This window comes from Hydrogenobacter sp. T-8 (assembly GCF_011006175.1).
GTDB lineage: Bacteria > Aquificota > Aquificia > Aquificales > Aquificaceae > Pampinifervens > Pampinifervens florentissimum.
Genome location: NZ_CP048795.1, coordinates 1 through 54,061 on the forward strand (window position 1 = coordinate 1; position 54,061 = coordinate 54,061).

Sequence of the window (54,061 nt, forward strand, 5' to 3'; positions counted from 1 at the left end):
TCCACATAAAGAGCGTGAGCACCATTTACATCATCGCATGCCCTTGTGCATCTATAACATACCACACAACGGTTTGAGTAATACTCTAAAAAGTCGCTTTCCCAGTCAAGCTGATGTCTTTCCTTTTCAAGGGCGGAGACTGGCACGATTTGTTTCTGGGGTCCAAAGAGAGCTCCGTAGTTTTGCAGGTCGCACTCTCCTGCCTTGTCGCATATGGGACAGTCAAGGGGATGTCTTGTCATAAAGGCTTGAAGAAGGTATTTTTGGTTTTCTTTTACCAAAGGATGCTGGACGGATATGGACATACCCTCCTCTGGGTATACATTGCATGAGGTCATAAGCCTTCCAGTCTTCTCGTTGTAGACTATGCACATCCTACAGGCACCGATTATCTTTAGACGAGGATGGTAGCAAAAGTATGGAATGCTTATGCCGAGGTCAAGTAGGTTCTGAAGAAGTGGCTTTCCCTTGTCCACTTCGTATTCTGCACCATCAACGTATATCTTTGCTATGCTCATACTCTATTCCTCCTTCAACATGGATTAGGTAAATATCGTCCTTTGACTTAGCAACCCCAATTTTACCCTTACCAGATTTTTTAGCCTTATACATCGCCTCGTCTGCCCTCTTTACCATATCCTTAAAACTTCTATCTTCTCTAAGTGGCTGAGTCAGTCCTATACTTACCGAGACAGGGAAAAGAAGCTGTATCTGTTCCACACACTTTAACAATCTTATTGCCGCATGCTCACTTGCATCGAGATTCGTATTGGGTAAAATAACAAGAAACTCATCCCCACCGTACCTGCACGCGACATCAGAAGACCTTATCATAACTTTGAGACATGCAGATACCTTCTCTATGGCTCTATCTCCCATAATATGCCCGTACCTATCGTTTATTTCTTTAAGGTTATCAATATCTATAAATAAAAGCCCAAAAGTTTGTCCGTACCTTGTCCAGAGAGTAAAGCTCTTTTCAAGAAAACTCTCTGCAAACTTCCTATTATAAAGACCGGATACAGAATCTATTATGCTTGACCTGAGTATGTCCACATTGGTTATGTTTATAACACTCTCCCAGTATATACCTCCCATTGGCACTTTTCCGTAACTTCTTATATAGTTTTCATAATCTATGCTTATTATATCTGTGTCTACAACGCGGTCATACACTGGACATTTAATTCCCTTCTGATAGCAGGGTTCTTCGAAACCATACAATACCTTATAGCACTTCTTACCTATAACTTCACCAAACATTTTCTTTGCGGTTGAGTTTAAGGCTATTAAATTGTAGGATGAATCGATTACGACTGATGGAATAAAGTTTTTTAATTCCTGCTCTTTAGTTTCCTGAGTCTCTTGGTTTTTTAAACTTTCCATGCTATGACCTCATAAATTTATTTTAACCACTGAACCTCTTTTCATTAGATGGATAATACTGTCAACAGCTCCCTCAAAATCTACTACCACCCCTCCAAAGCCCTTGGCAAACCTTTCTGCATCTTCCTTGCTTGCGAAGGCTATGGCAGAAGGAGAACAACATGGCATGGCGGAAGAGCCTATTACATACCACGCAGAAAAACAGCTTAAAGGTCTGCAATTTATGAAGTCCCAAGTCATACAGGACTCAATGTCCTCCTCTTTTAAGTTTTTGTATAACAAAAGCCCGCAGTGAGCACAACAAGCCCTTACAAACTTGCCCCTCTTCATTCTGTATGTAAACTCAAGCCTTTTTTCTATGGGTTTGGTGCAATAGGCACAGGAAGGGACAGTTTCTTCTATGACCTCTCCTGCCTCTTCTCTTAGGAGCAGTTCTCCATGTTTTCTTACAATCCTGCCCTCCTTTTCCAGCTCCCTCACATCCCTGTAGATGGTCATAAGGGATACGCCAAAGTGCTGGGCAAGAGCCTTTACGCTCCTGTATCCCTGTGGTATGAGCTCTATTATTTTTTCCTTTCGGTCCATGTTAAAATTATATTCCTGAAATGCCAAAACATCTAATATCTGTGAGAGACCTCAGCAAAGAGGATATAGACCTTTTGAGGTATCTCTCAAACAGGTTCAGGGACGGAGAAAGAGAAACTCTTGAAGGTGATGTTGCTTTGTTTTTTCTTGAAAGTTCTACAAGGACTCGCTTATCCTTTGAGAAGGCTTGTAGGCTTTTGGGGCTTAGAACCTATTACGCAGGCAGGGGAGAAAGCTCAATAGAAAAGGGAGAAAGTCTAAGAGATACCATAAAAACTCTTCAAGCTCTTGGCTTTAGAGCCTTGGTGCTTAGAGTTCCCTTTGTTCTCTTTCCCTACGAAGGCTACAAGGGGGAGGAAATAAGCCTCATAAATGCGGGTGATGGGACACATCAACATCCTACACAAGGGCTAATTGACCTCTTTACCGCTATAGAGGTTTTTGGTTCTTTGGAAAACCTAAAGGTGTTATACATCGGAGACATACTCCATAGCAGAGTTTTCCGTTCTGGTGCATACCTTTTTGGTCTTTACGGTGCTAAGGTTGGAGTTTGTGGACCCAAAACTCTTATTCCTTCAGACCTTTCTCCCTTTGGAGTGGAGCAGGTTTTTGATAGTGTGGATGAGGCTATTGAGTGGGCGGACTTATGCATATGGCTAAGACTACAAGAAGAAAGGTTTACAGAAAGCTACATTCCAAGTAAAGAAAGCTACTTTCTCCAGTTTGGTCTAACAAAGGAGAGATACAAAAGGCTAAAGGGCTACTTTATGCACCCAGGACCTGTAAACCTCTATGTGGATGTGGATGCGGAGGTGGTTTATCTGGACAAGTCCTTGGTTCTAAAGCAGGTGGAAATGGGTCTATACGTAAGGATGGCGGTTTTATACTGGGCTTTAAAGGATGGCTAAGATACTTCTTGGCGTTAGCTCAAGCATTGCCATATATAAGGCTTGTGAGCTTGTAAGGGAACTCATAAAGTCAGGGCATGAAGTTAGGGTTGTTATGTCTCCCTTTTCTGAGAGGTTCATAAGCAGGCTTACCTTTGAGGCTCTTTCTGGAAACAAGGCTTATGTGGACTGGGAAGATGACCCTCTTTTACACATAAACCTACCAAGATGGTCTGACCTTTTTGTGATAGCTCCATGCAGTATAAACACCCTTTCAAAAATTGCCTTAGGCATAGGAGACAATTTACTTACCACCTGTGCCCTTTCTCATAAGGGAAAACTTCTGCTCGCTCCTGCTGGGAATGTGGAGATGTATAAAAATCCAGCGGTGCAGGAGAACATAAAGAGGCTAAGGGAGAGAGGAGTGATACTTGTTGAGCCGGAGGAAGGAAGGCTTATCTGTCAAGAGGAAGGACAAGGAAGGCTTGCATCCATACAAAGGCTCCTTGATTGGATAGAGTATGCCCTAAGACCTAAGCCCCTTGAAGGCAAAAGGGTGCTAATAACCGCGGGTGCTACCAGAGAGTTTATAGACAGTGTGAGGTTCATATCCAACCTTTCCAGCGGTCTTATGGGTTTTTCTCTTGCAAGAGTTTTTAGATGGTATGGTGCACAGGTAAAGGTTATAGCAGGTTTTACTACTGCGGAAGAGCCACCGGAAGTGGAAATTGTAAGGGTTTTATCCGCTAAGGAGATGTATGAAAAGGTAATGGACCTGAAAGACTGGGCGGACATTATTGTTATGAACTCTGCGGTAGCGGACTACAGACCTCTTGAAACCTACGAAGGAAAGCTAAAAAAACAAGAAAGGCTTACTCTGGAGTTGGTTAAAAACCCAGACATACTCGCAGAGCTCGGAAGGCTAAAGAAAGACTATGTGCTTATAGGCTTTGCTTTAGAAGAGAGGCAAAAACTCCAAGAAAACGCCCTTAAGAAACTGCAAGATAAAAACCTTGATGTTATAGTGGCAAACCCATTGGAAAGTATGGGTTCAGAGCAATACGAAGGCATAATCTTATTCAAAGAAGGAAAAGCGATAAACTTAAAGGCAAGCAACAAACTGCAGGCGAGCGAGCTCATGGTTAAGGAGTTGGTAAAGATTTTAGCTCCTTAAAGACCTCTTCCACTTCCAACTCAAAACCTTCAAGGATTTTTGACTTAACCTTTCCTCTCTCTGTGGCGTAGGAATAAAGCTCATAGCCATTTTCCGTAAGTTCGTAGACGAACATGGTTTTTTCTAAGGGGAATATAAGCCAGTATTCTTTAACCTTAAACCTCTCATATAACTTCCGCTTTTCCACAAAGTCCCTTACCAAAGTTTGAGGAGATATAACCTCCACCACAAGCTCAGGCACACCGTAGACTTTGTCCTCTACCTTTGAAGGGTCAGACACGTAAACAAGGTCAGGCTGTAGCACGTTTTCTTGGTCAAAAACCACATCCACAGGTGATAAAAGAACCTCACCCATGCCCTCTTTCAGAAAACTTCTAAGTTTAAAGTATAAGTTGCCTACTACTCTTTGATGGTTTACGCATTGTCCAGGCATCTCGTAAACCTCCCTGTTAATAAGTTCAATCCTTGAGCATTCTGGGTATAGTTTGAAAAACTCCTCTGCGGTTAGCTTTGTTTTGACCTGCATCACAGACCTCCAAAGACCTCTTCCAAATTAATCTCAAAACCCTCAAGGATTTTTGAACGGACTTTTCCCTTTTCTATAGCGGAGGAGAAAAGTTCATAGCCATTTTCTGTTAGCTGGTAAACTAAAATGGTCTTTTCTGAGGGAAACACAATCCAATACTCTTTCACTCCATACTTTTCGTATATTTTCATCTTGTCTGTTATGTCCCTTTTCAAGGTAGAAGGCGATGCCACTTCCACCACAAGGTCTGGAACGCCATATATTCTGTCCTTTACTTTTGAGAGGTCTGAAAGGTAAACTATGTCTGGTTGAAGGACTATCTCTTCAGAAAAGACCACATCTACCGGAGCGATAAATACCTCACCTTTAACCTTTGAAGCGGACAGATGTTCGTGTATAGACCTTGAAAGGTAAAAAAGCACCCTTTGATGGTTGACACTTGGTGCAGGCATTTCGTAGACCTCTCCCTCAATAAGCTCAATCCTTGACTCTTCTGGGTATATCCCGAAAAACTCCTCTGCGGTTAGCTTTGTTTTGACCTGCATAAGCTTAAATCTATTACACTACCACCTGCTTGGCAAAAATTATCTGAGGTATTTTTCTTAGTTCTTGCATAACCTCCTCTGGGATAGGGTCGTCAAGGTTAAGTATACCCAAGGCGATGCCACCTTTCTTTTCTCTTCCAAGCCTAAAGCCTGCTATGTTTACGCCTGCATTACCTAATATACTACCTATCTTTCCTATAACTCCTGGGACATCTCTGTTTTCAAAAACAAGCATTATACCCTCTGGCTCTACATCTACACGGTAGCGGTCTATTTGGAATATCCTTAGTATATGCCCCTCAAGCACTGAGCCTGCTACTGTTCTTTCTGTGCTGTCTCCTCTCGCTACTACCTTTATATAATGCTTGTAATCTTCGCTCTCTTCTGAGGTAAGCTCCTCTACCTTTATGCCTCTATCTCTTGCCACATAGCTGGCGTTTATTATGTTTACTGGAAAGTCTACCCTTTCTTTTAGTATTCCCATCAAGACCGCAGAGGCTATTGGATGAAAGTGTTGTGCTATGTCTCCACGCACTTCTATGTGCACCTCCCTTATGCCCTCTTCCGCCCATTGGACCAAGAACCTGCCCATTCTTTCCGCAAGGTCAAGGTGTGGCTTTATCAAGGTTAGAACTGAGAGGTCTGGGAAGGGTGCGTTTACCACATACTCTACTGTTTGACCTCTTAGGGCTTTTATAACTTGCTGGGCAATTATTACTGCAACATTTTCTTGAGATTCGTAAGTGTTTGCACCTATGTGAGGGGAAAGGGAAACGTTGGGAAACTTGGATATTTTTTCTATAAACTCCTTTGGTGGAGGTTCTACAGAGAAAACATCAAGACCTACGCCCGATAGCTTACCGCTTTCCAAAGCCCATATGAGGTCCTCGTCTTTTACTATTCCACCTCTTGCACAGTTTATAAGAACCGCACCGTCTTTCATAATTTCAAACTCTTTCCTTGTTATCATGTTTCTTGTCTCGTGGGTCAAGGGTGCGTGAATAGTGAGGATGTCTATCTGACGAAGCATGTCGTGTAGGTTGTCAAAGAGCTTTACGCCCAGCCTATCCGCCTTTTCTCTTGGAATGTATGGGTCGTAGGCATAAACGGTCATACCAAAGGCTTTTGCCCTTATGGCAACTTGAGAGCCTATGTTTCCAAGACCAATTATGCCAAGAGTCTTTCCGTATAGCTCTGTTCCCATAAACTTCTTTCTGTCCCACCTGCCCTCTACCATGCTGTTATGTGCCATGTGTGTGTTTCTTATAACGTTTAGCATATGAGCGAGGGTTAGCTCTGTTGCTCCTATGGTGTTGGCACCGGGGGTATTTATAACCAATATGCCTCTCATAGATGCAGACTCTATGTCCACGTTGTCCACACCTACACCAGCCCTGCCGATGACCTTTAGATTTTTAGCCCTTTCTATTAACTCACCTGTGACTGGGGTTCTACTTCTGGTTATAATGCAATGGTAGTTTTCTACTACCTCAAGTAGCTCCTCGTAGGATATGTCTGGCTCGTTGTCCACTTCAAAGTCTGGCTCACGCCTAAGAAGCTCAATGCCCTTTTCCGAGATTGGGTCAGTGATTAGAATTTTATGCATCTTAAACCTCCAGAAGGCTAAGTATTATATTAGAATAACATGAAAGTAGACCTTACAAACCTACTAAGGAAAGGAGAGCCAAACAGTTGGTCAGAGGAGGACTTTAAAAGGTATCTCAAGGACAGTCTTATTGAAATTATAAGGCTTGAGTTAGAGAATCTGCCAAGGCAAGAATGGGAGAAGACTCTCAAAACTTGGTCTAAGATATGCTCCTTTGCGGACAGCCTAAGGCGGAAGGAGGAAAAGGAAAGGCAGGAGCTATACAAGAGGTTTAACTTTGACAGTGTAATGGTGCATATAACGGAAAGCCTTATAGAAAAACTCAATATGGCTCGCTCTATGGGGCTTTTGCGTGAAGGTGATAAGCCAGAAAGGATAATTCCTCTTGGTCTTGAGGTGACGGAGGGCTCTGAAGAGATTAGCTTTATGAAGAGGTTTTTCAAAGCCTAAATTTATCCCTTATGAGAGTGGCGGTTGGTATGAGCGGGGGTGTAGATAGCAGTGTCTGTGCCCTCCTTATGAAGGAAGCAGGTCATGAGGTTATTGGTATAACGCTCCGTTTTCATCAAGTGTGCGATGCGGATGGTCTAAGGGTTTGCTGTTCTCCAGAGGATGTAAGGGATGCGGTGAGGGTTTCTCAACACTTAGGCATACCTCATTTAACGCTTAGCTGGGAAGAGGTTTTTGAAAAGAGGGTTATAGAATACTTTTTGAGGGAAACCCTCAAGGGTAAGACGCCAAATCCCTGTGCGGTATGCAACAGAGAGGTCAAAACAGGTTTTCTTGCAGAGTATCTCCACAAGGTTGCGCACATAGACAGGCTTGCCACTGGACACTATGCAAGGATTGTGGAATACAAGGGTAGAAGGCTTATAGCCCGTGCAAAGGACCAAAGAAGAGACCAGTCTTACTTTTTAAGCCTTGTAAGAGCGGAGCATTTAGAGCTTTTGGAGTTTCCTCTTGGTGAAAGGACGAAGGAAGAGGTAAGGCTTATAGCCAAAGAGAAGGGTTTGCCCGTGTGGGATAAAAGGGACTCTCAAGATGTGTGCTTTCTTATGGGTAAAACTCCTGGTGAATTTGTTGAAGAAAGGGTAGGTTCAAAGGATGGGTATTTTTACTTTGAAGGTAAGCCTGTAGGAAGACAGAGAGGCTTTTTCCACTACACGGTGGGTCAGAGAAAGGGTCTTGGTATCTCTTTGGGGTTTCCCGTATATGTGTGTGGTATAGACCCAGAGGCTAACGCTGTTCATTTATGTAGAGAAGAAGACCTCTATAGAGATTGGTTGATCCTTGAGGACATAAACTTCCACCTTGAGCTTTCCCTTTGGCAAAAGCCTACCGCACAGATAAGGTATAGAAACCAGCCTGTGCCTGTGGAAGACATAGAAAAAACCGAAAAGGGATATAAGGTAAAGTTTTCTAAGCAGGTAAGAGGCATAACGCCTGGTCAGGTTTGTGCCTTTTATGAAGGAGACCTTTTGCTGGGTGGTGGCATAATAAAGGAATGATTGTTTACGGTAAAAACCCAGTCCTTGAAGCCCTAAGGGCAGGAAAAAATATAGAAAAGGTGCTATTTGCTCATGACTCGCATCCACCACATCAGGTCGTAAAGCTATGCAAGGAAAGGGGTATAAAGCTCCAGAAAGTGCCAAGACAAAGGATAGAAGAGCTCGCAGGGACAAAGAAAACTCAAGGCATCCTCGCCATATTAAGCCCAGTGGAATACGTAGACCCTCATGTGCTTTTTAGAGAGACCCTTAAAAGAAACTCCTTTTTCATAACCCTTGACCACATTACAGACCCACAGAATGTGGGAAACCTCCTTAGAACATGCGAGGTCTTTGGTGGAGTTGGTGCTCTTATGCCAAAGGATAGGTCTTGTCCTATAAACGAAACCGTAGTCAAGGCATCTGCGGGTGCGGTCTTTTACCTAAGGCTGTCTAAGGTGGGAAGCCTTTCCAAAGCACTCAGAGATTTTAAAGAGATGGGTGGATGGGTTGTAGTAGTAGAGAGAGGGGGAAAGGATATAAGAAGCGTTGACTTTCCTCTTGGTTGCACTCTTGTTTTGGGTTCTGAGGGAGAAGGTGTATCAAAAAGTGTTCTGGAAACTGCAGACCTGCTGGTGTCCATACCCATGCAGGGCAAGGTAAACTCTCTAAATGTTTCAAACGCAGGTGCTATAGCCATGTGGGAGGTTTTTAAAAAACTACTTGACAAACACCCTGTGGATGGATATAATAGACAATGTTAAGTGGTTCGGGGTTGACAAAAACCCCGTGAGAGGATATAATAATTAAGGTTGCGGTTGTAGGGGCAAAACCCCTTGTCATCTTAAGAGTTGAATAGGGTCTTTGTCAGTCCTTTGAAAAGGGCTTGACAAAATCAGAAGGATGTGTTAAAGCATTACAGTTTGTTAGGGGTGTAAAAACCCCGTGATGCAAAGACCCTTTAAAAAGGACTTGACAAAGCCTTTGGGGTAGGATATAATAAATAGTCCTACCTGAAAAGTTAGGGACTGTAAAAAGTCCCTTGACATCTTGGCAACTGAATAAGGAGGAAGGACCCAAAACTTGGGGTTTTCCTGAAGAGTTTGATCCTGGCTCAGCGCGAACGCTGGCGGCGTGCCTAACACATGCAAGTCGTGCGGGGTGGTTCTGCCACCCAGCGGCAAACGGGTGAGTAACACGTGAGTAACCTACCCTCAGGAAGGGGATAACCCGGGGAAACTCGGGCTAATACCCTATAATGTCTGGGACCACTAAGGTCTCCAGACCAAAGGTGGCCTCTGCTTTGCAAGCTACCGCCTGAGGAGGGGCTCGCGGCCCATCAGGTAGTTGGTGGGGTAACGGCCTACCAAGCCTATGACGGGTAGCCGGCCTGAGAGGGTGTCCGGCCACAGTGGGACTGAGACACGGCCCACACCCCTACGGGGGGCAGCAGTGGGGAATCGTGGGCAATGGGCGAAAGCCTGACCCCGCGACGCCGCGTGGAGGAAGAAGCCCTTCGGGGTGTAAACTCCTGTCAGGAGGGAAGATGCTCACAGAGGCGAATAGTCTCTGTGGGTGACGGTACCTCCAGAGGAAGGGACGGCTAACTACGTGCCAGCAGCCGCGGTAATACGTAGGTCCCGAGCGTTGCGCGAATTCACTGGGCGTAAAGCGTCCGCAGCCGGATGGGTAAGCGGTTCGTCAAAGCCCACCGCTCAACGGTGGAAAGGCGTACCGAACTGCCCATCTTGAGGCACGCTCAGGCAGGCGGAATTCCCGGTGTAGCGGTGAAATGCGTAGATATCGGGAGGAACACCGAAGGCGAAGGCAGCCTGCTGGGGCTGTTCTGACGGTCAGGGACGAAAGCTGGGGGAGCAAACCGGATTAGATACCCGGGTAGTCCCAGCCGTAAACCATGGGCGCTAGACGTCGTCCGTAAGGGCGGTGTCTCAGCTAACGCGTTAAGCGCCCCGCCTGGGGAGTACGGGCGCAAGCCTGAAACTCAAAGGAATTGGCGGGGGCCCGCACAACCGGTGGAGCGTCTGGTTCAATTCGATGCTAACCGAAAAACCTTACCCGGGCTTGACATGATGGGAAACCCTTGCGAAAGCGAGGGGTGCTGTCCTCTGGACAGAATCCCATCACAGGTGGTGCATGGCCGTCGTCAGCTCGTGTCGTGAGATGTTGGGTTAAGTCCCGCAACGAGCGCAACCCCTGCCCTTAGTTGCCACTCTGCGGAGGGCACTCTAAGGGGACTGCCGGCGATAAGCCGGAGGAAGGCGGGGATGACGTCAGGTCAGTATGCCCTTTATGCCCGGGGCAACACAGGCGCTACAGTGGCCGGGACAATGGGAAGCAACCCAGAAATGGGGAGCAAATCCTTAAACCCGGTCATGGTGCAGATTGAGGGCTGAAACTCGCCCTCATGAAGCCGGAATCGGTAGTAATGGCGGATCAGCTAGGCCGCCGTGAATACGTTCTCGGGCCTTGCACACACCGCCCGTCACGCCACGGAAGTCAGTCTTCCCGGAAGCCCTCAGGCTAACCCGCAAGGGAGGTAGAGGACGATGGGAAGGCTGGCAACTGGGGCGAAGTCGTAACAAGGTAGCCGTAGGGGAACCTGCGGCTGGATCACCTCCTTTATAACGGAGAAAGGTTTCAGGTTTCAAACTCAGGGTCCTTCCTCCTTATTGAGCTGTCTATCCTCTGGGCCTCTAGCTCAGTCGGTTAGAGCGTGCCCCTGATAAGGGCAAGGTCGGTGGTTCAAGTCCACCGAGGCCCATTATCTGGGGCAGGTCCAAGGGGATGTAGCTCAGCGGGAGAGCGCCTGCTTTGCAAGCAGGAGGTCGTGGGTTCAAATCCCACCATCTCCATGACATCTTGGCAACTGAATAGGTTTTCCTTCCTTGTGGGTGTGCAAGTTAGTAAGGGTCTGGGGTGGATGCCTCGGCTGCCCGAGGGGACGAAGGGCGTGCTAAGCTGCGATAAGCCGGGTGGAGGCGCAAAGAGCCTTTGAGGCCCGGATGCCCGAATGGGGAAACCCGGCAGGGTGTTGAGCCCTGTCATCCGCGCAAGCGGAGCCAATACGGGACGAAGTAAAACCTTCTAGTAGTCCCAGGAAAGGAAATCAACCGAGACTCCCCAAGTAGCGGCGAGCGAACGGGGACCAGCCCAAACCGTGTGGGTGTCATGCTGGCGGGCTTAGCTCACACGGGGTTGCGGGACATGCACGGAGAGGACCGCCATCCTCTCAGGGAGTTACAAAACTGCCACCTAGCCGAAGTGAGCTGGAACGCTCCGCCACAGAGGGTGAAAGCCCCGTAGGCAAAAGGTGAGCAGTCTCCCGGGTGCATGATCCCAAGTACCACGGCCCCCGTGGAAGGTCGTGGGAATCTGGGGGGACCTCCCTCCAAGGCTAAGTACTCCGGGCAGACCGATAGCGTATAGTACCGCGAGGGAAAGGTGAAAAGAACCCCGGAAGGGGAGTGAAATAGAACCTGAAACCCCAGATCCACAAGCCAGTGGAAGGGTCTTATGGCCCGACTGCGTGCCTTTTGCAGAATGAGCCAGGGAGTTGTCCTCAGCGGCGAGGTTAAGCCGTCAGGCGAAGCCGGAGCGAAAGCGAGTCCGAATAGGGCGTTAAGTCGCTGGGGGCAGACGCGAAGCGGAACGATCTACCCATGCCCAGGGTGAAGGACGGGTAACGCCGTCTGGAGGCCCGAACGGGTCGGTGCTGCAAAACCGTCCGATGAGGTGTGGGTAGCGGTGAAAAGCCAATCGCGTTCCGTGATAGCTCGTTCTCCCCGAAATAGGTCGACGCCTAGCGTCATCCGGTCCTTCCCGGAGGTAGAGCCACTGGTTGGGCTAGGGCCTCGAAAGGGGTACCGAACCCTGCCAAACTCCGAATGCCGGGAAAGGTAGGATGGCAGTCAGTCCCCGGGGGATAAGCTCCGGTGGACAAGAGGGAAACAGCCCAGACCGCCAGCTAAGGTCCCAAAATCCAGGCTAAGTGGGGAAGGATGTGCGGCTGCTAAGACAGCTGGGAGGTTGGCTTAGAGGCAGCCATCCTTTAAACAGTGCGTAACAGCTGACCGGCCGAGCGGCCGTGCGCCGAAAATTTAGCGGGGCTCAAGCCTGGTACCGAAGCTGCGGGCTCGCTATTGCGAGCGGTAGGGGAGCGTTCCCTGTGGGCTGAAGTCTCACCGTAAGGTGGGATGGACTGCAGGGAAGTGAGAATCCTGGCATGAGTAGCAGCGAAGACAGGTGAAAAACCTGTCCGCCGGAAGCCCCAGGTTTTGGCGGCAATGTAAATCATCCGCCAGTTAGCCGGGACCCTAAGGTGAGGCCGAAAGGCGTAGCCGATGGGAAGCGGGTCAACATTCCCGCGCCAGCGGTGTGGAGCCAGAGTCGTGACGCAGGAGGCTAGCGGAAGCCACCTATGGAATGGTGGTCCAAGGTAGTAGGAGGGGGTGGCAGGCAAATCCGTCACCCCATACTCCGAGAGCTGATGGGGTAACTTCCGCGACGCCACACTGCCGAGAAACAACGGCGCTGGCGTTGAAGCATCGCTGCCCGTACCGGAAACCGACACAGGTGGGCTGGGTTAGTAGCCTAAGGCGTCGGGGGAACTCTCCTCAAGGAACTCGGCAAATTGCCCCCGTACCCTCGGAAGAAGGGGGGCCTATGGAGGTTAAGCCCTTGCGGTGTAAGCCTCTGTAGGTCGCAGAGACCGGGTGGTGCCGACTGTTTATCAAAAACACAGGACTACGCAAACCCGTAAGGGGATGTATGTGGTCTGAAACCTGGCCAGTGCCCGTAGGTTAAGGGGAGGAGTGCAAGCTCCAAACCGAAGCCCGGGTAAACGCCGGCCGTAACTATGACGGTCCTAAGGTAGCGAAATTCCTTGTCGGGTAAGTTCCGACCTGCATGAATGGTCCAACGAGTGCCACGCTGTCTCGAGGAGAGTCCCGGCGAAATTGTAATGCCGGTCAAGATGCCGGCTACCCGCGGCAGGACGGAAAGACCCCGTGAAGCTTCACTGTAGTCTGGCATTGAGCCTTGGCTTGTCCTGCGCAGGATAGGTGGGAGCCTGTGAAGTCCCTCCTCCGGGAGGGATGGAGGCGCCGGTGAGATACCACCCTGGACAGGCTGAGGCCCTAACCGAGCGGTGTTATCCACCGCCGGGACCGTGCCAGATGGGCAGTTTAGCTGGGGCGGCTGCCTCCTAAAAGGTAACGGAGGCGTCCAAAGGTACCCTCAGGCGGGTCGGAAATCCGCCGTAGAGTACAAGGGCAGAAGGGTGCCTGACTGTGAGGCAGACGTGCCGAGCAGAGGCGAAAGCCGGGCCTAGTGACCCACTGGTTCTTTGGGGAAGGGCCAGTGATCAGCGGATAAAAGCTACTCCGGGGATAACAAAGGTTGTCCCGCTCCCGAGTAATCGGGAGGCAATAACGCGGCTTATAACGGGGGAGCCCTCCTACCCAAAAGGGTGTGGGGTAATCCCGTGGGAAGTCAGGAGAGGCACAACATGGTAAAAAAGGCTCAAAGAGAACTTATAATAGGCACCCTCTTGGGTGACGGATATCTTCAAAAAACAGGCAAGAAAAATGCAAGGCTCAGGTTGGAGCATTCGGAGAAACAGAAGGAATACATCTTTTGGAAATACGAACTGCTCAAAAACCTGATGCAAGACAAACCTAAGAGGCTTGAGAGATATAACCCCAAGTGGAAAAAAAGCTATGTATACTATCGCTGCCAAAGCCACTCTATGCCACTCTTGGGTGCCTATAGAAGAGCCTTCTATGACGAAAAGGGTAAAAAGCGTATACCAGAAAAGATAAAGAGTCTTCTAAAAGCTCCTCTCTCTTTGGCAGTTTGGTATATGGATGATGGGCATTACTATGCTAGGGATGGCGTAGCCTACATATATATGCCAAGATATGAGGAGGCAGATATAAAGAGGCTCTTGTCCGCTCTGTCAGAAAACTTCGGGCTCAAACCAAGGGTGGTGTACAAAAAGGGCTATCCAGTTCTCTTCTTTGACAGAGAGCAAGCCAAAAGGCTCTTTGAGATAATAAACCCATGGGTGCCTGACTTTATGAAATACAAAACCTCTCCAGACCCCGTAACGACTGAGGGCGCGATGCCCGAGGGTCCAGAAAGGGCCAACACGCCGCGCTCCTCACCAGAAGGTGAGGATGATGATATAGTCTACCCTCTGGGAAACCAGAGATAAAGGTGAACAGGCTAATCTCCCCCGAGAGCCCACATCGACGGGGAGGTTTGGTACCTCGATGTCGGCTCCCCCCATCCTGGGGCTGAAGCAGGTCCCAAGGGTTGGGCTGTTCGCCCATTAAAGGGGGACGCGAGCTGGGTTCAGAACGTCGCGAGACAGTTCGGTCCCTATCCGCCGCGGGCGCAGGAGTCTTGAGTGGGTCCGTCCTTAGTACGAGAGGACCGGGACGGGGCAGGCTCTGGTGTACCGGTTATCTCTCCAGAGGTAGCGCCGGGTAGCTATCCTGCTACGGGATAAGCGCTGAAAGCATCTAAGTGCGAAGCCCACCACAAGATAAGGACTCCCTGAAGGGCCCTGGAAGACTACCAGGTTGATAGGCAGCAGGTGGAAGCTCCGCAAGGGGTGTAGCCGAGCTGTACTAATAGCCCGTTCGACTTGCACACCCACAGGAAGGAAAACCTATTGAGTTGCTTCCCTCGGGACCATAGCGGAGGGGAAACACCCGGCTTCCATTCCGAACCCGGCAGTTAAGCCCTCCAGCGCCGATGATACTGTGCGGGGCGAACCGCACGGGAAAGTAGGTCGTCCCGGGGGTTTATAAACCCTCTTCAAGATATGTCTTTAAAACCAGTTTAAACAACTTGCTGTGGTTCTTATATCTAAGATGTAAAAGCTCATGAACTATTTCTCCTCTACTAAGCTCTATCTCAATTCCCAACCCCTCAAAAAGTAACTTAGCTTTAAGAGATAAACTCTTGGTAAACCTTTTTATTCCCTCCGTTATGCCAAGGTCTTTGAGAAAAACCTCAAGCAGGTAATTGGCAAGGCTCTAGGGAGAGTCCGCATAAGGCATTAAGTCTATGTAGAAGTTTATGGTTTGTTCTTTTAGCTCTTGTATAACCTTCTTTATTAGAGTAGTTTTCCCATATCTTCTGGGTGCAATTAGGACAAAGCTCTCTCCTTGCAGGACACCCCTTTTTGGTCTTTTAAGCTCCTCCTCTCTATCTATAAACCACATCAAGGTAATATTATAAACCTAAAAGGTTTAAAAATAAACTAAATTGGTTGAAAACTGTAACCCTTTAAGGTTTATAAACTCCCAAGCCTGCCATGACATCCCATAGCCTTTTGTCCGCCTCTTTGCGTTCTTCCTCTGCTTCCATAAGCTCCACAAGAGCATCTTCTAAGGGCAATACCTCCTCCTTGTGGTTTTTGGATACATACCTTGACGGGCTTAGGTTATAGTCGTTTAGCCTCGCTTCTTCTATGCTTATTATCTTGCTTATGCCTTCCTCTTCCTTCCAGTCTTTATAAAGCTCATAGACCTTTTGCAGAGTGCTTTCTGGTAGGTAGTTTTTGGGTCTTCCCTTCTCATAAAGCTGAGAGATGTCTATGAGGAGGATTTTTGACCTTCTGTTTTCTGGTTTGTCCTTGTTTATGAGCATTATTATGCCTGGGGCAGTAGTGTTATAAAAGAGGTTTTCTGGCAAGAGGATTATGGATTCTATGAGGTCTGCTTCTACAAAGGCTTTTCTTATGTCCCTTACCTGTGTCAAGGACTACCGCCATCCTACCCTTTTCCCTAAGGCTTGCATACATATGCTGAACCCATCCCCAGTCCGCAGAGCTTTCTGGTGGATAGCCAAAGGAAAACCTTCTATATTTATCCTCTTCATAAAGGCTCTCGGGGAATTTTTGATTCCACATGGGGTTCGCAACCACCACATCAAACCTCATACCATCCTTTATAAAGGCTGGGTCTGTCATGGTGTTTCCAAGGGCAATGTCCGCTTCCATGTCATGGATAAACACGTTCATCTTCGCCATGGCGTAGGTGGTATGGTTTATTTCCTGACCGTAAAACCTAAGGGGTGCGGTCTTTGGGTCTTTCCCATACTTTTCCAAAAAGCGAAGCTGACACTTTATAAGAAGCCCTCCAGACCCACAACAGGGGTCGTATACATCCTCTCCAGGCTTTGGGTCCACAATGTAAGCCATCATCATGGCTACTTCCTTTGGAGTATAAAACTCTCCTGCGGACTGCCCAGAGCCCTCCGCAAACTTACGCAGGAGATACTCATAAGCCCTTCCCAAAATATCTGGCTCCACATCCCTTAGCCCAAGCCTGTGTCTGGAAAGAATATCTATCAGACTTCTTAGGCTCTGGTCGCTTATTATCCTCTGCCCCGCGGTAGTTGCATTAAAGTCCACTATGTCCACCACACCCTGAAGTTTGGTGTTGTGTTTTGCTATTTCCCTCACCACCTTTGTGAGATATTCTCCCAGGTTCGTGCTTTGTTTTCTTATATTTTCCCATCGGGCTATTTCCGGCATATAAAACTTTACAAGTGATGGGTCTTTCCTGATGGCTTCTTCTGCCCTCTCCTTGCTTCCAAAAGTCTTTACCAACTCCGAAAATTCATCCTCAAAAACATCAGAAAGCCTCTTTATAAAAATAAGAGGCAGTATATAGTCCTTGTATTTGGGGGCTTCTATTTCTCCCCTTATAACACAGGCAGACTCCCAAAGCCAGTTTTCAAGGGTCTTTATGTCCATGTTTTAATTTTACTCAAGTTTATAGTTCACTGGCAATCTTACAATAACCTCCACAGGGGGCTTTGGAAAAAGCCCAGATACCCTTCTTACCGTATCCACCGCATTTCTATCAAGCACCTCATAGCCTGAGCTTTCAAGAACCTTTATATCCTTAACAGTCCCATCGGTGCAAAGCCTTATGGAAAGCACTACTCTGCCTTCCCATCCCATCCTTCTCGCTATAGGCGGATAGCTTATGTTTTTTTGAATAATCTGAGATATAACAGATAGCTTTTCCTTGAGGTATAGTTGTCTTTGTTCCTCTACAGAGGAAGTGTGAGAAGTTTCTATTGTCTTAGAAACCCTTCCACTTCCCTCTTGGCTTATGCTGGCTTGAATTCCTGTCTCCTTAGACCCTCTTGTGCCTGCTGGCTCAGAAGCTACCGCTTGAGACTTTTCACCTTGTGCTACTGTGGATGTGGAGATTTGTTCATTAGCGGTTTTAGGCTTTTCTGTAGTTTCCTCTGCTGGCACACTCTTTATAGGCTCTGGCTCTGTGTGTTCTACTCTTGGAGTATTGGCAGGTATTTTGGGAATCTCCTGCGATGCGAACATATCTTGGGTTTTCTCTGGAGTTCTAAAGGGTTCTGCACTACCCTTAGTATCTGTCTTTGGTTGAGCGGTCTTTAGCTCTTGTATACTTTCCTCCTTTCTAAACTCCAAAAGGCTCAGGTCTATCTCCAAAGGCTTTGTGTTTTTGTATAAGTTTGTTTGCGAAAGCCATACAAAGCCTGTTAGAAAAAGGGCATGCAGTATAAAGGAAACTCCATAAGCCTTTAGTCTCTGGTTCATCTTACCTCCGTTCTGATGGAAACCCTCTCAAACTGGTATTTCTTCAAAAGCTCCAGAAGGCTTACAAGGCTTTGCAAGTTTGCGTCCTTGTCTCCTGCTATGCTTATGCGTGCGGAGGGGTCTAAGTTTTTGAGTATCTCCTCAAGCTCTTTGAGGCTTACTTCTCTGCCTTCAAAAAAGAGCCTACCCTCCTTTGTGAGAACTATCTCAACGCTCCTTACAGCCTCTTCCTGTTTTTGACTTGCCTTTGGGAGGTTTACAGGTATAGAGCCTTGCACCACAAAGGTGGCGGTGATAAGCACAATGGTAAGTAGCACTAACATAATGTCCACAAGAGGTATCACGTTCATGGAGCTAAACTCTTTCTCTTCCATTTTGCACCTCCCAAAGGGTTACTTTTTCACGCACCTTCCTCAAGAGGTAGTTATATAGCACGGAAGAAGGAATAGCTACCAAAAGACCTACAGCGGTAGCCTTCAAAGCCAAAGCCAGACCCACCATAACCTTCTGAGTATCCACAAAGCCCTCTTGACCTATGGTGTAAAAGGTTAGCATTATGCCAAGCACTGTTCCAAGAAGACCCACATAGGGAGCGTTGGAAGCGGTAGAGGCTATGATGAAAAGCCCCTTTGTAAGCTCCATCTCAAGCTCCTGCTTGCTTTTGAAGTTCTCAACTTTGAGGTTTCTGTAAAACAAAAGCCTTTCTATACCTATGCCAAAGGCTATAAAGCTAAGAAGGAGCAAAAGGGCTATTACGCCATAGTCAACTGAGAGCCTGAGCCAGTCCATGTTGATAATTTTAATGTGAATGGTGATGATAAGTTGGTGGGAAGTTTAACATTACCCATATCTGCACCGCAGAAAGTAGCAGATAGAAAACAGGCAAAGAAGATGCCAATAGGTAGGCTAAGACCCGCTTGTTAACTCCAAGAAACTTAACCCTTTGCCAGAGTATGTGTAAGCTCCAAAAGCCAGCTATGAAAGGAAATACTCTAAAGACCATTAACCAAGGCTCTCCTCTCTTTGCTAAAGGTTCAACATTTATACCAAAACCAAAAGCCTGAGAAAAGCCATTAACTATGTTGTGGTAGTATTCAATAAAGAAAAATTCAAGAACATGAGAAAGCCCACCCACTATCATAAGAGGTGCAAAGGCATAGCCTAAGGTGAGGAAAACTCTATTGTAATCAACTTTGTAAAGCCTTGATATGAGCCAAAAACTACCCAAAGAGAAGAAAAGAGCTATGGATAGTCCCATGAGCATAGCTATAAGACCGCTCATGTCTACAAACTTTGGAAGTTCAAAAAGGTTCTGAAGGTATCTACCAACCACATTCCAGGGCATATGTTCTCCTATGGCACTTCTTGAAAGTCCGTGATGGAAACGCATGGTAATAGTTATAACACCCACAAGGAGGATATAAACCCATACTTCCCATTCCTTTGGCGTTTTTATATCTTTGTAGAGTGAGCTTCCAAAGTTTCTTACTTCAAGTTTTACCGCATCACAGGCATGGGCACACTCCATACAAAGTGTGCAGTTTGCCATAGAGTTTCTTTGGTCAAACTTGGAAGGGTTTAGCTCATAAGGGCACGCAAGGGCACAGTCTGGCTTTTTACAGGTTTTACACTCCTCTTGATATGTAGAGAGCCATAAGGTGCCAACCCTTGCAAAGGATGTGTTTACTGCCCCTATTGGGCATATGTATTTGCAGTAAGCCATACCTCTAAAAAGGAAAAATAAAAGGGCTGAAAGAAGAGTGAAGGAAAGGAAAAAGAGTGCGGTTATGAAAGGACTTCTTAAAACTTGTGGAAAGGTGTAGATAACGAACCAGTAAGCTATGATATTTAAACCTATTAAGCCTATATAGGGATTTGCAAGCCATTTTGGAGGTCTCAACTTTAGACCAACTTTGCTTATGTATTTACCAACAAAGCCATGTGGGCATATCATACAGAAAACATTTCCAAGAGTGGGTAAGGTTATAACCATAAAAAAGGGCCAGAATATGCTCCAAAATACTGCGGTTGTGAATAGATTTTCCTTTGTAGGGTTTGCAAAACCGTATATTATGGCATAAATAAGCAAAAACAGCGTAAAGGCTCTGTAAAAAAATAGCATATAGCGGTTTTTGAAAAGGAAGGAAAGGACTGGGATGCCAAAAATATCCCTTTTGCTTCTTTGTGGTATAAAGTGAACTTTGCTTACCTCCATAGCACACCTCCTTAAAATTGATAGCTAACTCTTACTACAAAGGTTCTTGGTGGTGCTGGTGTATACCTTTTTCTCGCAGTAGTTGGGTTTGCGGATGCATCTTTAGTAACCTCTACCGCATACTTTTTGTCAAAGAGGTTGTCCGCATTGAAAGAAAAATCCCATCTGCCCTTTTCATAACCAAGCATAAGGTTTGTGACAAAGCTATAGCCTTCATACTTTTCCGAGTTGGCGTTATCTATGTAATAGCTACCCCAGGTATCAGATTGGATACGAAACTTAAAGCCCGAAGGGTGCTTATACATGGTATAGATTGAGTAATAATGCTGAGGAATGTATGGAAGCCTCTTCCCGCTACGGTCAAAGTTTATTGTTTGATTTCCTACTCTTATTGGCTCGTTGAAACTTTTAAACTTGTAATCCTGATAACCATAACCTACACCAAAGGTTAAGCTTTTTATAGGAGAAAGGTTTAAGTCCAATTCAAAGCCCTTCCTCTCTGTCTTTCCAGCATTTATAAACCTTGTTTGTCCATCTTCAAAGTATCTCACAACCTCATCTTTAACCGGAGAAAGGTAAATAGCCATGTCAAGGTTTAATACTCCTTTCCTTACTTTTGCACCCACTTCGTAATTTTCCACCTTGGCAAGTTTTAGGTTTGGGTTCGAAGATAGCTCACTACTGGTAGGTGTCTGATAACCTAATGCATAAGAAGCGTATAGGTTTAGACCGTCAATAAGTTTGTATAAGACACCTATCTTTGGGCTTACAGAATTGTATGTCTTTTCCCTTGAGTAGCTAAAGCAGTTCTCTATGGCTGGATTTGGACAGGTTCTGTAGTTTCCACTGGCAAAGTCATAATCAGCCCATTTATAACCAGAAATGTCAAACTTTACCCTGTCAAACCTTGCACCCACGTCAAGGACAAGCCTATTAAAGTTAAAGGATTGTTGAAAATAAAAGCCATACAGCGTTGTTTTTTGTTCCTGCCTTTCAGCAAGCTCACCAGCCCTATCTGATAGGGTTGAAACTATTCTATTATTCTGCACAAGGATATCTGCGTATTTGTAATATTTAGTCTTTTGCTCGTCGTGCCTTATTGTAAAGCCCATGGTAAGCACACCGAGAGGGTTTTTGTAATTACCTTGAAAGTCCAATCCATATATCCATGTGTCCGCATCATTTATTCTCCCAGTTACTGGGTGATAATGTGTCCAATGGTTTATCCAAAATACAGGCTTTAACTCAAGGTTTCCCACTTCTTTTGTTAGCTTAGTGTTGAAAAACCATATTTCTGAGTATCTTCCCATATGCTTCCACGGGTCTGCGGTTTGCTGAACTTCACCAGTGTTTTTAAAGGTTGTCCACTGGTCTATGTTCCTTGAGGGGTCCACCACAAGGGCACCGGGTAGCTGAAGGCTTGCCTTTGTATAACCAAAATAGGACTCAATAGTAGAACCATCAGAAAACATGTATGCAGGTTGTAGTGTTATTTGGTTTGTCCAGAACCTATTCCACGGTCTCCAGCTGTTGTCTGTCTGCCTCCTACTTGCGGAAAGGGTAAGGTAAAAGTTTTTAAAGTTTGTTGTGTAATTCATATGGGAGAAAAAGGTTCCGTAGTCACCGCCGCCTATTTTAAAAACTCCCCCCTTTCTTTCAAAGGGACTTATAGTCTGGACGCTTATCACACCACCTGCAGAGTTAACTCCCCATAAGGGATTTGGACCTTTGTTTACCTCTATAGACTTTACCAACTGCGTATCAACAAAGTCAAGCCTTGTAAGACTGTCTGGGTCTGTAATAGGAACTCCGTTAAGAAGTATCATTATCTGTCTGACGCCGTAAGGAGCCTGAAGTCCTGAACCTCTAAGAATAAGCCTTGTATCATAGCCTTGATTTCTTGATTGGATAAAAACGCCGGGTGTGCCAGAAAGTGCCTCCTGTAGGTTGAACATCTTTGTTTCCTTTATCTTCTCTTGACCCACCACTTTGACGCTTGAAGGTACCTCTTCTGTTTTTCTTTCCACCCTCGTAGCGGTAACGCTGACCTCCTCAAGCTGAAGACTTTGAGCGTAAGAAAAGCTAAAAAGCCCAAGAGTCAGGAGAATATGTCTTCTCATCAAACAACCTCCCGTAAGTTATTACTTACCACTAATATAACAAAAATTATCGTGAAAGTCAAGTGGATTTATCAAATTATTAAAAAGGGGGCGAGGCCCCAAGAGGTATGCCATCAAGGACGCACGAGGGAACCGGCGCACCACCAACGATAATATAACATAAAATTCACAGGATTTCAACATGATTTATATCATATACTTTCTGTGGTAGAATATTAAAAAACCATGAGGTGCAGGCATGAAGTGGGATAATGTTTACGCATGGGAAGGTAAGGCAAGGATACCCCAAGAGGGGCAGTTTATAAGGCTAAAAGAGGACAAGAGCCTTGAAGTTCCAGCAAACCCCATAATCCCCTACATTGAGGGTGATGGCATTGGTCCAGAGATAGCTCCCGCCATGATAGAGGTGGTAAACACTGCGGTAGAGAAGGCTTACGGTGGAAGCAGGAAGATATACTGGGTAGAGCTTTTGGCAGGAGACAAGGCGGAAGAAAAAACGGGTAAACGCATGCCAGAGGAGACCCTTGAGATACTCAAACAAGCTATAGTTTCCATAAAAGGACCTCTTGGCACGCCAGTAGGCAAGGGTGGAAAGTCCCTTAATGCGGTCCTACGTCAATCTATGGACTTTTACTCCGCTATAAGACCAGTTTACTGGCTTGGGCAACCTGCACCCATTCCTAACCCAGAAAGGGTTAACGTGGCGGTCTTTAGAGAGAACTCTGACGATGTTTATATGAGCATAGAATACATGCCAAAGGCGGAGAATACACAAAAGGTTAGGGAGTTTTTCATAAAGGAGATGGGTGTTTCTGAATATGCTCTGCCTGAGGACTGTGGAATAACAGTAAAGCCTATGAGCGAATTCAAAACAAAAAGGCATGTGAGAAAGGCTCTAAGGTGGGCTCTTGAAAACAACAAGAAGGTGGTAGCGGTGGTGGGTAAGGGCAATATAATGAAGGCTACAGAAGGTGCCTTTATGAACTGGGCTTTTGAGGTGGCAAAGGAGCCAGAGTTTGAAGGAAGGGTAATAACAGAAGGAGAGCCAAAGGATGGTCAAGTCCTATTGGTAAAGGTTATAACAGACCAGATGCTTATGCAGTTGGTCCTAAAGCCAGAAGCCTACGATGTTATAATCACACAGAACCTAAACGGGGACTATATTTCTGACCTTGCATCCGCTTTGGTGGGTGGACCTGGCTTTGTTCCCAGTGGAAATATAGGCGACGGCTATGCACTCTTTGAAAGCACGCATGGAACCGCCTACGATATTGCAGGCAAGGGCATTGCAAACCCGTTATCTCTTACACTCTCTGGTGCTATGATGCTTGAATATCTTGGATGGAAAGAGGCAAGCGAGCTCATATACAAGGCGGTCAAAAAAGCCATAGAGGACAAACTTGGCACACCAGACATAGCCAACGGTTTTAGGAAGATGGGCATAGAAGCTAAAGCACTCTCTACTATGGAGTTTGCAAGGGCTATAGCGGAAAGGATTTAAACCCTTTTTATAAGCACCCAGCCAAAGGTGAGGTTTTTGGAGCTTATCCTCCTCGTCTTTGGCTTTTCTTTTCTACTTTGTGAAACAGAAGCATCATAAACCCTTTCAAAAAGCTCAGGGTCTTCCCTTTTGAAAACCGCCATGATGGTGGTGCTAAGATAACCCTGGTGCTTTCCTATGCGTAGCAAAATACCCTCTTCCATCCTTCTTTTTACTTCCTGCAGATGTGTCCTTACCTCTGGCATATTTCTGAAAAATTCCATCTCCAAGTCCAAAACAAGACTATAAAAGCTATTAGAAAGCTCTTTGAGCCTGTCCCAACTGAGGTCCAAATACTTGTAATTTAACTTTTCAACACGTATCATCCTATCAATCAAAGACCTCTCAATGAGGAGTTTACCCTCCAGCCTTGTCCCCACCTTTATAGATTCGCAAGCGTAAAGCGATTTATCTGAACCTATCATCTTTGGCACTTCTACGCATAGGTCTCTTAGCTCAAAAAACAGGTCAGGAAAGGCTATAGCCTTAAAAAGGTCATACTTGGCATCCATATTTCCCACAGGATTAAAAAAGCTTTCTTCAAAGCCCTTACCCTTTGAGCCAAAATCTTCAAGCTCCCTCTTATTGTTAATCTTCCATAGCCTACGCCTTATACTCTCTCTCAATTCCTTATCCGCCAGCAAAAGACCACCCATATAGGCAGTCCTTAGAGCACCCTTTAACTCACTGCCGGGTATATAAGGCATGCCAAGAGACTTTATAAACAGCTCCACCTCATTAGTCTTTAGAGAACCAACTATCTCAATTCTATAGAGAGGCTTTCCCACATCAACCCCTAACTCCTTTAGCATAGAGAGGCTAAAGTCTTTGTTTTGCATTAAGATTCTAAGGTTTTGAAGGAAAGCGGGATTTTTCTCTAAAAGGTGAGCTATCAAGTGTTGATAGGGATAAACCTCAAGGAAGTTATCTTTTATCGTATACTCCCACTTGGTAATCCTTTCTCCACTTCCTATATGCACTGGGCTTAGAACTTCCAAGCTAAAGTTTAACATGGCTTTCCACCTCTCAAGTATAGAGGAAAGGCATATCCATAGTGGTAAAGGTTGTGAGAAATCTGTTTCAATTTTCCGTAGTAGCCTGAGCTGTCTCTTACCTTCATAACCGCACCAGCCTTTATAAGAGGCATGGGCTTTTTCCACAAAAGGTTTCCATGTCTTCCAAAGTAGTTTTCCACCGCAGGTCTTTTCACTTCCACCTCGTAGTAGCTTTCCTGCAGGTCAATATTCTGTGAGTAGAAAAAGTCCGAGAGGCTATAGAAATAGTCCCCTGCCTTTTCCGTATACTGTGAAAGCCACTCTGGAGTTTTTAAAAGGCTTACATTAAAAAGCCCCATGCCAGTAGACTTGTTGCCACCCAAAGGCAAGAGGTTATATATGGCAGGCAGAAGCTCCTCTGGTTTTTCCTCAAATTCCCAACGGTTTATCTTTACCAAAAGACAAAACTCCCCAGTGGCAAATATGCTCTCAAAGAAAAGTTCTCCTCCTGTGGTGGTGCTTGTGAGCCTATTTATGCTGGCATGAGGGACCAAAGCCTTTGCGAAAAAACTCTTCTCTTCTTGGAAAAGTTTCTCGTAGTCTATGGCATTCCCCATAAGAAAGTCCCTAAGGACCTCTTCAGAAACGAAGCTCAAAGACTTTAGCTTTTTATACTTTCTGTATGCAGAAAATTCCCTATTATCTAAGCTCCTTAGGTCTATCTTTAAGCCAAGGGACGCAGGCTTTGGAAAGTATAGCTTTCCTCCTTCTCTGAAAAGGAGAGAGGAAAATATAACAGGTGGAGAGCTCTTGTAGTCTTCTAAGAACCTCCTTAGCCTATCTTCTCCATACAAAAGCCTCAAGCCCCAGCAAAAGACTCCAAAGAAAGTATGACTGCTCGGTAAGGACTTAAGAAAGCCAAGAGGTTTAAAAAGAAGCGTTAGGAGCATAGCTCAAGAAGCTCTTCAACCCTTATTTCCTCAAGTTTTTTGCCTTCTATCCTCTTAGGCTCAGCCTTGCCAAGGTAAGCGGATTTGGACTTGAACTCCACATTTAGTTTTTCAAACTTTACCCTTCCAGAACCCCTTGAACCATAACCACCAAGATAGTTATACTCCAACATCCTCATGCCTTGCAAAAGCAAAGAGAGAAGGTTCTTGTCCTCTTCTTTGTATAAGTTAAGGACTATCCTACCCACAAAGACCGCACCCGCAGGCACTCTTTCCACCTTTCTGGGATTAGCCCTTGAGTTTATCCTGTTTATCTGGTTTTCTGTCTTTATCTCCGTAAATATTCCCTCACCTAACTCTTTTTGTAGCATCTCTAAGGTTTTCTTTGTTGGATAGGCATCGGAGAAAATAAGCCTTGGTGGTCCTGGTTGCTCTTGGAGAGGAAGATTTTCAAGAGTTTTGGCGTTTCCAGTACCAAAGAGTATGCATATGCTACATTTCCCACAGTCGCAGGGAGAACCTGCAGTTTTAACAACGTCTTCCCTCTTTCCCTCCTCCTTAGCCTTTCTTATCATTTCCTCCACCCTTCCGGTAGACCATTCAAGAAGACTTCTTATTTTCCCCTTTAGAGAAGAACCAGGTATATAGGGTGTGCCCTTTGGCAGGTCAGAACCATCCTCGTAAAAGTTAGGTATGCTTATGTAGGTTTTTATAACGGGATTGTCAAGACCGCCTATGTCAAAGTTTTCCTTTGAACCGCCTATCCGCAAACCAGTCAGTGCCTGTAATTCATACTCAAGGACAAGAGAACCAACAAAGTTGAAGGCAGCCATCTCAGGCATAGCAAGCCCTCCTTTTACTTCTTAGAGTAAGCTATCATAGCCATGAAAAAGTCTGTTGCCTTACGTAGGCTTTCTTTATTGAAGTTTTTGTCAAGACAGTCAAGAATGGCTTTTACCAACTCGCTGAAACTTTCATCCTCAAAAACTCTTCTATTTAGTTGATAACTATTCATAGCATAGAGTTTATATAGATGATATTTAAGCTTTGCTTCTTCCTGTTTCTCATCCCGCTGTTTTTGGGAATATTTCTCGTATATATTCCTTATTTCCATATAAAACCTTCTTAACTGAACGCTTGTTAACTTTAATTGTCGCACCAATTTTGAAGCATAACCTTCTTCTGGATGAAATATGTCTCTATCGCCTAACTTGGAAAGGTCTTCACCTAACTCCTTCAGCTTTTTTATAAAGGCTTCTACCTGCGGATCAATCTTCTTCTCTTTAACGTGTCCGCCCTGCCTCATAGGTGAACCTCCATATAATTTTTATAACCCTGTTCCCTCTCATTTTCTGACATGTTCCTCGTTTTCATTATTACATACTTTGCCAAAAAGAGAGCATTGTCCTTCAAAAGGTAATCATTGTTTTCATCTATAAAGCTTTCTATAAATTCTTTTTCGTTTTCCCATACATTTCTGCTTACTTGGTAATAGAAGAGAGGATAGAACCTCCACCATTTGTTTTTCTCTTGTTCTTTGTAGTATTTCATTAGCATGTATATGCGATAAAAAGCAGACCTACCTACGTATCCCTTTTTTATTAATCTTACCAATTTCCTGGAATTAACTAAACTATTCTTCAGCTCCTCTTTAGTAAGAAGTTCGTTCAGAATAGAGAAGTGTGGAAGTTTGTTTCTTTCTCCTCTCTCTATACGTTCGGTTTTTTCCCATTTTACTTTATCCTCTTCTTCCCTGGCAAACTCTCCTGCAAAACGCACTGGCACTTCTGGTCTGTCTATATGAAAACCCACAGAGAAGTTTAGTAACGGGTTGCAGGCGGTATAGCGGTCAAAGTCCACCTTTAGCTTCAAAATCTTTTTCACAAGCTGGTCCCAAGGTCCTATCAAGAAAAAGTCGTCTCCACCCGCATACAGGGTATATATGTCAGAGCCCTTGAGGAACTCGTTGAGATATCCAGAAAAGAAGAGGTCAAGACTTCTGCTCAAAGTGGCAAGCCTTGAGAGAGAATACTCCTTTATGGACTGGAATATGAGACCCAAAAAGTCCACATCACCCCTTGCAAAGGCTATCTTTTTGTCCCCCTTTGCCCTCTCAGCAAGAGTTTCAAAATCCAAGGTAGAGCCTTCTTCATTCTTTGGAACATAGTTGGCAAAAAAGAAAAAGCCATCCGCTCCCTTCTCAAGAAAGTCCGTATGGTTTATGAGATAAACCTCCTCAAGGTCCTCCTCTGGCTCTTCTAACAGATAAACACCCCCTATACCCTCAAGGTAAAAACCCCACCTATTTAACCACATATGCGTATCAAAGGCTATATATTTAGCCCTAGTGAGAGCGTTGCCAAGCTCAAAAAAGACCTCGCACCACTTACAGACTTCCTTTCCTTCTTCTACCATTCCCCACATGCAAGAGGGACACATACCATCCCCCTGCCCATAAGCAAGCTCTTCAAAAACTTCCATAGTTAGGCTAAACTTTCTCTTCTTTTGCAGGCTTACCCTTTCGTGTAGCCTTTTCATGGTTTCTCTAAAGCCCTCACCACTAAGACCCTCCTTGTCTGTATCAATCCAAGAAAGCACAAAGCCCAGCTTACCACCAAACTCCCTTATAAGAGCCTCTTCTACCCTCTTGGCAAAACTCCTTAGCTTGTCTTCTATGCCCTCCTCGTAGCCAAAAAGTGCCAAAAACTTCCCCCCTCCTGCGTATATAAGATTACACAGAGGATATTCCAATTCTTTTAGCAATGCCCTTGCTACAAGATGAGGAAGCACCGAAAGGAAAAAGCTCCTACCCCTTAACCTCTTTGCCACACCCTTTATATTGCTAAGAGAAAAGAGAAATTCTTGAATTCCACTTATATCACCATCCACTAACAAAAACCTTTCCTTATTTGTGGAAAGTGCACAGGCTATAGCTGAGACCATCCTTGAGTGGTCAAAAAGGGAAATATCAGGATAGTGTTTTGTGCCTCTTTCTCTGTCATAGGTAGACGCAGGGACGCACCAACAGTATTTGTAAAAGAGATGATAAACCTTTAGAAAAGCCTTGTGAAGGTCGGAAAAGTCTACCTTATTTAGCTCATTTTCAAAAGATGTATAGAGGTCTTGATACAGCTTGTTTGATTCTTCAGGAGTCCCATCCTTTGGAAATAGCACATCTTTGGTTAGCTCAAGTTTATTGAGTTCTATATAGTAGTCTTTGTCTAACTGTGAGTTAAAAAAGTCAACCTCAAGACCCAAAAAGATAGGTTTTAGCCTTTTTATGGCTTTATCGGAGATGTCTTCTTGTTCTTGACTTCTTTCTTTGCTTGAGTATATGTCCGCACCTTGGTATAGCCTTTGCTCTTGGTTCTTGGGCTTGTGATGAAAGGCAGAGTCAAGCACCATTTGGTAATCGTTCGGGCTTAGCTTGTTTTTTAATACCCTTTCTATAAACCTATAAGACAGCTCCGCATGAGCGTAGCCAAAATCTTCCTTACCTTCTGCCTTTTCCCCCGCTCTGTCTAACAGCTTGCCAACATCATGAAAAAGACCCCCAAGTGCCAACAAAACCCTATACCTGTATTTATCCATAGCTCCCCTCACTAACATTGTAATATAAAACTTCCCTTTTTGGGTTTTCTGACATCTGGTAAAATACCCCTCGTGCATTATAATTAAACCCATGAGGTCTTTGGTTTTTGTCCTTCTACTGAGTTTCTTGCTTTCTTATCCCTTAGCCAAGGAAATTTCCTTCACTCTTGAAGATAGGGATAGGATTATAAGGCTTGAGGAAAACCAGAAAGAGGGTTTTAAAGCTCTAATGCAAAGGATAGATGATACAAACAAAAGGATAGATGATATAAATAAAAGGATAGATGACACGAACAAGAGGATAGATGACATGATAAGTATTATGCTCTGGGGTTTTGGTGTTTTGTTTGCTGGTATGATGAGCCTTATAGGCTTTGTGATATGGGATAGGAGAAGTGCACTTGCTCCAGCTATTAGGAAGACAAAGGAGCTTGAGGAGAGAGAAGAAAAGATTGAAAAGGCTCTCAAAAAACTCGCAGAAAAAACCCAGAAGTAAAAGAAGCCCTAAAAGAAGCCGGCATCCTTTAGACCTATCTAAGTTATAGAAACCTTGTCTATACCTCGCTTAAAGCTCTTTATAACTTGCAACTCGGACTATTCTATCCAATTGAAACTGAGTCTCCATCCCTCACGGTGGGCTTAAAACATAACCCTTTTTTATGGCAAGTCAACAAATCTTACTATGTCTCCATCCCTCACGGTGGGCTTAAAACAGAAGAGAGAAGTAAACAAGGATGTTGCTCTGCCAGAAGTCTCCATCCCTCACGGTGGGCTTAAAACTTCGCATTGCTGTAATGTTTATATGCCCAGCAAAAAAGTCTCCATCCCTCACGGTGGGCTTAAAACTTTGGCGTTTATTAGCTCCTTGCTTAGGCGTGCCAGGTCTCCATCCCTCACGGTGGGCTTAAAACACTATATCATTGGGTTTAATGTATGCTTGTGCTTCCAGGTCTCCATCCCTCACGGTGGGCTTAAAACTCCTTGGCAAGCTCTTCTTTTAGCTCCAACTTCCTTGTCTCCATCCCTCACGGTGGGCTTAAAACCTCAAACCTACACAAAAAGAAAAGCAAGAAATATCAAGCACTTTCTTAGGGTAGCACCCCTCTCAAGTGAAGGTGGTTTGCCAGAAGTGTCAGGTCCTGCAAGGTTGAGTGTGGTATTGTCAAATTTAAACCCTTGAGAGACAAGGCTTTGAGGCATCTGTCATCAAAACATCAAAGCATTATTGCATCTTTATGCCAAAACATAAAAGCATAAGGGCATTAAAATATAAGCTACGAAAGACAAAGCTCAGAAAAGGCAAAAATCCAAGAAAAGCACCATATCTCTACCCTACCACCTTTGAGAAAACCCACAGGACAGAGAGACTAAAGGGAAAGACCGCCATAGTGGAAGTTAACAAACAGAGAGCTGTCAAAGCCTTTTAGTCAATACTACCCCCTTAACTTCAAGAGACCAAAAACCCTATTCAACTGCCAAGATGTCAAGGGAGCAAAGGCTTCCTAACCTACCTTTTGAAGATTATAACAAACTTTGGTGTAAAATGCTAATATAACTATGCCTATTAAACTGGCTCTTAGCTTTAAGGCTGAGGCAAACTTAGAGGTTTCCAATGACCTTATGCATGCCTTTGTCTTTTCCTTGTTTCCACAAGAGGTAGCAGAAAAGGTTCACAAGAGAGAGGAAAAGCCTTTTAGCCTTAGAGGTTGGAACTTTACAGAGAAGGGTTTATTGCTTAGGATTTCTCTTTTGGAAGACCAGCTTTTTCCAGCGTTGGTTAGTCATCTTTACCTTTCTAAGAATGGCTTTAGGCTAAAGGATGTGGAGCTACAGCCTGTTGTGCCAAGTGGTCTAAGAGAAGAGGAGTCCATATCTTACCAAGAACTCTTGGAGCTTGAAGCCTACGAGCATTACTCGGTGGACTTTATAAAACCTACCACCTTTAGAAGAGGTCGTTGGGATTATCCCCTTCCAGACCCACCCGCATTGTTTAGAAGTCTCTACAGAAAATGGAAGAGCCATCACCCTTTTCCTTTGGAAGAGGACAAGCTCCTACATCAGGTCTATTCTAAAGTTTACATCTTAGCACACAAAATAAGGGTTGAGACAGTGGAGCTTTCCTTTGGAAAACTTAGAGGTTTTGTGGGAAATGTGGTCTTTGGTGTCAATGACAAGGAGCTCTCAAGGTTAGTTCATGCCTTGCTTAAGTTTGGTGAGTTTTCCGGAGTTGGAAGAAAAAGTGCCATGGGTATGGGAGTTATACTCCTGCGTAAAGAAGCCTAAGAGTCTTAGCGACTAGTTTTTGAAAATATTGGCATTTGTATACAAGAATGGTAATGTATATCCTCAAGGGCTTAAGACACAAAAGCTATAATATTCCCTATGTATAAGGCTATTCAAGTCCAAAAACACTTAAACTGCCCCCTCTCAGAAAGGTTCAAGTCCACTATCCAATACCATGTGGTAGTCCCTACACTGGAAAGTTTTATTGGCAATGTCCAAGAAAGGTTCAAAGAGATAGTCCTTAGCTCAACACTTCCTGAAAAGACAAAAAGAGTTCTCCTTTATCTCAACTCCAGAAAGGAGTGGCTTATTCCAAAAAGCCCTGTGGATAGATAAAGACAGAAAAAAGTATGAGTATGAGATAGAGACAGAGGAAAGACTGCTTGCCAAAAAGGTTTTCAAGCATATTCTCAAAAGCTGGAAAAAGCCAAGTTTTAGAAGTGTTTCTATGCTTTTAGACAGTAAATGTGCCTTACTGGAAAAGCCAAAGAAAGCCAAAGCCTTTGACCTATGGATAAGGCTATCTACACATGAAAGGAGAAAGCCCATATACTTGCCTGTAGGACTTCATGAATACTTCAAAGAAAGAGGTGGAAAGCTAACAAGCATGGTTCAGATATCTGAGGATGGCACATTAAGACTTGTGAAGGAGATAGAAAGAAAAGACATAGTTTTCAGTGGAGATATAGCCCTTGACTTTGGGATGGAGTGTCTTTTTGTTTCAGACAGAGGAGACCTCTTTGGTAGAGGCTTTTATCTCAGGGTAAAAGAGTATGCAGATAGAATAGACAGAATACAGAGGGAGATGCAAAGAGCAGGTAAAAAGCCAACAGAAAGCAAGAGGTATGTAAGACTTCAAAGCAAGCTAAGTGGATATGTGAAGAGTGAAGTCAGAAGGATAATAAACAGGGTGATATACCTATACAAGCCACAAAGACTTGTGCTTGAAGACCTTAGAGGATTTTTGCAAAGGGTAATAAACAACTTTCCAAAATCAGTAAAGAGGGTGCTAATAAGGTATGGGCTTGGGGAGATAAGGAGGAAGTTAAGAGACATAAGCGAGGAATATGGCATAGAGGTAGTGTATGTAAATCCTGCCTATAGTTCACAAGCATGTAGCAACTGTGGATATGTGGACAAAGACAACAGAAGGACAAGGAGTGAGTTTGAGTGCAAGCTATGTGGCAAAAGACTTCATGCGGATGTGAACGCAAGCAGGAACCTGCTTAGCCGTGCTAAGTGGAGCTTGCATTTACGTCGTATGGAGCAAGCCCTTGTCAAGCAGGTAGAACTATTCTCACGAAACCTGTTTGATGAGCGGCATAAGTGTCTTTGGAGTAAGGCTACTCCTGTTGATTGAAAGAAATAAATACTTTCAGTCAGTCCCTAAACCTGAGGTGTGGATAAGTGTCCCTAATAGGGATATTTGTCTATGCTGAGGGATACTCTGACATTTTGAATTCCAATAAGCCTGTAAGTATAAAGACAACACCAAACTTAAAGGCGGTATGGGCGGAGTGTCCTGTTGGTTATGATGTAGGGATATTCGTTAAGGCAAGCGTCCCGGAGGCTGTATTTATAAACGCATTAGCACAGGTTTGTGCTTTTAGGAATCTTGTAGAATTTTCCAAGCAAGTTTTGGGTGAAAGCCATATTTTGAAAAGCATAGAACACAGACTTTATTACGATAAGTGTGGTGCAATCAAAAACGTCATTAAATGTTTTATATGCGGCTATATTGAAACAAAAGGGCTTAAGCCTGTGGAGAAAGGCGAAACTCTTCCATATCTTGGTGAAGTAAGGGAGAGTAGGTATATATTAGTATTAGAGTTTACTAAGCTGAAAAGCACGGAAGAGGATTGGAAGAGCTTTGTAGAGATGTTTTTGTTATGAGTAATCTGACATTGAGGCTTGAGAAGGAGGACTGGGATAGGGTAAGGGCTCTTTTGGAGGAGTTGGGTTTTAAAGGTCTACCAAAGGATTATGTGGTTTGGTATTTGACTGATGGCTCTAACCATGCAACGCTCTATTTCTCTGGCACGCTTCTTATTCAGGGTAAAAGGGCTAAAGAGGTAAAGGACCTCATACTTTCCTCTCTTGACACTCCAGAGAATGTGTCTGTAGGATGCGATGAGTCAGGGAAGGGAGATGTGTTTGGTCCTCTTGTGCTGTGCTGTGCGGTCATAAAGCCAGAGTATTACAAGAAGGTTTTGAGCCTTAATATGAGAGATTGTAAAAGGTTAAGCGATGAGGCGGTTCTCAAAAAGGCGGAAGTCTTTAGCTCCTTTGGAGAGTTTAAATGCAGGCTTGTAGAGCCTAAAGAGTTAAATGAGCTTTACGAAAGGAAGAAAAACCTCAATAGAATACTGGATGAGCTGTATGTGAGCCTTTTGGAAGAATTTCTCAAAAGGTATCCTGAGGGTAAATTTTCTGTGGATGCATACTCAAGCAGAAGTCCTTTTGACAGTAGAGTTTCTTTTATACACAAGGGGGAAGAAAACCTTGCGGTTGCAACCGCCAGCGTTCTTGCAAGGGCTGAGTTTCTAAAATGGATAGAATTAAGAGGGCTTCCCAAGGGGTCATCTCCAAAGGTCATGGACATTGCGCGCAAGCTCTACAATCAAGACAAGGAAAAGGCTAAGGAGAGCCTAAAGATTTTCTTTTTATAAATTTGCTCAAAGACACCACTGCAAAAAGGATCACCATACTCCCCACCACCGCACCGCTGGGTGGAAGGTCAAAAAGCAGGGATAAAGCTATGCCAGAGGAAATAGAAAGGAAGGAGAAGGAAACAGAAAGGAATATACCTTGCAAAAAGGAAGATGAGACCAAAAGCGAAGTCATGGCTGGTATAGATATAAAGCTGGCAGAAAGCACAAGTCCCACAGCCTTTATGGATAGAGCTACATTGGCAGAAGCTATGGCAATAAGAGAGTAGTTTAGAAGTCTAACCCTTACACCTCTGAGTCTGGCGATCTCTTCGTTAAAACTCAGAAGTAGGAGTCCACGGTAGTTCAGGGATATAAACAGAAGGCTTATAGCAAAGATAAGCACAGACAAAAGCAGGTCGTTTTCCGAAACGGTAAGCATGCTACCAAAGAGGTAAGAAAATACGTTAGTCCCAAGATTGTCTGTAATGCCAAGCACCACTATTGCCATGGCAACGCCCAAAGAAAAAAAGAGGGCAACTACTGTATCCGCAGGCAAAGACTTTTTTTCCACAAGGAATTGGATTAGAAGACCCAGAAGAACCGTATAAAGCACCGCAAAGGTTATAGGCTCAAGGTCAAGGACTATAGCAATGGCTATGCCACCGAAGGTTGCGTGAGAAAGACCCGCACCAAGCATAGAAAGCCTCTTTATGAGAAGGAAAACACCTACCATAGAGGTAGAGAGGGCTATAAAAAAGGCGGAAAGAAAGCCCTTCCAAAATAGGCTGTAAGAAAGGAAGTCCATTCCTAAATTTTAACCTATGGAGAAAAACAAGGAGCTTGCCCAGATTTTTGAGAAAATGGCGGACATGCTTGAGTTTCTTGGGGATAATCCTTATCGCATAAATACCTACAGAAGGGTAGCGGAGGTTCTCTCTGAGCTTGGGGAAGATGTGGAAGTTTTGGTAAAAACCGGAAAAATCCACCAGATACACGGTATAGGACAGTCTAGTGTAGAAAAGATACTGGAATACCTTCGCACAGGCAAAATAAGTGCCTACGAGGAGCTGAGACAAAAAGTTCCAGAAGACCTTCTTGAGCTTCTGGAAGTCCCAGGCATAGGAGTAAAGACCCTAAGGCTTGCCTACGACAGACTAAAGGTGAAGAGCAAAGAAGATTTTATAAGGGCAGTTAAAAACGGTCAGTTTGCCTTTCTGCCAGGCATGGGGGAGAAGAAAATTCAAAACATACTCCGAGGGCTTGAGCTTTGGGAGAAGAGCAAGGAAAGAATGACTCTCCTGCAGGCTTATGAGCTTGGGCAAAGCCTTCTTAAACACTTTGAGGTGGTAAAGGATCTTTATGAAAGCATTGAGCTTGCAGGAAGCCTAAGAAGGAGGAAAGAAACCGTTGGCGATATAGACCTTCTCGTATCCGCAAGGAGGGAAAACTGGGCAAGACTTCATCAACACTTCGTTTCCTACGAAGGAATTAAAGAGGCTCTTCTTCACGGAGAGACCAAGTCCAGCGTGGTGCTACAAGAAGGGAGACAAGTGGACTTCAGAACCGTAGAGCCTCACCAATGGGGGTCCGCCCTTCAGTATTTTACTGGTTCAAAGGAGCATAACGTAAGGATAAGGGACATAGCCAAGGCTAAAGGGCTCAAGATAAGCGAATATGGAGTCTTTCATGCGGATACCGATGAGTGGATAGGGGGGCGCACAGAAGAAGAGGTTTATAACCTCATAGGCATGCAGTGGATTCCGCCAGAGCTTAGAGAAAACACGGGAGAAATAGAGCTTGCCCTTGAGGGTAGACTTCCAAGGCTCATAGACATAAAGGATATAAGGGGAGACTTTCATATGCACTCTAACTGGAGCGATGGACTTCACAGCCTTGAGGAGATGGCGGAAGCCTGCTACAGACTGGGCTATCAGTATATGGTGATAGGAGACCACTCTCAGTCCTCGCGTGTAGCCAACGGTCTTGACCCAGCACGCTACAGGGAACAGTTTAAGCTAATTGAAAGGCTAAATCAATATTACAATCCAAGGGGCTTTTATATCCTTAGGGGCTGTGAGGTAGATATACTTCCTGACGGATCTTTGGACCTTCCCGATGACCTTCTTGAAGAGTTTGACTTCGTGGTGGCATCTATCCACTCAAGGTTTAATCAAGACAACACATACAGAGTTCTAAAGGCTATGGAAAACCCTTATGTGAACCTAATAGGACACCCTACAGGTAAAGCCTACGGAACAAGGGAGGGATACCCTCTTGATATGGAAAAGGTCATAAAGACCGCAAAAGAGACGGGAACCGCACTGGAGCTAAACACTCACAGGGCTGACCTTTCACCAGAGAACATAAGAAGGTGCATGCAAGAGGGTGTGTTTATAGCCATAGTAACCGATGCACACTCTGTAAAGCATCTGCCTTACATACACTTAGGGGTTGGTCTTGCAAGGAGAGGTTGGGCTTTGCCTGAGCTTGTGCTAAACACAAAAGACTTGCAAGGTGTGAAGGATTTTGTAAGGCGTAAGAGAGAGCTTATGTTAAGTGGAAAATATTGATGGCTAAAAATACTAAAAGGTTTATAATCATAAACATGGCACAGTTTGTTAGTTTTGAGGACCTCCAAGCAATTATAAGGCACGAGATAGGTAAGTTGAAGAGATTGAAGAGGGACCTATCCCTTGCGGAACATATTCCAGCTGTGGATAACTTGTCCCTTGTGGTGCTATACAGTAAACACCTCTCGAAACAACACCTTGAAAATATATCTAAATCCATGCGTGAGTCGGACATGATATTTCAGCATGGCTCTCACATAATCTGTTTGCTACCTGGCACTGATAAGGAAGGTGCAATTCATCTGGCAGAGGGTATTAGAGATTTTCTTGGTGAAGAAGGCCACTACATAGTGGTCACATATCCTGAAGATGGAGAAAGCTACGAGGATTTGATTAGTTCGCTTAAGCTATATTCTGAACAAAAGGGCATACCTATACCAATAAATTAAAGGAGGAAAGTATGCAATTAGACCTGCTCATAGAAAGAGTTGCCATAAAGACCCTGAGGGTTATAGGAGAAAAAGTTCTTGAGGGCAAAAGGCTTTCTGTAGAAGACGCCGTAAGGCTCTTTTATGAGGCAGACCTTAGCTATGTGGGTGCGTTGGCGGAGTGGGTAAACCGTAAAAAGAACGGACACTTTGCCTACTTTGTGGTAAACAGACAGATAAACCCTACCAACATATGCATATATCAATGTAATTTCTGCAGTTTTGGGGTGGTAAAGTCTGACCCAAGGGCATATGAGATGAGCCTTGAAGAGGTCCTAAAAAAAGTGGAAGAGACCTACAAAATGGGTGGAAGGGAGGTGCATATTGTAGGTGGCATACCACCGCATTGGAAGGTGGAGCACTATGTAAACCTTGTGAAGGAAATAAAGAGGGCTTTTCCAGATATGGTGGTAAAGGCGTGGACCGCCATAGAGATACACCATATGAGTAAGATATCAGGAAGGAGCTACGAGGATATCCTGCTTGAGCTAAAGTCTGTGGGGTTGGATGCCATACCCGGGGGTGGTGCGGAGATATTCTCCGAGAGGGTAAGAAGGATAATAGCACCCTACAAGGCTAATGCGGAAGAGTATCTGCAAGTGCATAGAACCGCTCATAAGCTGGGAATTCCCACCAATGCAACCATGCTGTATGGACACTTAGAGACCTACGAGGAAAGGGTAGAACACATGGAAAGGCTCAGAAGTCTGCAAGATGAAACGGGAGGCTTTCAGGTCTTTATACCTCTTGCCTACTGGCCAGAGGGAACAAGGATAGGAGGGAAAAGAACTTCCTCTGTGGATGATTTGAAAACCATAGCCATATCACGGCTCTTTTTGGATAACTTTGACCATATAAAGGCATACTGGGTCACCCTTGGTGAGAGGGTAGCACAAGTGGCTCTAAATATGGGTGCGGATGACCTTGACGGGACCATCCAAGAGGAAAAAATAGTCCATTCTGCGGGAACAACCTCTGCGGTGGGACATACAAAGGAAAGGCTCATAAAACTCATAAGGTCCGCAGGCAAGATACCAGTGGAAAGGGACACCTTTTATAACCCAGTAGCCATCTATCCTTGACTACTTTGTAGGAGTTTTTTTAGGCTTTTGGATATCTCCCTCATAACAGGCTCAATCTTGTCCTTTATCTCCATAAGCCTCTCATATAGCTCCTGTGGGCTCACTTCCCACGTGCTTATGAGCTTGTTTTTTAGGTTCGTCATCTTGAAAACATCCATGTAATACTCTTGAGGAATAACGCCAGCTTCCACCAACTTTGAAAGGCAGTCATCTCCAAACTTCCTCACTCCAAACTTAGGAGCAAGGTGCTTGCATATATCAAAAAGGCTATCGTAAGCGACCTGATAGAAGTATTTGACCCTATCGTAATACATGGGCGTCTTTGAAAATTCCTCAAAGCCTTGAGAAAGCACAAAGTCTATCTTTTTCACAGACTCCTTTATGTATTTTGCCTTTTCGTTTAGAAGGTCAAAGTCTATAAGAAGGGGGTTGTTGGTCTCCCTTTTGACAAACTCCACTACCGCTTTGGCGTATTCCTTAAAAAGGGGCAAAAACTTAACAAGGGAGCGGTAGAGTTCTTCTGACTGCAGGGTTTCCCTTAGGTCTCTGTGCTTTATGTAAAACTGGGCAAGCTCTCCCAAGGCTTGTGCCTGAGAGAGACCAACAAGCTCACCTATTTTCTGAAGGCAGTCCTTTGAAGTGGTCTTTATGTCATAGACCGCAGAAAGATGCCTGCAGACTCTCATAGCACTTTCAAAAGCCAGATTGAAGTCTACCCTCACCTTGTCTTGGAGCAGTTTATTGGAGACAAACTCCTCTTCAGGAAGGGATAGGTTCTTCTTTAAGTCTGCGTAGGCTTTCTCAAGTTGAGTAAAGCTCTCCAATATTAGGCTTATCTTGGGCTTTTTCTTGGTTTCTTGCATGGTATAAATTTATGCTCCAAGGAGCTCTTCTCTTGTGATGTATTGCTGTAGACGCTCTATGGACTTTGCTCTGCCAGTGCTTTCTTCCACTTCTACGAGCAAGGCATTTACCACAAGGTCTTCCTTTTCTTCTACCTCATACTTTTGGGGAATACCCTTTGTAAACCTATCTATAGCTTGCTGGGGTTTCATGCCTATTGCGGAATACCAACATCCTGTCATACCCACATCGGAAGTATAGGCTGTTCCCTTTTTAAGTATTATCTGGTCTGCGGTAGGCACGTGGGTATGCGTGCCATAAACAAGACTTGCCCTACCATCCACATATATGCCAAAAGCCCACTTTTCTGAGGTGGTCTCCGCATGAAAGTCCACGACCACTATGGGAGTTTCCTTGCTTACCTCTTGGTAAAGCCTATCAAAGACCAAGAAGGGGTTTTCAAGGTTTGAGTCTAAGAGAGACCTACCCATGAGGTTTATAACTGCAAACCTTATGCCCTTTTTCTCAAAGATACCATAGCCTCTGCCGGGAACACCCTCGGGATAGTTGGCTGGTCGCAGGAGGTTGGGAGAGGTGTCTATAAATTGGTAAACTTCCTTTTTGTCCCATATGTGGTTTCCAGAGGTCATAATATCCACGCCCATGCCTTGTAGCTCTTCGTAGACTTTTTTTGTTATACCAAAGCCACCTGCGGAGTTTTCCACATTAACGAGCACCACGTCCACCAAATCCCTGTAGCCTGCGAGAAAATACCTAAGTGCCTTTCTTCCAGGTTTTCCTATTACGTCTCCAAATATTAGAAATCTCATGGCTTTTTGGTGCGGGTGGAGGGAGTTGAACCCTCACGGGCATAAGCCCACTGGATCCTGAGTCCAGCGCGTCTGCCAATTCCGCCACACCCGCTGAATATTAGATTATAATTCACTCCTTGCTTGCCTTTATGTAATTTTTGAAAAATGTGAAACACCCCCCTGTTTTTAAACCCTTGAGAGACAAGGCTTTGAACTAATTTTCAAACAAAGATCACGACCCCAAAATTTTTTGTTTGAAAAATCTGAAACACCCCTGAGGCAGGGAAAGGGAAGTTTTTGAAATTTTTTCAATTTCTTCACCTTCCGAGAGAGGGCATTTTTGACATCATGCCAATCTACTGACGACAGAGTGGTCTACGCCCGGCTCCGAGGCGGGTGGGAGAGAAAGGTGATAGAAATAGTGTGCAGGGACAAAATATGTCTAATTTTCAGCTACAGCTATTCTTATAGAGAAAGTGTGCCAAGGGATATAAGCGAAGAGAGAATTGAATTAACTATACTTGAGCGTCCTTGGTAGGAGGTAGGAACATGAAGAGAAGATTAACTGTATACTTATCCGACGAGTTATTATTTAAGATAAAGCTCCTCGCCCTCCAGCGGGGGGTAAGCGTATCGCAGTTAGTTGAAAGAATTCTAAACGAACACACAAAAGAAATCCATCTCCCCAAAACCAAAGAGAAATAGTCCCCCGCCCCCTCTGGGGGCTATTCTTTTTACCAAAACCTCAGCTTATCTTCACTCTCCCTGTATAACTGCCCAAACTTATAGACCTTTTGGCTGTAGCTATAATTAATTTCGCACGCACTTTTATACTGCCTACATCCTTCTTTAGTCATCCACACGCACACATTTCTCCTTCTACATTCCTTTCTACATTCCTGCCATTCGCAACTCTTAGCCCGATTACATTCTCTGTAGACAAGCCCTCCACCGTTGTAAGCCTGATACACCTGCCAGAGGCGACGGGCTCTTCGTAGTTCCATTCCTGTCAGGTATGCAAGCGCATAGAAATGATGCGAGGAATACTCTTTGTCATAGTCAGGGAAAAGAGGTCTCAACACGCCATCCAGAAATTTAGGAGTTATCTGAGCGTATCCGACCGACCCATGCCCGTCCATAGATTTAAGCCACCGGCAGTTCGTTTCCGTCTTCATTAGCCCTAGCCCATACCACCACGGATAGTCACGAGAGATTACTTCTTGGTGTGCTTTCTTTGTTATCTCTTTAAGCCTCAGACATCTATCCTGTGCCTCAGCCGAATGCAAAAACAATAGCAGTATAGAAAAGAATAGCAATAGCATACTTCTTTCTCCATTCCTCATCCCAGTCTATTACACCAACTTTGAGATACCTTGAAACATAGTAAAAAACCAAGCCCGCACTTGCTAATGCGGTTTTTCTTGCTATGGCAGACACAAGCTGAGAAGGTTCAAAAGTATAAGCGAGTGCAACAAGCATCATAACTATTGCAAGCACGAGTTCCACGTGATAGTAACGCAGAAGTCTTTTTATCATTTGCATACCTCCATAGCCCTCCTAAGTAGTATGTTTTCTTCTTTCAGCAAACCATAGTTCTTTATAAGCTTTCTCAAGCGCTCCTCATATGAGTCTTCCTGTTTAATTATTTCAAGCTCCGCACGTGGCACCTCTGGGGGTTCACATTTAAGCACGACAGGTTTCTCAACTATCTTAGTTTGGCACACAGGACACTCCGTAGTAGTTGTTGCACAGCTTACAAGCATAACAGGGAGCACAAGCATAAAAACAGCAACAGCCTTCATTTCTCTTCTACCTCCACGAGTACGTCCAACATTTCCCTTAGATTGTCACAGGTATCATTATTATTAGGAACTTGGATATCGTATTTCCGTGCTATGTTCTTCTTTACTTCGTCAGCGTATGCTTTTAGCTTCTTTGCATAGTCAAGCTCTTTTTGCTTTAGTTTAGCTGTGAGTTCTTGATAGGCTTGAGTATATGTGTTTAAGTCAGTTTGACACTGCTTAAGTGAAGACAAAACTCTCTCATGCTCTTGCTTGACAAGTGAAAGCTCCTGCTTGAGGCGTTTAATCTGTCGTGTGCGGATTGTATCTGTAGCTGTAAAGGTAGCCAGAGCAGACATTATAGCAATTGCAATCACTACCCTAAACATTGCCAACCTCAGTAGCAATGCTATTGAGAAAGTTATCTATGTCAAAGCTTTCAAGTTCCTGTAGGCTTTTTTGCGCTAACTCTGTTTCAATGAAACCCCAGACCTTAGCATCAAACTGCTTATACCAGCTCAGGAGTTCTGCCGCCTCTTGTGAACCAGACTGGTAAATAAGTAAGTCGCCAAGAGAATAATAGCCATGCCTCTTCAAAGTATCAGCGATAAACTTCTCCGCTTTGTCTATTAACAACCTTTTAACCTCCTCTCTCTTTTCCAATGCAAGTGTCTGTTCGTCCTTAACTTTTATTTCACCAGCGTCAATATAGAGTTTCGAAACATCCTTCGTGGTCAGGTCTGCAAAAACTACAACACCGTTTCTATACTGTTCAGGTATATCTTCTAATCTTTCTACAGCAAATATATGACCATCTTCAGCCCATGCATAAACCATCTCTTTTACCTCCTTCTTGTTATTGTTACATAATCCGCTGTAAATTGTACTCCGTCTTGCCTGTACCAAGTTCCAAGCCAGTAGGAAGTGGATGAAGCTGTGCCACTGCAACAAGTATCAGCAATAGTAAAACCCCCATGGCCTTGACATTGCCCCAAAACAAGCCATCTTTGATTTTCTCTAATTGTTAATGTTGCGTGATTCCAGTTTTCGTTTATGTTTGCCTGCTCGTAAAAAGGCACAAAACTTAGACCAGTAACTCTATTTGCACCTACATTAGTATCACCACCAGCCATATACTGCCCATCACCATTGCTAATTGCAATATTGCTTGGTCTCAAACCAACCCAAAGTTCATATGCAGGTGTCCAAAATCCTTGAAAGAGGAACATTGGCACTACAGCAGGAGTATACACAATAGGCACATGATTTGCATTTTGAATTGTTACTGTTGCACCTGGCGGTAGATAATACTTGTAACTATAGTTTTGGTTATCAAGTGTTCTTACGCTAAATACGCTTGCTCCTATGAGAGGATAACAAGGATACCAGCTTACTCCATCAGGAGAAATTTCTAAAACGTTATTGTTTATTCTAAGTCTTCCAATTTGAAACTCTGGCATTCTCCTGATGACCTTTTGCCAATTAATTTCTTGCCAGCGTCCTTCTGTGTATCTGTAAAGTTTGTTCGTGTTAGTTATGTAGCACAGACTACCTTCCTCGGCTTGAGGGAAATCCGTGCTTACATAGTAGTTTGACTGATAATACACTTCTTCTGATATGTCATACAACCATTCAAAACCAAGTTTGCCATCTCCGTTCGCTAATGGTATTCTGAAGGGCTGAGGGTCTATACTCGCTTCATGCCCTGATAGTTTTAATGCGTTGCCTGCTATAACCTGCCCAGAGATTATACTATTCTTAAGTTTCTCTATATCTTGCCGTGTTGCTAAAACAAGCGTGTCGCTTATCGTTGCAGTTACACTCTGCGCATTTGAAACAACTACGTATACATCAACGACTATCTCTATTCTTGTTGTTTGAGACGAAGGGATAAAATCTGGTTGCGATGCGTATGCAACAGAATAAAGTATTTCCCCAAAGTCTTGGTCGTTTGCGAAGACGCCTATCTCCGATAGAAAGAAGCCTTCCTGTAAGTCATCGTTTCTTAGCACAAACCTAATTTTGGCTGTCCCGTCTCCTACTTCGATAGACTGAATTGGAAGTGCGAGTTTTGGCTGTAGAAGGTCGTTAAGATTTTCTATGTCCGTGTTGTCATTGTATTGCCCTGAGCCAAGCTTGACTCTTGTAAATGTTAAGTTTGTGCCTGCTAAGGCTTTTGCTAAGAGATTTCTACCTCTTTTTGTTAGCACCATCCCACTAAAATTAGCCATGCGTTGCTACCTCCATCTTAATTGCCATGTGCATTACGGAACCCGCAGAAAATGTTGAATTTTCTATGCTTGGCGATGGGCTGTATGGGAGTATGCTATAGCTGTATGCAGAATAAGGTTTTGCGCCAAGGGTATGTATTCCTTGTAAAGAAGATAACCGTACATCCAAAAATAACTCATATCTATAGCCGTGTGTTGCCAAGGAGCCTATTTTCAAGTCTCCAAAAGTTTTGTAGTGTGCGACTATGTCATACCAACTTCTCACATTTTTATACTCATCTATCGCCTTCCTAACTTCGCTCCATTTTGCCTCTTCTTTAATTCCGCTCAGCAGAACTTTAAAGTGATACGGTTCGCCACCGTATTCAAACCACTCTTCCAAGACACTGTCTACCCCTAAAGCTTCTAATGCCTTCTCCACTGCCCATTTCGTTCCTTTATATCTATGTAGTTCTATCGCCTTTTTTATGAGTCTTTTCTTTTCTTCTATCGTGCTTGCAAGTTCGTAGCCTTCTATGTGAAACTGCCAGGCGAGGAGATCTAAAACCTCCTCTGGAAGCTCATCTATACGAGAGTAGATGAGTGTCTTCCCCACCTCAGAGAAAAGAAAAGAAAACACTCCTTCTGTGCTTTCTGCAAGTTTTTGTATGCCATCTACAGCTATGCTCGGTGGCAGGAGCTCTTTAATCATCGCTTAGACCCATGTATGTGATTGAGTTTATGATGCCTTTTGCTACTTTCCCAGCAGAGATTTCAATTCGTGCCGGGCTTATTACATCTACTTTGTAAGCTCCTGCGTTTTTGACCCTTTGATAAAGCTCCTCCGGTAATACATCCTTGCCTATTTTCCTGCCTGTGTCTTTTATGAAGTCTTGCACTACCCGGGCTATTGCTTGCTGTATTTGAAAAATTCTCGCTTCGTCTTTTTTGTGTATCCAGTATCTAAGACTGACCTCATACTGGACTACCTCTGGTGCATACACAAAAACTTGGTCTGTCAAGGGTCTGACTTTTTCATCGTTTAGGTGTCTTCTTACAAGCTCTATCATCTCTTGGTTTGGTAGCTCACCGTCTTTTAATAGAAAATAGACTGCTACCTGTCCCGGTGCGGGGCTAAAAACTTCTACATCTTCTATTAATACGTGAGCTGATTTTGTGTGATAGATGTAAGCCTCTCTTGACCCTGCGTTGCTAAATCTTTCTATACTGAGCCTAATGCGTTCTCTAAACCTCTCGTCATCCTCTTGGTCAGTTCCAAACATGGTTGTGGAGATGTTTACAGCTTGGACTTCATAAGGGAGTGGGTCAAGTAGCTTATTTATCTGTCCTGCTGTAAAGCCGTTGCCAATTTGCCCCGGAGTTTGACACTCTGCATCTATATACACCTCTGTTTGTCCTGCTTTTATTACAGCCTGCTCTACTGTCTCAAAGACTATCTCATCGTTAACAGCAACTTGTGTGCCTTTTGGGATAACTATGTCTCTTTGTGCTGGCTCTTGTGTGAAAAATTTCAGTCTTGTTCTTGCTTTTTGTGCCGGAAGTCTTTTTATGCCATAGAACTCTGCCAAAGCATCAAGATATTGCCCCTCCGCGTAAGCAAGTAAGTTCTGCTTTGCAGACCAGTCTATTTTAAATGCGAGCAGGCTTGATACATAGGTTATAACATCAAGTAGTAATCTCTCTGGGTCTGCTGGGTATAGCGTTCTACCGGTTATTCTTTCATACGCTTTTATAAGTTCTTGTTCGTAGTGCTGTGGGTTTGTTATTGTAAAGCGTATGTCCATGTCAGCTCCTCATCTTCTATCTGGATAGTCAAGATAACATCTGCATGACCTATTTCTTTGTATCTTATGTCTATAGCTTTGACTTTTGCACGAGGTTCGTATGTTTCTATTGCATCGACTATCGTGGCTTTTAGCTTGCCTATGCTCAACGGGGTTGGATTATCAATGAAATCTCTATAATCCACTGCAAAGTCTGGTCTATGTGGAACTGTGCCCCTCGGGGTGCTGAGGATTATGCGGATGTTTTGGAGGACGGACTTAACTGTATCTTGTTCAACAAGAGAAAACATGTGTATATTATTGTGTGTGGTGTGATTTGTATCAAGCAGAGATTTCAGTTGCTATTTAGCGTTTATGTAAACTACTATAACTCCAAGCTCTTTATTGCGTTCTACTTTAAGTATGCAACCCCCAATAGTTTTTGTGCTTGTCTCTTGTTTGCCTTGCATCACCGCCATAACGCTTTTTAGAATAGCCGAACCTTCCTCCTCCCCTGAAGGATTACACAAAACCTTTATGGGTGCCATAAGCATGGCAGTGGTTATCAGGTTTTCTCTGTCATCATGAGAGCCTGTCAACATTACCCAAACATTTTTAATTGGGTCGCCTTCTATAAAGATCGCTGATGCTTTTGTTGCATAAGAAAGTCTATCCGCATTTTTTGTTTTGCTTGGTGATATCTTTAGGTCTGCAAGAAGTTTATCAAGTTCCTTCTCTACGCCATTAAGCGAGCCAAATGTCTTCTTTTGTTGATTTTCTTGTTTTGCTTCTTGTTTTGTTTCCTGCTCTTTCTCGCCTTGCGAAGAGAGCAGTATAACACCCACTACGATAAGAGCAATTGCCAAGGACACTGCTTTAACTCTGTTCTTTTTTAGCTCTGGGTCCTTGGCAGTAATAGCACCAAGAACAATTAGGGCACCCAATACAATTAAGGCTATGCTTAATATTGTCATGACACTACCTCCTTAACAGATTTTGATTTTGTTCAAAAGGTCTTTTCTGTGTGGTGCAAGGCTATACACCCTCTCCCAGCCTTCTTCCACTGTTCGTTTTATATTCTTGTTTAAAACAGACAAGCGAGTTCCAAACACAAGGAAAGCAATAGTGCCTGCAATAGCAAGTAAACCAGTTTTGTCAATCTTCAGATTGAGCAATATGTAAGATACTAACACTAACACAAAAGAGGCTATAGTTAACTTCTCTGCTTTATCCTTCTGGCTACACATGTGCTTTAATTTGTTATATGTATCTTCTGCTATTATCTCTGCCTTTTTCTCGTCTTTGTTTTGCTCTCCTATGGCTATGTTTACGTTGTTGCTTTGTTTGACAACTACCACATTGCCATAGACACTTTTCAGAACCTCTGTAAACTTCTGAGATACCTCATCTGCGGTCAGCCCCAGCTTGCTCGCCTCTTCCACTATGCTTTCCAGCTTTTTCTCTAATTCCACCTTACTCCTCCTCCAGTTGCTTATAAAATTCTAACCCGTCTTCCAGTGCTTTGAAAAGTATTTCACTCTCTATCCGTTGCCTTCTCTTTAGTGCCTTTTGCCACTCTGGCATCAGTCTTTTTGCTACATATTCGGATACTCTATAGACTTTCTTTGTCGTCGGCTTTATGCCCTTTTGCCTGAAAAGTTCTATGACCTTATGCACTATCCACCTGAGAAACTCCTCCTCTGTCTGTGGCATATTCTCCTCAAACATCTCCCCCTCGCCAGTTTTGAGCCATCGGAGGGAAACACCAAAGGTGCGGGAGATGGCTATGAGGACTGACTCTTTTGTTGGCTCGCCTGCTTCTATCTTAGAAAGTCTTGACTGAGAAATACCGATTGCGTTTGCAAATTCTTTTTGTGAAAGATGTAGAACTTGCCTAAGAAACTTAATCCTTTCGCCAATATTCTCGTAAATATGATTTAAATCATATGCGGAATGCATTTTCCCCTCTTGACAAGTATGCGTTTTGCATATATACTTATCCCTACCATGCAAACCACCATTAAGGAAATTATAAGGCAGGAATGTAGGAACAGGGGGATATCTCTCTACAAACTTGCGAAAGATCTTGGAATTAACCTTTCCTATCTTAGTGCCGTTCTCAGTCTTACAAAGGTTTCCAGACCGACAATCTTCAAGATAGCCGACTATTTGCATCGTCCCGACCTCCTATTCGTTTATGAGAAAGAATTAAGGTCAAGGGTTGTAGAAAGCAAGTCTGAAAAATCTACGCAAGAAAGCACTATCAATAAAGGAGGTGAAGAAGATGTTCGAGGAAGTCTTTAGAAAGTTTATAAGGCTCAAGGGAGCGTTCACTATGGCGAATGCTCTAAACACATCGGAGAAAGCGGTTTATAGCTGGAGTATGGAGGAGGATAGCCCGTTTTTCCGGAGAAACCCTTTGCATAGGGCTGTTGAGGTGCTTGATGTTCTAAAGAGGTATTCTCCAGAACTGTTATACGAGGTTCTAAGCGAGATTGCGGAAAGATACGGATATAGGCTTGAAAAATTGCCTGCAGAAGAGGACATAAAGCTCTCGAAACTCCTTAAAGAAGTTAGCGACGTGCCACAGGAACTTATAAAAGCCTACGAAGATGGGAATCTTACAGAAGAAGAGATAGAAAAAGTCATTAAAGAAATCCAAGAAGCCCAGGAGGTATTAGCCAAAAAGAAGGCATACCTCCAGTGGAGGCTGGAGCAAAAGAAACCCATAAGGTTAAGGAGGTCTTTAGGGTGAAAAAGGGCTACCCACCCGAGAGCAAAAACTCTCAGGAGGTGCAAAATGAGCACGATTTATTTAAAAGAAGTTAGGCTTAATGGCACAGAAGTGCAAGTGTTAGACCTCTTTCGGTATCGGCATTTTTGGTTTGATGCCGAGAGGGTCGCAGTTGAAACAAGCAAGGGTTGGGATGTCTTTGAAATAGTCAAGTGGGAAGAGTTGTCAGAAGTCCCTACCTTGCTTGTCAGACACATAGGCAGGCTCTCAAGCCTGCCAGTGGAGGTGGCGGGATGAAAGAAAAGACAAAAGAGAGGCTGGAGGACTTGTTTTTTGTTAGCTTAGCTGGATTGTTTTTTGTCTCCGGTGCGTTCTTGTGGCTTGGTTTTAATAACAAGCTAACAGAACTGCAAGCAGAGAATACAGCGCTCAAGCATCACATGTCTCTGCTTTGCAATTATATAGACAGCCTGCCAAAACGCTACAGGGCTGTCTATGAAGCATGCCTTGAACAAGAAAACAAAGAAAGGAGGTAATAGACATGAGCAACATAGCACTCGCACAAGACCAAAAGCAGGTCGTAGAAATGGTGAGGGTATTATTCCCTCACCTGCAGGATGTCTCAGATGTAGAGGTGGCTAAAGCCATAGCCACCGCCAGACACTTGGGCTTAGACCCCCTCAGGAGAGAGGTCCACTTTGTCCCCTTCAAGGGAAGGGTGCAGTTGGTGGTAGGGTATTTGGAATACATCAAAAGAGCCGAGAGAAGTGGTAAGTTGAATGGTTGGCAGGTGAACGTAAACGGGGACACGGCAAGAGTAGTAATATATCGCAAGGACTGGGATCATCCCTTTGAATGGGAAGTCAGCCTGCAAGAAGTCCAAAAAGACACGCCAACGTGGAAACAGATGCCCCAATTCATGCTCAAGAAGGTCGCTATATCCCAAGCCTTCAGGCTATGCTTCCCGGAAGAACTGGGGCATATGCCATACACGGAGGGGGAGGTAGAAGAAGACTATGTAGAGCCAGAACGACAAGAGCAAGAGAGGGAAGTCAGGAAAATAACAGAGGCACAACAAAAGAAGATAAGGGTCTTGCTGAAAGACTTGGGGCTAAAAGACAGAAATGAGATACTGTCCCTCATATCTAATATAGTGGGGCGAGAGATAGAAAGCTCACAAGACTTAACACTTCAGGAAGCGTCGCTTGTTATAGATGCCTTAACGCAAGAACTTCAAAACAGACAGGAGGTGGAGCAATGATAGTGAAGTTGAAAATCTCAGATATTGTCATTCCCCAGGGGCTTCTGCCCCGTGTTTTGACTGGCACGGTGGCGGAGGTGGTGGAAAGGTATAAGGAAGCTCTGGAGCTTGGTGAAGAGTTCCCACCTATAAAGGTATGGAAGAGGGAAAGCTCCTATTGGCTTATTGACGGGGTGCATAGACTAAGTGCCTTGAGAGAGCTTGGAAAAGAGTATGTGGAAGCAGAGCTGGTAGAGTGCAAGGGCGAGCTGGATTTCAGGGTTAAGGCTATACAAGAAAACATTAAGCACGGACTGGCTCTGAGCTTAGAGGAGATAAAGGAAAATGCACGCCTGCTTTTCAAAGCTGGGCTGAAGGATGTGGAGGAGTTGGCAAGGGTGTTCAAAAAGTCAGAGAGAACAATATATCGCTATGTGGAAGACCTTATGGAAGAGGAGAAGCAGAACCTAAGAAAGCAGGTTTTAGAGCTGAGAGAGAAGGGACTTTCATTGCAGCAGATAGCAGATCAACTGGGTATAGACAAGGCTACCGTCAGTAGGTGTTGCAAAATTGACAAAATGTCAAAAATGCAACTTTCCCTCCCTCCCACCAAGGAAGGCTTAAAACTCTTTTCGGAGTTTATGGAGCTTATAGATGTTGAGACACGAGGTCTCGCAGAAAGGTGGCAGGCTTTTCTATCCGCAAGAATGGCAGAGAGAGGCTTTGAAATAGAAGGAGACCCTGTTAAGTTCTTAGCTGGCTTGATAGATGAAACAAGGGATGTAATAAAGAGGTTTGCAGAGGCTGGTTGGGATGTTGTAGAGAAGGCGGTGGAGAGCATTGACTGGGTGAAGGAGTTGTCCGCGAGGGCGAGAAAGACTTGGCTTGAGAGGAGCAAAAGATATTGGGAAAGTATAAAAGAAGAACTGGAGAAGAAGAAGGAGATAGAAAGGCTTGTGCTGGAAACTGCTAAGGAAATTCTCGGAGATCCTGTATACATCTTTAGCAACTGGAATAACCTCGCACATGCTATCAGGAGCAAAAAGGAAGACTTCAGACAGGTAGTGGAAGGGGAGATAAGAGACATCCTGTTAAAGCATTCGGACGAACTGCTTGAAGTGTATAACAGCATCCCCGAGATAACAGAGGAAGAATGGGAGCAGATAGCGGGTAAAAAGGCAATGAATTATGACGAAGCTATGGAACTTGCCAAACTACACAATAGGAGACTACCCTATGCCACGTGGTTAGCGTGGCATCAAAAGGTGGAAGCCTCAGAAAGAGCCTTATCCTCCCCCACCTCCCTCCCTCCTTCTGACTTGGCGGGTTCTCAGCCCGCCCTTTCTAATGAGGAAGAAGATGAATGGGTAAAGGGTTGGGAAGAGGCATGGAGGGAAGAGCAGGAACGCAAGAAACAAGAGAAACAGGAGCAGGAGAAACAGGAGAAAAAAGAGTTTAGACCTATACCACCGGAGGAAGAGCTGGAAAGATGGTCTGAAGAGATATTTAGGATAGTTGCTTTCGTGGCGGAGAAATACCCAGAGTATTTTGAGGAGTGGTGGGAGGAGATAGTGAAAGAGGTGAGAGATGGCATAGAAATCAGAAAGAGGTCGGGAAGATGAGTCACAAAAAGATATATAAGCTCAGGCAGGCTGGGCTATCCATCAGGCAGATAGCCCAAGTCCTGGGCTTGCCTATTGCCACTATCCATAGGATTCTCAGCAAGGGGAAAGGGAAAAGAGGAAGACCAGAGAAATACACAACAGACATGCTCCCGGCACAGGTGAAAGAAAAACTGAAGGCGTTGCTATTAGAGGTGAATACGGAGAAAGGAAGGAAAAGAACCACGAGCTTGAGAAGGATACACGCACTGCTAGAAATCGAACTCAGGATGGTAGGGGTCAACACGCTCTACGGCTTTTATAAGCTAACGGAGAGGTTTGTAAAAGAGGAATGGGGCAGTTGGGAAAGGCTGGAACTGGCAAGGAAAGGTGTAAAAGAGGCTCCGAAGGTCAGTAAGGGCAAGATAGCGAGAGATAAAGGCATAGTGGAGATAGACGCAACGGGCTACAGCTACAAAGGGAAACTCTATGCCGTGATGCTGGCTCTGGAAATATACTCAATGCGGATATTGGGCTTTTACATCGTAGAAAACAAAGAAAGACAGGCATCGCACTATAACAAAGCATTTAGCAGTTTAGATGTTGCTAAGTTTATGCTGTCTCTCTTTTCAGAATACGGAGTGCCAAAGGCGGTAAAAACGGACAACGAGAAGATACTCACATCCGAACATATAACGAGAAGCCTATCCGAGCTTGGTGTGGAAATACGCAGAACAAAGCCATATCAGGCGAACCAGAAGCTCATAGAACGGGTCATCCGTGAGCTAAAAGATATAGCAAGAGTTGCGAGAGGAGCAAGCACCATAGAGGAGCTTTTCTCCCAAGTCATAGACACATACAACAGGCAGGAACACCGTTTTGAACACTTTCAAAAACCAGTATCTCCTGCGGAGGTAGAGCTTGAAGGCTTTAAGGAAGTAGATGAAGACGCTCTAAGAAGAGCCTTTGCAGAAAGATACGAGAGGGTAGTAAGGAACAATAGCATAAGGATAGACAATCTCGTATACGAGTTTTATATGCCCACGGACGCAGAAAAAGGGCTTGGCAGGAGAAAACAAGCGGATAAAGTTGTGTGCTTGAGGGACATAGAGGACATTACAAAACTGGAAGTCTATAGTGTTAGTGGTGAGTTTTTGGGAGTTGCAAGGCTTATCTCTACAGAATTGCCAGCACTGGAAACGATAGAGTATAAGCAGGTTAAACAGAAAGAAAAAAGACAAGCCAAAAGAGAAAAAGAGCTAAGGGAGGAGCTAAGGGAGTTGCAGGAGGCAAAAATACAAGAGACGCAGGAGGACATCTTATCACTACTGCTTGTAGAAACTAAAGCCGAGACAAGTGAGGAGGGGCAGGGAGAAGAGGAAATAGACATTCTAAAACTCTTTGGAGGTGACTAAGATGGTTCACGCAGAGCAAGTTCTTAGAGACACAGTTAACGCTCTCGTAAGGATTAGGGAGCAGACAGGTTCCCCAGTTCATGCTCTCGTGTGGGGCGTGTGGGGGAACGGCAAAACCTTCTCCGCACACAAGATAAGACAAGAAAGACACGATGTATTTTATTACAAAGCCCCAGCGGAGGAAGTGAGTGCATCCAAGCTCGTAAAAGGCATAAGTCTTGTGCTTGGGGCAGGGTCTAGACAAAGCAAAGAAGCAACGCTTGACCTCTTAAGATATACGATAGCCTCTCGCAATATCAGACCAATCGTTATCATAGACGAGGCTCAAAGACTGCTAAAAAGACCCTTACTCATGAACGAGCTAAAAGACCTTAGCGAAGACCCTGACTTTGCCTTGTGTTATATCTTCCTCGGAGACCAAAGCCTTCCACGTGTAGTCCAGAGCACACCTCATAGTCTCCACAAAAGAGTAGTTATACGCAGAGAGTTAGAACAGATAACAAAGGAAACAATACAGACAGTTTTGAAAGAGAAAAAGGTCAGCGGGGATGTGGATGAGTTTTTTACACTTGCAAAAGAGCGTGGCTGGACAACTCTGGACGCATACTTTACCGCAACCGCATTGGCAAAAGCTGGGTTAGAGGCAACAAAAGACAACATCCTAAAGGTAGCCAAAGGCCTGGGGAGGTAAAGATGTTTACAGACGGCTTTATCTGGGCAAAAATGCTTGAGCTTAAGGTTTTCAGGCCCGAGGATGTGGTTAATAGTCTAAACCCACCACGTGGCTTTAGGAAGTGGGTAAAGCAAAAAGTCCACTCCCTAATAGCATCGCAAGTCAAGAATGGCTTGTTAAGGAGACTTGTAGAAAACCCGCCCGTTTTTGCTACATGGCTTGCCACTGAGGAAGACATAAACAAGGTCATGAAGTCCTGTCTTGTATGTGGCAAGCTCTTTATCCCAAACAGGTCTGACTACAGATATTGCTCAAGAGAATGTCACATGAAAGCTAAGCAAGAGAGGACGAGACGGGTAAGAAAAGCTATGGGTGTAGGAAGCGTAAAAAGAAAGTGGACACAAGAGGAACTGGAAAGGTTGCGGGAACTTGTCTACAGAAATGCACGATACGGCGAATACGAAGAGCTTGCAAAGGAACTTGGCAGAACAAAAAAGGCTGTAGAGAGCAAGGTGCAGGAGCTAAGGAGGTTGGCACATGCGACATGAGACAATCCTGAAAAGGTTAACTGAGATACTGCAGGAAAAAAATGGCAAAAGGGCAAAGGAGAAGCTAATAAGACTGGTGGAGGAGCTATCCGCATACCTGCAGAGACAGGAGGAGAA

Annotated in this window: 61 protein-coding genes, 3 tRNA genes, 3 rRNA genes and 1 CRISPR repeat array (1 of these 68 cut by a window edge); of the genes, 32 read left to right on the forward strand and 35 right to left on the reverse strand. The window is 44.5% G+C overall.

The genetic code is table 11. From position 1 onward, the window contains the following. The 3 genes from G3M65_RS00005 to G3M65_RS00015 all read right to left on the reverse strand — a co-directional run. Positions 1–518 (reverse strand): 2Fe-2S iron-sulfur cluster-binding protein (locus tag G3M65_RS00005; RefSeq protein ID WP_173832536.1); only part of this gene is annotated, 518 nt, incomplete at its 3' end. Then, entirely contained in the window at positions 493–1,386 is an 894-nt protein-coding gene (locus G3M65_RS00010; RefSeq protein ID WP_173832537.1) for a GGDEF domain-containing protein, read from the reverse strand. The genes G3M65_RS00005 and G3M65_RS00010, both read right to left, overlap by 26 nt. A gap of 9 nt (positions 1,387–1,395) precedes the next feature. After that, the gene (locus tag G3M65_RS00015) at positions 1,396–1,971 is read right to left on the reverse strand and encodes a DeoR family transcriptional regulator (RefSeq protein ID WP_173832538.1); all 576 of its coding nucleotides are present in this window, start codon (positions 1,969–1,971) and stop codon (positions 1,396–1,398) included. Positions 1,972–1,991: 20 nt separating this feature from the next. On the opposite strand from G3M65_RS00015, the gene G3M65_RS00020 reads away from it, so the two are divergent. Together G3M65_RS00020 and coaBC are read left to right on the forward strand one after the other, a co-directional pair. Next, complete coding sequence (locus G3M65_RS00020) at positions 1,992–2,879, forward strand: aspartate carbamoyltransferase catalytic subunit (protein ID WP_173832539.1); 888 nt, start codon at positions 1,992–1,994, stop codon at positions 2,877–2,879. After that, positions 2,872–4,032 (forward strand): bifunctional phosphopantothenoylcysteine decarboxylase/phosphopantothenate--cysteine ligase CoaBC, encoded by a 1,161-nt coding sequence (coaBC, locus tag G3M65_RS00025; RefSeq protein ID WP_173832540.1) that lies wholly within the window; start codon positions 2,872–2,874, stop codon positions 4,030–4,032. Before G3M65_RS00020 ends, coaBC begins: the two co-directional genes overlap by 8 nt. Here coaBC and G3M65_RS00030 read toward each other — a convergent pair. Genes G3M65_RS00030 through serA form a run of 3 tightly spaced genes read right to left on the reverse strand, consistent with a single transcriptional unit; the run spans position 4,001 to position 6,709 of the window. Further along, entirely contained in the window at positions 4,001–4,558 is a 558-nt protein-coding gene (locus G3M65_RS00030) for a Uma2 family endonuclease (protein ID WP_173832541.1), read from the reverse strand. The two genes, coaBC and G3M65_RS00030, sit on opposite strands and share 32 nt — an antisense overlap. Beyond that, positions 4,558–5,103, reverse strand: a complete 546-nt coding sequence (locus tag G3M65_RS00035; RefSeq protein WP_173832542.1) for a Uma2 family endonuclease — start codon at positions 5,101–5,103, stop codon at positions 4,558–4,560. Before G3M65_RS00035 ends, G3M65_RS00030 begins: the two co-directional genes overlap by 1 nt. A gap of 13 nt (positions 5,104–5,116) precedes the next feature. Beyond that, positions 5,117–6,709 carry a phosphoglycerate dehydrogenase gene (gene serA / locus G3M65_RS00040; RefSeq protein ID WP_173832543.1) on the reverse strand — a complete coding sequence of 531 codons (1,593 nt, stop codon included), beginning with the start codon at positions 6,707–6,709 and terminating at the stop codon, positions 5,117–5,119. Between the two features lie 39 nt (positions 6,710–6,748). Here serA and G3M65_RS00045 point away from each other — a divergent pair, with 39 nt between their 5' ends. The 8 genes from G3M65_RS00045 (at position 6,749) to rrf (ending at position 15,025) form a co-directional block, all read left to right on the forward strand. Next, positions 6,749–7,159 (forward strand): hypothetical protein, encoded by a 411-nt coding sequence (locus G3M65_RS00045; protein WP_173832544.1) that lies wholly within the window; start codon positions 6,749–6,751, stop codon positions 7,157–7,159. A gap of 11 nt (positions 7,160–7,170) precedes the next feature. Further along, a complete protein-coding gene (gene mnmA, locus G3M65_RS00050; protein WP_173832545.1) occupies positions 7,171–8,217 on the forward strand; it encodes a tRNA 2-thiouridine(34) synthase MnmA in 1,047 nt (348 codons plus the stop codon). Continuing rightward, complete coding sequence (gene rlmB / locus G3M65_RS00055; protein ID WP_173832546.1) at positions 8,214–8,960, forward strand: 23S rRNA (guanosine(2251)-2'-O)-methyltransferase RlmB; 747 nt, start codon at positions 8,214–8,216, stop codon at positions 8,958–8,960. Before mnmA ends, rlmB begins: the two co-directional genes overlap by 4 nt. A gap of 327 nt (positions 8,961–9,287) precedes the next feature. Continuing rightward, positions 9,288–10,838 (forward strand): 16S ribosomal RNA (locus G3M65_RS00060). A gap of 66 nt (positions 10,839–10,904) precedes the next feature. After that, positions 10,905–10,978, forward strand: a tRNA-Ile gene (locus tag G3M65_RS00065). Between the two features lie 19 nt (positions 10,979–10,997). After that, positions 10,998–11,069, forward strand: a tRNA-Ala gene (locus tag G3M65_RS00070). A 41-nt stretch (positions 11,070–11,110) separates the two neighbouring features. Next, positions 11,111–14,874, forward strand: a 23S ribosomal RNA gene (locus tag G3M65_RS00075). Positions 14,875–14,905: 31 nt separating this feature from the next. Continuing rightward, positions 14,906–15,025 (forward strand): 5S ribosomal RNA (gene rrf, locus G3M65_RS00080). The 16S, 23S and 5S rRNA genes sit together here with 2 tRNA genes alongside, the layout of an rRNA operon. A gap of 235 nt (positions 15,026–15,260) precedes the next feature. Here rrf and G3M65_RS00090 read toward each other — a convergent pair. The 8 genes from G3M65_RS00090 to G3M65_RS00120 all read right to left on the reverse strand — a co-directional run bounded on the left by G3M65_RS00090 (position 15,261) and on the right by G3M65_RS00120 (position 22,153). Then, on the reverse strand, positions 15,261–15,449 hold the full coding sequence (locus tag G3M65_RS00090) for a hypothetical protein (RefSeq protein ID WP_173832548.1): 189 nt from the start codon (positions 15,447–15,449) through the stop codon (positions 15,261–15,263). Between the two features lie 64 nt (positions 15,450–15,513). Then, entirely contained in the window at positions 15,514–15,987 is a 474-nt protein-coding gene (locus tag G3M65_RS10670; RefSeq protein WP_217422973.1) for an N-6 DNA methylase, read from the reverse strand. After that, positions 15,899–16,987: a type I restriction-modification system subunit M gene (locus G3M65_RS00095; RefSeq protein WP_217422974.1), complete on the reverse strand. Its 1,089-nt coding sequence runs from the start codon at positions 16,985–16,987 to the stop codon at positions 15,899–15,901. Before G3M65_RS00095 ends, G3M65_RS10670 begins: the two co-directional genes overlap by 89 nt. A gap of 9 nt (positions 16,988–16,996) precedes the next feature. Next, positions 16,997–17,818, reverse strand: coding sequence for a TonB family protein (locus G3M65_RS00100; protein ID WP_173832549.1), 822 nt, complete (start codon positions 17,816–17,818; stop codon positions 16,997–16,999). Then, positions 17,815–18,192 (reverse strand): ExbD/TolR family protein, encoded by a 378-nt coding sequence (locus tag G3M65_RS00105; protein WP_173832550.1) that lies wholly within the window; start codon positions 18,190–18,192, stop codon positions 17,815–17,817. Before G3M65_RS00105 ends, G3M65_RS00100 begins: the two co-directional genes overlap by 4 nt. Further along, a complete protein-coding gene (gene exbB, locus G3M65_RS00110; protein ID WP_173832551.1) occupies positions 18,173–18,607 on the reverse strand; it encodes a TonB-system energizer ExbB in 435 nt (144 codons plus the stop codon). The genes G3M65_RS00105 and exbB overlap by 20 nt, the downstream gene beginning before the upstream one ends. Before the next feature lie 10 nt (positions 18,608–18,617). Then, positions 18,618–20,033: a 4Fe-4S binding protein gene (locus tag G3M65_RS00115; RefSeq protein WP_173832552.1), complete on the reverse strand. Its 1,416-nt coding sequence runs from the start codon at positions 20,031–20,033 to the stop codon at positions 18,618–18,620. An 11-nt stretch (positions 20,034–20,044) separates the two neighbouring features. Beyond that, a complete protein-coding gene (locus G3M65_RS00120) occupies positions 20,045–22,153 on the reverse strand; it encodes a TonB-dependent receptor (RefSeq protein ID WP_173832553.1) in 2,109 nt (702 codons plus the stop codon). A 238-nt stretch (positions 22,154–22,391) separates the two neighbouring features. Between G3M65_RS00120 and G3M65_RS00125 the strand changes: the two genes are divergently transcribed. Beyond that, a complete protein-coding gene (locus tag G3M65_RS00125; RefSeq protein ID WP_173832554.1) occupies positions 22,392–23,654 on the forward strand; it encodes an NADP-dependent isocitrate dehydrogenase in 1,263 nt (420 codons plus the stop codon). Here the strand turns inward: G3M65_RS00125 and csm5 are convergent. The 5 genes from csm5 to cas10 are packed head-to-tail and all read right to left on the reverse strand — an operon-like array spanning position 23,651 to position 29,229. Then, the gene (csm5, locus tag G3M65_RS00130; RefSeq protein WP_173832555.1) at positions 23,651–24,706 is read right to left on the reverse strand and encodes a type III-A CRISPR-associated RAMP protein Csm5; all 1,056 of its coding nucleotides are present in this window, start codon (positions 24,704–24,706) and stop codon (positions 23,651–23,653) included. The two genes, G3M65_RS00125 and csm5, sit on opposite strands and share 4 nt — an antisense overlap. After that, the gene (gene csm4, locus G3M65_RS00135; protein WP_173832556.1) at positions 24,700–25,638 is read right to left on the reverse strand and encodes a type III-A CRISPR-associated RAMP protein Csm4; all 939 of its coding nucleotides are present in this window, start codon (positions 25,636–25,638) and stop codon (positions 24,700–24,702) included. The genes csm5 and csm4 overlap by 7 nt, the downstream gene beginning before the upstream one ends. Next, positions 25,629–26,480, reverse strand: a complete 852-nt coding sequence (csm3, locus tag G3M65_RS00140) for a type III-A CRISPR-associated RAMP protein Csm3 (protein WP_217422975.1) — start codon at positions 26,478–26,480, stop codon at positions 25,629–25,631. The genes csm4 and csm3 overlap by 10 nt, the downstream gene beginning before the upstream one ends. A gap of 14 nt (positions 26,481–26,494) precedes the next feature. After that, positions 26,495–26,944 carry a type III-A CRISPR-associated protein Csm2 gene (gene csm2 / locus G3M65_RS00145; RefSeq protein ID WP_173832557.1) on the reverse strand — a complete coding sequence of 150 codons (450 nt, stop codon included), beginning with the start codon at positions 26,942–26,944 and terminating at the stop codon, positions 26,495–26,497. Next, on the reverse strand, positions 26,941–29,229 hold the full coding sequence (cas10, locus tag G3M65_RS00150) for a type III-A CRISPR-associated protein Cas10/Csm1 (protein ID WP_173832558.1): 2,289 nt from the start codon (positions 29,227–29,229) through the stop codon (positions 26,941–26,943). The genes csm2 and cas10 overlap by 4 nt, the downstream gene beginning before the upstream one ends. A 91-nt stretch (positions 29,230–29,320) precedes the next feature. Between cas10 and G3M65_RS00155 the strand changes: the two genes are divergently transcribed. The 7 genes from G3M65_RS00155 (at position 29,321) to G3M65_RS00185 (ending at position 34,181) form a co-directional block, all read left to right on the forward strand. Continuing rightward, entirely contained in the window at positions 29,321–29,725 is a 405-nt protein-coding gene (locus tag G3M65_RS00155; protein WP_173832535.1) for a hypothetical protein, read from the forward strand. Between the two features lie 121 nt (positions 29,726–29,846). Next, positions 29,847–30,272: a CRISPR direct-repeat array (repeat unit 29 nt; unit sequence GTCTCCATCCCTCACGGTGGGCTTAAAAC). A 192-nt stretch (positions 30,273–30,464) separates the two neighbouring features. Further along, entirely contained in the window at positions 30,465–30,656 is a 192-nt protein-coding gene (locus G3M65_RS00160) for a hypothetical protein (RefSeq protein ID WP_173832559.1), read from the forward strand. Positions 30,657–30,786: 130 nt separating this feature from the next. Continuing rightward, positions 30,787–31,512 (forward strand): CRISPR system precrRNA processing endoribonuclease RAMP protein Cas6, encoded by a 726-nt coding sequence (gene cas6, locus G3M65_RS00165; RefSeq protein WP_173832560.1) that lies wholly within the window; start codon positions 30,787–30,789, stop codon positions 31,510–31,512. Positions 31,513–31,611: 99 nt separating this feature from the next. Next, a complete protein-coding gene (locus G3M65_RS00170) occupies positions 31,612–31,848 on the forward strand; it encodes a hypothetical protein (RefSeq protein ID WP_173832561.1) in 237 nt (78 codons plus the stop codon). Positions 31,849–31,960: 112 nt separating this feature from the next. Further along, positions 31,961–32,872: an RNA-guided endonuclease InsQ/TnpB family protein gene (locus tag G3M65_RS00175; protein ID WP_173832562.1), complete on the forward strand. Its 912-nt coding sequence runs from the start codon at positions 31,961–31,963 to the stop codon at positions 32,870–32,872. Between the two features lie 47 nt (positions 32,873–32,919). After that, entirely contained in the window at positions 32,920–33,405 is a 486-nt protein-coding gene (locus G3M65_RS00180) for a hypothetical protein (protein WP_173832563.1), read from the forward strand. Next, positions 33,402–34,181, forward strand: a complete 780-nt coding sequence (locus G3M65_RS00185; RefSeq protein WP_173832564.1) for a ribonuclease H family protein — start codon at positions 33,402–33,404, stop codon at positions 34,179–34,181. The genes G3M65_RS00180 and G3M65_RS00185 overlap by 4 nt, the downstream gene beginning before the upstream one ends. Here the strand turns inward: G3M65_RS00185 and G3M65_RS00190 are convergent. Then, complete coding sequence (locus tag G3M65_RS00190) at positions 34,150–34,968, reverse strand: metal ABC transporter permease (RefSeq protein WP_173832565.1); 819 nt, start codon at positions 34,966–34,968, stop codon at positions 34,150–34,152. The genes G3M65_RS00185 and G3M65_RS00190 overlap by 32 nt on opposite strands. Before the next feature lie 16 nt (positions 34,969–34,984). On the opposite strand from G3M65_RS00190, the gene polX reads away from it, so the two are divergent. Genes polX through mqnE form a run of 3 tightly spaced genes read left to right on the forward strand, consistent with a single transcriptional unit; the run spans position 34,985 to position 38,303 of the window. After that, entirely contained in the window at positions 34,985–36,733 is a 1,749-nt protein-coding gene (gene polX, locus G3M65_RS00195) for a DNA polymerase/3'-5' exonuclease PolX (RefSeq protein WP_173832566.1), read from the forward strand. 35 nt (positions 36,734–36,768) lie between these two features. Next, on the forward strand, positions 36,769–37,182 hold the full coding sequence (locus G3M65_RS00200) for a nucleotidyl cyclase domain-containing protein (protein ID WP_173832567.1): 414 nt from the start codon (positions 36,769–36,771) through the stop codon (positions 37,180–37,182). 11 nt (positions 37,183–37,193) lie between these two features. Continuing rightward, the gene (gene mqnE / locus G3M65_RS00205) at positions 37,194–38,303 is read left to right on the forward strand and encodes an aminofutalosine synthase MqnE (RefSeq protein WP_173832568.1); all 1,110 of its coding nucleotides are present in this window, start codon (positions 37,194–37,196) and stop codon (positions 38,301–38,303) included. On the opposite strand, the gene G3M65_RS00210 is transcribed toward mqnE, so the two are convergent. From G3M65_RS00210 to G3M65_RS00220, 3 genes are all read right to left on the reverse strand, one after another. Further along, a complete protein-coding gene (locus G3M65_RS00210; RefSeq protein WP_173832569.1) occupies positions 38,294–39,166 on the reverse strand; it encodes a HepT-like ribonuclease domain-containing protein in 873 nt (290 codons plus the stop codon). The genes mqnE and G3M65_RS00210 overlap by 10 nt on opposite strands. Positions 39,167–39,175: 9 nt before the next feature. Next, the gene (locus tag G3M65_RS00215) at positions 39,176–39,976 is read right to left on the reverse strand and encodes a TIGR00282 family metallophosphoesterase (protein WP_173832570.1); all 801 of its coding nucleotides are present in this window, start codon (positions 39,974–39,976) and stop codon (positions 39,176–39,178) included. 7 nt (positions 39,977–39,983) lie between these two features. Further along, a tRNA-Leu gene (locus G3M65_RS00220) sits at positions 39,984–40,070 on the reverse strand. Between the two features lie 437 nt (positions 40,071–40,507). On the opposite strand from G3M65_RS00220, the gene G3M65_RS00225 reads away from it, so the two are divergent. Beyond that, complete coding sequence (locus G3M65_RS00225) at positions 40,508–40,663, forward strand: DUF6364 family protein (RefSeq protein ID WP_173832571.1); 156 nt, start codon at positions 40,508–40,510, stop codon at positions 40,661–40,663. A gap of 29 nt (positions 40,664–40,692) precedes the next feature. On the opposite strand, the gene G3M65_RS00230 is transcribed toward G3M65_RS00225, so the two are convergent. The 12 genes from G3M65_RS00230 to G3M65_RS00285 form a co-directional block, all read right to left on the reverse strand. After that, on the reverse strand, positions 40,693–41,133 hold the full coding sequence (locus G3M65_RS00230; protein ID WP_173832572.1) for a hypothetical protein: 441 nt from the start codon (positions 41,131–41,133) through the stop codon (positions 40,693–40,695). 97 nt (positions 41,134–41,230) lie between these two features. Continuing rightward, positions 41,231–41,494, reverse strand: coding sequence for a hypothetical protein (locus G3M65_RS00235; protein ID WP_254426279.1), 264 nt, complete (start codon positions 41,492–41,494; stop codon positions 41,231–41,233). Further along, positions 41,491–41,760 carry a hypothetical protein gene (locus G3M65_RS00240; RefSeq protein WP_173832574.1) on the reverse strand — a complete coding sequence of 90 codons (270 nt, stop codon included), beginning with the start codon at positions 41,758–41,760 and terminating at the stop codon, positions 41,491–41,493. The genes G3M65_RS00235 and G3M65_RS00240 overlap by 4 nt, the downstream gene beginning before the upstream one ends. Then, the gene (locus tag G3M65_RS00245; protein WP_173832575.1) at positions 41,757–42,128 is read right to left on the reverse strand and encodes a hypothetical protein; all 372 of its coding nucleotides are present in this window, start codon (positions 42,126–42,128) and stop codon (positions 41,757–41,759) included. Before G3M65_RS00245 ends, G3M65_RS00240 begins: the two co-directional genes overlap by 4 nt. Next, on the reverse strand, positions 42,121–42,576 hold the full coding sequence (locus G3M65_RS00250; RefSeq protein WP_173832576.1) for a hypothetical protein: 456 nt from the start codon (positions 42,574–42,576) through the stop codon (positions 42,121–42,123). Before G3M65_RS00250 ends, G3M65_RS00245 begins: the two co-directional genes overlap by 8 nt. 5 nt (positions 42,577–42,581) lie before the next feature. Continuing rightward, complete coding sequence (locus tag G3M65_RS00255) at positions 42,582–43,970, reverse strand: phage tail-collar fiber domain-containing protein (protein ID WP_173832577.1); 1,389 nt, start codon at positions 43,968–43,970, stop codon at positions 42,582–42,584. Further along, entirely contained in the window at positions 43,963–44,661 is a 699-nt protein-coding gene (locus G3M65_RS00260; protein ID WP_173832578.1) for a phage tail protein I, read from the reverse strand. The genes G3M65_RS00255 and G3M65_RS00260 overlap by 8 nt, the downstream gene beginning before the upstream one ends. Continuing rightward, positions 44,654–45,754 carry a baseplate assembly protein gene (locus G3M65_RS00265; RefSeq protein ID WP_173832579.1) on the reverse strand — a complete coding sequence of 367 codons (1,101 nt, stop codon included), beginning with the start codon at positions 45,752–45,754 and terminating at the stop codon, positions 44,654–44,656. Before G3M65_RS00265 ends, G3M65_RS00260 begins: the two co-directional genes overlap by 8 nt. Next, the gene (locus G3M65_RS00270) at positions 45,733–46,044 is read right to left on the reverse strand and encodes a GPW/gp25 family protein (protein WP_173832580.1); all 312 of its coding nucleotides are present in this window, start codon (positions 46,042–46,044) and stop codon (positions 45,733–45,735) included. Before G3M65_RS00270 ends, G3M65_RS00265 begins: the two co-directional genes overlap by 22 nt. 51 nt (positions 46,045–46,095) lie before the next feature. Then, complete coding sequence (locus G3M65_RS00275) at positions 46,096–46,707, reverse strand: hypothetical protein (protein ID WP_173832581.1); 612 nt, start codon at positions 46,705–46,707, stop codon at positions 46,096–46,098. Positions 46,708–46,719: 12 nt separating this feature from the next. Then, complete coding sequence (locus G3M65_RS00280; protein WP_173832582.1) at positions 46,720–47,205, reverse strand: hypothetical protein; 486 nt, start codon at positions 47,203–47,205, stop codon at positions 46,720–46,722. 1 nt (position 47,206) lies between these two features. Then, positions 47,207–47,692 (reverse strand): helix-turn-helix domain-containing protein, encoded by a 486-nt coding sequence (locus G3M65_RS00285; RefSeq protein ID WP_173832583.1) that lies wholly within the window; start codon positions 47,690–47,692, stop codon positions 47,207–47,209. A gap of 48 nt (positions 47,693–47,740) precedes the next feature. On the opposite strand from G3M65_RS00285, the gene G3M65_RS00290 reads away from it, so the two are divergent. The 10 genes in view from G3M65_RS00290 to G3M65_RS00335 are tightly spaced (at most 45 nt apart) and all read left to right on the forward strand, a layout consistent with a single transcriptional unit that may run on beyond the window. Then, positions 47,741–48,037 carry a helix-turn-helix domain-containing protein gene (locus tag G3M65_RS00290; RefSeq protein ID WP_173832584.1) on the forward strand — a complete coding sequence of 99 codons (297 nt, stop codon included), beginning with the start codon at positions 47,741–47,743 and terminating at the stop codon, positions 48,035–48,037. Then, positions 48,018–48,488, forward strand: a complete 471-nt coding sequence (locus tag G3M65_RS00295) for a hypothetical protein (RefSeq protein WP_173832585.1) — start codon at positions 48,018–48,020, stop codon at positions 48,486–48,488. Before G3M65_RS00290 ends, G3M65_RS00295 begins: the two co-directional genes overlap by 20 nt. A gap of 45 nt (positions 48,489–48,533) precedes the next feature. After that, complete coding sequence (locus tag G3M65_RS00300; RefSeq protein WP_173832586.1) at positions 48,534–48,764, forward strand: hypothetical protein; 231 nt, start codon at positions 48,534–48,536, stop codon at positions 48,762–48,764. Continuing rightward, the gene (locus G3M65_RS00305; RefSeq protein WP_173832587.1) at positions 48,761–49,003 is read left to right on the forward strand and encodes a hypothetical protein; all 243 of its coding nucleotides are present in this window, start codon (positions 48,761–48,763) and stop codon (positions 49,001–49,003) included. Before G3M65_RS00300 ends, G3M65_RS00305 begins: the two co-directional genes overlap by 4 nt. A gap of 5 nt (positions 49,004–49,008) precedes the next feature. Further along, entirely contained in the window at positions 49,009–49,728 is a 720-nt protein-coding gene (locus G3M65_RS00310; RefSeq protein WP_173832588.1) for a RecT family recombinase, read from the forward strand. Next, a complete protein-coding gene (locus tag G3M65_RS00315; protein WP_173832589.1) occupies positions 49,725–51,329 on the forward strand; it encodes an RNA polymerase factor sigma-54 in 1,605 nt (534 codons plus the stop codon). The genes G3M65_RS00310 and G3M65_RS00315 overlap by 4 nt, the downstream gene beginning before the upstream one ends. Next, positions 51,326–52,723, forward strand: a complete 1,398-nt coding sequence (locus G3M65_RS00320) for a hypothetical protein (RefSeq protein WP_173832590.1) — start codon at positions 51,326–51,328, stop codon at positions 52,721–52,723. The genes G3M65_RS00315 and G3M65_RS00320 overlap by 4 nt, the downstream gene beginning before the upstream one ends. 1 nt (position 52,724) lies before the next feature. Next, entirely contained in the window at positions 52,725–53,414 is a 690-nt protein-coding gene (locus G3M65_RS00325; protein WP_173832591.1) for an ATP-binding protein, read from the forward strand. A gap of 2 nt (positions 53,415–53,416) precedes the next feature. Further along, positions 53,417–53,944: a hypothetical protein gene (locus G3M65_RS00330; protein WP_173832592.1), complete on the forward strand. Its 528-nt coding sequence runs from the start codon at positions 53,417–53,419 to the stop codon at positions 53,942–53,944. Then, positions 53,934–54,061 carry the beginning of a hypothetical protein gene (locus G3M65_RS00335; protein WP_173832593.1) on the forward strand. The gene runs 361 nt beyond the window's last position, so only the first 128 of its 489 coding nucleotides appear in the window; the start codon lies at positions 53,934–53,936; its stop codon lies off the right edge, out of view. The genes G3M65_RS00330 and G3M65_RS00335 overlap by 11 nt, the downstream gene beginning before the upstream one ends.

What these genes read in the sequence shown, in the direction of transcription:
- G3M65_RS00285 (WP_173832583.1), bottom strand. Translation starts at nt 47,692, where the DNA reads ATGCATTCCGCATATGATTTAAATCATATTTACGAGAATATTGGCGAA.
- G3M65_RS00250 (WP_173832576.1), bottom strand. Translation starts at nt 42,576, where the DNA reads ATGGTTTATGCATGGGCTGAAGATGGTCATATATTTGCTGTAGAAAGA.
- csm4 (WP_173832556.1), bottom strand. Translation starts at nt 25,638, where the DNA reads ATGCTCCTAACGCTTCTTTTTAAACCTCTTGGCTTTCTTAAGTCCTTA.
- G3M65_RS00100 (WP_173832549.1), bottom strand. Translation starts at nt 17,818, where the DNA reads ATGAACCAGAGACTAAAGGCTTATGGAGTTTCCTTTATACTGCATGCC.
- G3M65_RS00265 (WP_173832579.1), bottom strand. Translation starts at nt 45,754, where the DNA reads ATGGACATACGCTTTACAATAACAAACCCACAGCACTACGAACAAGAA.
- G3M65_RS00010 (WP_173832537.1), bottom strand. Translation starts at nt 1,386, where the DNA reads ATGGAAAGTTTAAAAAACCAAGAGACTCAGGAAACTAAAGAGCAGGAA.
- mqnE (WP_173832568.1), top strand. Translation starts at nt 37,194, where the DNA reads ATGCAATTAGACCTGCTCATAGAAAGAGTTGCCATAAAGACCCTGAGG.
- G3M65_RS00215 (WP_173832570.1), bottom strand. Translation starts at nt 39,976, where the DNA reads ATGAGATTTCTAATATTTGGAGACGTAATAGGAAAACCTGGAAGAAAG.
- G3M65_RS00230 (WP_173832572.1), bottom strand. Translation starts at nt 41,133, where the DNA reads ATGAAGACGGAAACGAACTGCCGGTGGCTTAAATCTATGGACGGGCAT.
- csm3 (WP_217422975.1), bottom strand. Translation starts at nt 26,480, where the DNA reads ATGCCTGAGATGGCTGCCTTCAACTTTGTTGGTTCTCTTGTCCTTGAG.
- G3M65_RS00020 (WP_173832539.1), top strand. Translation starts at nt 1,992, where the DNA reads ATGCCAAAACATCTAATATCTGTGAGAGACCTCAGCAAAGAGGATATA.
- G3M65_RS00275 (WP_173832581.1), bottom strand. Translation starts at nt 46,707, where the DNA reads ATGACAATATTAAGCATAGCCTTAATTGTATTGGGTGCCCTAATTGTT.
- G3M65_RS00255 (WP_173832577.1), bottom strand. Translation starts at nt 43,970, where the DNA reads ATGGCTAATTTTAGTGGGATGGTGCTAACAAAAAGAGGTAGAAATCTC.
- G3M65_RS00245 (WP_173832575.1), bottom strand. Translation starts at nt 42,128, where the DNA reads ATGTTTAGGGTAGTGATTGCAATTGCTATAATGTCTGCTCTGGCTACC.
- serA (WP_173832543.1), bottom strand. Translation starts at nt 6,709, where the DNA reads ATGCATAAAATTCTAATCACTGACCCAATCTCGGAAAAGGGCATTGAG.
- G3M65_RS00225 (WP_173832571.1), top strand. Translation starts at nt 40,508, where the DNA reads ATGAAGAGAAGATTAACTGTATACTTATCCGACGAGTTATTATTTAAG.
- G3M65_RS00295 (WP_173832585.1), top strand. Translation starts at nt 48,018, where the DNA reads ATGTTCGAGGAAGTCTTTAGAAAGTTTATAAGGCTCAAGGGAGCGTTC.
- cas10 (WP_173832558.1), bottom strand. Translation starts at nt 29,229, where the DNA reads ATGGATAAATACAGGTATAGGGTTTTGTTGGCACTTGGGGGTCTTTTT.
- rlmB (WP_173832546.1), top strand. Translation starts at nt 8,214, where the DNA reads ATGATTGTTTACGGTAAAAACCCAGTCCTTGAAGCCCTAAGGGCAGGA.
- G3M65_RS00160 (WP_173832559.1), top strand. Translation starts at nt 30,465, where the DNA reads ATGCCAAAACATAAAAGCATAAGGGCATTAAAATATAAGCTACGAAAG.
- G3M65_RS00090 (WP_173832548.1), bottom strand. Translation starts at nt 15,449, where the DNA reads ATGTGGTTTATAGATAGAGAGGAGGAGCTTAAAAGACCAAAAAGGGGT.
- G3M65_RS00170 (WP_173832561.1), top strand. Translation starts at nt 31,612, where the DNA reads ATGTATAAGGCTATTCAAGTCCAAAAACACTTAAACTGCCCCCTCTCA.
- G3M65_RS00260 (WP_173832578.1), bottom strand. Translation starts at nt 44,661, where the DNA reads ATGATTAAAGAGCTCCTGCCACCGAGCATAGCTGTAGATGGCATACAA.
- mnmA (WP_173832545.1), top strand. Translation starts at nt 7,171, where the DNA reads ATGAGAGTGGCGGTTGGTATGAGCGGGGGTGTAGATAGCAGTGTCTGT.
- G3M65_RS00290 (WP_173832584.1), top strand. Translation starts at nt 47,741, where the DNA reads ATGCAAACCACCATTAAGGAAATTATAAGGCAGGAATGTAGGAACAGG.
- G3M65_RS00035 (WP_173832542.1), bottom strand. Translation starts at nt 5,103, where the DNA reads ATGCAGGTCAAAACAAAGCTAACCGCAGAGGAGTTTTTCGGGATATAC.
- G3M65_RS00310 (WP_173832588.1), top strand. Translation starts at nt 49,009, where the DNA reads ATGAGCAACATAGCACTCGCACAAGACCAAAAGCAGGTCGTAGAAATG.
- G3M65_RS00175 (WP_173832562.1), top strand. Translation starts at nt 31,961, where the DNA reads ATGCTTTTAGACAGTAAATGTGCCTTACTGGAAAAGCCAAAGAAAGCC.
- G3M65_RS00185 (WP_173832564.1), top strand. Translation starts at nt 33,402, where the DNA reads ATGAGTAATCTGACATTGAGGCTTGAGAAGGAGGACTGGGATAGGGTA.
- G3M65_RS00325 (WP_173832591.1), top strand. Translation starts at nt 52,725, where the DNA reads ATGGTTCACGCAGAGCAAGTTCTTAGAGACACAGTTAACGCTCTCGTA.
- G3M65_RS00240 (WP_173832574.1), bottom strand. Translation starts at nt 41,760, where the DNA reads ATGAAGGCTGTTGCTGTTTTTATGCTTGTGCTCCCTGTTATGCTTGTA.
- G3M65_RS00190 (WP_173832565.1), bottom strand. Translation starts at nt 34,968, where the DNA reads ATGGACTTCCTTTCTTACAGCCTATTTTGGAAGGGCTTTCTTTCCGCC.
- G3M65_RS00315 (WP_173832589.1), top strand. Translation starts at nt 49,725, where the DNA reads ATGATAGTGAAGTTGAAAATCTCAGATATTGTCATTCCCCAGGGGCTT.
- cas6 (WP_173832560.1), top strand. Translation starts at nt 30,787, where the DNA reads ATGCCTATTAAACTGGCTCTTAGCTTTAAGGCTGAGGCAAACTTAGAG.
- csm5 (WP_173832555.1), bottom strand. Translation starts at nt 24,706, where the DNA reads ATGTTAAACTTTAGCTTGGAAGTTCTAAGCCCAGTGCATATAGGAAGT.
- G3M65_RS00045 (WP_173832544.1), top strand. Translation starts at nt 6,749, where the DNA reads ATGAAAGTAGACCTTACAAACCTACTAAGGAAAGGAGAGCCAAACAGT.
- G3M65_RS00155 (WP_173832535.1), top strand. Translation starts at nt 29,321, where the DNA reads ATGAGGTCTTTGGTTTTTGTCCTTCTACTGAGTTTCTTGCTTTCTTAT.
- coaBC (WP_173832540.1), top strand. Translation starts at nt 2,872, where the DNA reads ATGGCTAAGATACTTCTTGGCGTTAGCTCAAGCATTGCCATATATAAG.
- G3M65_RS00320 (WP_173832590.1), top strand. Translation starts at nt 51,326, where the DNA reads ATGAGTCACAAAAAGATATATAAGCTCAGGCAGGCTGGGCTATCCATC.
- G3M65_RS00330 (WP_173832592.1), top strand. Translation starts at nt 53,417, where the DNA reads ATGTTTACAGACGGCTTTATCTGGGCAAAAATGCTTGAGCTTAAGGTT.
- G3M65_RS00030 (WP_173832541.1), bottom strand. Translation starts at nt 4,558, where the DNA reads ATGCAGGTCAAAACAAAGCTAACCGCAGAGGAGTTTTTCAAACTATAC.
- G3M65_RS00120 (WP_173832553.1), bottom strand. Translation starts at nt 22,153, where the DNA reads ATGAGAAGACATATTCTCCTGACTCTTGGGCTTTTTAGCTTTTCTTAC.
- csm2 (WP_173832557.1), bottom strand. Translation starts at nt 26,944, where the DNA reads ATGAGGCAGGGCGGACACGTTAAAGAGAAGAAGATTGATCCGCAGGTA.
- G3M65_RS00300 (WP_173832586.1), top strand. Translation starts at nt 48,534, where the DNA reads ATGAGCACGATTTATTTAAAAGAAGTTAGGCTTAATGGCACAGAAGTG.
- G3M65_RS00095 (WP_217422974.1), bottom strand. Translation starts at nt 16,987, where the DNA reads ATGGACATAAAGACCCTTGAAAACTGGCTTTGGGAGTCTGCCTGTGTT.
- G3M65_RS00115 (WP_173832552.1), bottom strand. Translation starts at nt 20,033, where the DNA reads ATGGAGGTAAGCAAAGTTCACTTTATACCACAAAGAAGCAAAAGGGAT.
- exbB (WP_173832551.1), bottom strand. Translation starts at nt 18,607, where the DNA reads ATGGACTGGCTCAGGCTCTCAGTTGACTATGGCGTAATAGCCCTTTTG.
- G3M65_RS00105 (WP_173832550.1), bottom strand. Translation starts at nt 18,192, where the DNA reads ATGGAAGAGAAAGAGTTTAGCTCCATGAACGTGATACCTCTTGTGGAC.
- G3M65_RS00305 (WP_173832587.1), top strand. Translation starts at nt 48,761, where the DNA reads ATGAAAGAAAAGACAAAAGAGAGGCTGGAGGACTTGTTTTTTGTTAGC.
- G3M65_RS00125 (WP_173832554.1), top strand. Translation starts at nt 22,392, where the DNA reads ATGAAGTGGGATAATGTTTACGCATGGGAAGGTAAGGCAAGGATACCC.
- G3M65_RS00200 (WP_173832567.1), top strand. Translation starts at nt 36,769, where the DNA reads ATGGCACAGTTTGTTAGTTTTGAGGACCTCCAAGCAATTATAAGGCAC.
- G3M65_RS00210 (WP_173832569.1), bottom strand. Translation starts at nt 39,166, where the DNA reads ATGCAAGAAACCAAGAAAAAGCCCAAGATAAGCCTAATATTGGAGAGC.
- G3M65_RS00270 (WP_173832580.1), bottom strand. Translation starts at nt 46,044, where the DNA reads ATGTTTTCTCTTGTTGAACAAGATACAGTTAAGTCCGTCCTCCAAAAC.
- G3M65_RS00235 (WP_254426279.1), bottom strand. Translation starts at nt 41,494, where the DNA reads ATGATAAAAAGACTTCTGCGTTACTATCACGTGGAACTCGTGCTTGCA.
- G3M65_RS00015 (WP_173832538.1), bottom strand. Translation starts at nt 1,971, where the DNA reads ATGGACCGAAAGGAAAAAATAATAGAGCTCATACCACAGGGATACAGG.
- polX (WP_173832566.1), top strand. Translation starts at nt 34,985, where the DNA reads ATGGAGAAAAACAAGGAGCTTGCCCAGATTTTTGAGAAAATGGCGGAC.